This window comes from Mycobacterium persicum (assembly GCF_002086915.1).
GTDB lineage: Bacteria > Actinomycetota > Actinomycetes > Mycobacteriales > Mycobacteriaceae > Mycobacterium > Mycobacterium persicum.
Genome location: NZ_MWQA01000001.1, coordinates 200811 through 256301, shown reverse-complemented (window position 1 = coordinate 256301; position 55491 = coordinate 200811). Strand labels below are relative to the sequence as shown.

At 65.6% G+C, this 55491-nt stretch carries 55 protein-coding genes and 4 pseudogenes (1 of these 59 cut by a window edge); 33 read left to right on the top strand and 26 right to left on the bottom strand.

The features are described 5' to 3' along the window. Positions 1-917, bottom strand: the 5' portion of a protein-coding gene (pcaDC, locus tag B4U45_RS01200) for a bifunctional 3-oxoadipate enol-lactonase/4-carboxymuconolactone decarboxylase PcaDC (protein ID WP_075546748.1). It extends 247 nt beyond the left edge of the window; only the first 917 of its 1164 coding nucleotides appear in the window; its start codon is at positions 915-917; the stop codon falls past the left edge of the window. Positions 918-1039: 122 nt separating this feature from the next. Between pcaDC and B4U45_RS01195 the strand changes: the two genes are divergently transcribed. After that, positions 1040-1948, top strand: coding sequence for a DMT family transporter (locus tag B4U45_RS01195; protein WP_158006332.1), 909 nt, complete (start codon positions 1040-1042; stop codon positions 1946-1948). A 139-nt stretch (positions 1949-2087) separates the two neighbouring features. On the opposite strand, the gene tpx is transcribed toward B4U45_RS01195, so the two are convergent. Continuing rightward, positions 2088-2585 carry a thiol peroxidase gene (gene tpx / locus B4U45_RS01190; protein WP_075546746.1) on the bottom strand — a complete coding sequence of 166 codons (498 nt, stop codon included), beginning with the start codon at positions 2583-2585 and terminating at the stop codon, positions 2088-2090. Positions 2586-2704: 119 nt separating this feature from the next. On the opposite strand from tpx, the gene B4U45_RS01185 reads away from it, so the two are divergent. The 5 genes and pseudogenes from B4U45_RS01185 (at position 2705) to B4U45_RS01165 (ending at position 7082) form a co-directional block, all read left to right on the top strand. Continuing rightward, complete coding sequence (locus B4U45_RS01185; protein WP_075546745.1) at positions 2705-3655, top strand: GlxA family transcriptional regulator; 951 nt, start codon at positions 2705-2707, stop codon at positions 3653-3655. Between the two features lie 19 nt (positions 3656-3674). Further along, positions 3675-4418: a DJ-1/PfpI family protein gene (locus tag B4U45_RS01180; protein WP_075546744.1), complete on the top strand. Its 744-nt coding sequence runs from the start codon at positions 3675-3677 to the stop codon at positions 4416-4418. An 805-nt stretch (positions 4419-5223) separates the two neighbouring features. Next, the gene (locus B4U45_RS01175; protein ID WP_131808283.1) at positions 5224-6195 is read left to right on the top strand and encodes a hypothetical protein; all 972 of its coding nucleotides are present in this window, start codon (positions 5224-5226) and stop codon (positions 6193-6195) included. 340 nt (positions 6196-6535) lie between these two features. Further along, a pseudogene (locus B4U45_RS01170) lies at positions 6536-6676 on the top strand (SDR family oxidoreductase); the annotation flags it as partial. Further along, positions 6657-7082 (top strand): hypothetical protein, encoded by a 426-nt coding sequence (locus tag B4U45_RS01165; protein ID WP_131808282.1) that lies wholly within the window; start codon positions 6657-6659, stop codon positions 7080-7082. The pseudogene B4U45_RS01170 and the gene B4U45_RS01165, both read left to right, overlap by 20 nt. Before the next feature lie 3 nt (positions 7083-7085). On the opposite strand, the gene B4U45_RS01160 is transcribed toward B4U45_RS01165, so the two are convergent. Next, complete coding sequence (locus B4U45_RS01160; protein WP_075546741.1) at positions 7086-7859, bottom strand: YqjF family protein; 774 nt, start codon at positions 7857-7859, stop codon at positions 7086-7088. A gap of 95 nt (positions 7860-7954) precedes the next feature. Beyond that, a complete protein-coding gene (locus B4U45_RS01155) occupies positions 7955-8323 on the bottom strand; it encodes a SpoIIAA family protein (RefSeq protein ID WP_075546740.1) in 369 nt (122 codons plus the stop codon). Positions 8324-8451: 128 nt separating this feature from the next. Here B4U45_RS01155 and B4U45_RS01150 point away from each other — a divergent pair, with 128 nt between their 5' ends. The 3 genes from B4U45_RS01150 (at position 8452) to B4U45_RS01140 (ending at position 10901) form a co-directional block, all read left to right on the top strand. Beyond that, positions 8452-8979 (top strand): hypothetical protein, encoded by a 528-nt coding sequence (locus B4U45_RS01150; RefSeq protein ID WP_240316410.1) that lies wholly within the window; start codon positions 8452-8454, stop codon positions 8977-8979. A gap of 83 nt (positions 8980-9062) precedes the next feature. After that, on the top strand, positions 9063-9794 hold the full coding sequence (locus B4U45_RS01145) for a peroxiredoxin (protein ID WP_075546739.1): 732 nt from the start codon (positions 9063-9065) through the stop codon (positions 9792-9794). A 255-nt stretch (positions 9795-10049) separates the two neighbouring features. Continuing rightward, a complete protein-coding gene (locus tag B4U45_RS01140) occupies positions 10050-10901 on the top strand; it encodes a bile acid:sodium symporter family protein (protein ID WP_241780230.1) in 852 nt (283 codons plus the stop codon). On the opposite strand, the gene B4U45_RS01135 is transcribed toward B4U45_RS01140, so the two are convergent. Then, the gene (locus tag B4U45_RS01135; protein WP_075546775.1) at positions 10898-11575 is read right to left on the bottom strand and encodes a GAP family protein; all 678 of its coding nucleotides are present in this window, start codon (positions 11573-11575) and stop codon (positions 10898-10900) included. The genes B4U45_RS01140 and B4U45_RS01135 overlap by 4 nt on opposite strands. A 43-nt stretch (positions 11576-11618) precedes the next feature. Further along, positions 11619-13946, bottom strand: a complete 2328-nt coding sequence (locus tag B4U45_RS01130) for an arylsulfatase (RefSeq protein ID WP_075546737.1) — start codon at positions 13944-13946, stop codon at positions 11619-11621. A 145-nt stretch (positions 13947-14091) separates the two neighbouring features. Here B4U45_RS01130 and B4U45_RS30205 point away from each other — a divergent pair. After that, positions 14092-14247: pseudogene (locus B4U45_RS30205) on the top strand (HNH endonuclease signature motif containing protein); the annotation flags it as partial. Between the two features lie 295 nt (positions 14248-14542). On the opposite strand, the gene B4U45_RS01125 reads toward B4U45_RS30205, so the two are convergent. Next, complete coding sequence (locus B4U45_RS01125) at positions 14543-16411, bottom strand: fatty acyl-AMP ligase (protein WP_083154048.1); 1869 nt, start codon at positions 16409-16411, stop codon at positions 14543-14545. Between the two features lie 154 nt (positions 16412-16565). Here B4U45_RS01125 and B4U45_RS01120 point away from each other — a divergent pair, with 154 nt between their 5' ends. From B4U45_RS01120 to B4U45_RS01100, 5 genes are all read left to right on the top strand, one after another. Next, on the top strand, positions 16566-16949 hold the full coding sequence (locus B4U45_RS01120; RefSeq protein ID WP_075546735.1) for a hypothetical protein: 384 nt from the start codon (positions 16566-16568) through the stop codon (positions 16947-16949). A 34-nt stretch (positions 16950-16983) separates the two neighbouring features. Further along, the gene (locus tag B4U45_RS01115) at positions 16984-18393 is read left to right on the top strand and encodes a TIGR00366 family protein (protein WP_075546734.1); all 1410 of its coding nucleotides are present in this window, start codon (positions 16984-16986) and stop codon (positions 18391-18393) included. Continuing rightward, entirely contained in the window at positions 18383-19297 is a 915-nt protein-coding gene (locus B4U45_RS01110) for an aminoglycoside phosphotransferase family protein (protein WP_075546733.1), read from the top strand. The genes B4U45_RS01115 and B4U45_RS01110 overlap by 11 nt, the downstream gene beginning before the upstream one ends. A gap of 97 nt (positions 19298-19394) precedes the next feature. Further along, a complete protein-coding gene (locus B4U45_RS01105; RefSeq protein WP_075546732.1) occupies positions 19395-19754 on the top strand; it encodes a hypothetical protein in 360 nt (119 codons plus the stop codon). Between the two features lie 3 nt (positions 19755-19757). Next, a complete protein-coding gene (locus tag B4U45_RS01100; RefSeq protein WP_075546731.1) occupies positions 19758-22061 on the top strand; it encodes a hypothetical protein in 2304 nt (767 codons plus the stop codon). A 7-nt stretch (positions 22062-22068) separates the two neighbouring features. On the opposite strand, the gene lipD is transcribed toward B4U45_RS01100, so the two are convergent. The 3 genes from lipD to B4U45_RS01085 all read right to left on the bottom strand — a co-directional run bounded on the left by lipD (position 22069) and on the right by B4U45_RS01085 (position 25474). Continuing rightward, positions 22069-23340, bottom strand: a complete 1272-nt coding sequence (lipD, locus tag B4U45_RS01095) for a lipase LipD (RefSeq protein ID WP_075546730.1) — start codon at positions 23338-23340, stop codon at positions 22069-22071. Positions 23341-23415: 75 nt separating this feature from the next. Next, entirely contained in the window at positions 23416-24585 is a 1170-nt protein-coding gene (locus B4U45_RS01090; RefSeq protein WP_082275362.1) for a serine hydrolase domain-containing protein, read from the bottom strand. Positions 24586-24721: 136 nt separating this feature from the next. After that, positions 24722-25474, bottom strand: a complete 753-nt coding sequence (locus B4U45_RS01085; RefSeq protein WP_240316651.1) for a lysophospholipid acyltransferase family protein — start codon at positions 25472-25474, stop codon at positions 24722-24724. Positions 25475-25689: 215 nt separating this feature from the next. On the opposite strand from B4U45_RS01085, the gene B4U45_RS01080 reads away from it, so the two are divergent. Continuing rightward, entirely contained in the window at positions 25690-26157 is a 468-nt protein-coding gene (locus B4U45_RS01080; protein WP_075546728.1) for an SRPBCC family protein, read from the top strand. A gap of 15 nt (positions 26158-26172) precedes the next feature. Here the strand turns inward: B4U45_RS01080 and B4U45_RS01075 are convergent, their stop codons facing one another. From B4U45_RS01075 to B4U45_RS01060, 4 genes are all read right to left on the bottom strand, one after another. Continuing rightward, entirely contained in the window at positions 26173-27354 is a 1182-nt protein-coding gene (locus B4U45_RS01075) for an LLM class flavin-dependent oxidoreductase (RefSeq protein ID WP_075546727.1), read from the bottom strand. Between the two features lie 107 nt (positions 27355-27461). Continuing rightward, positions 27462-27872, bottom strand: coding sequence for a hypothetical protein (locus B4U45_RS01070; protein WP_158083999.1), 411 nt, complete (start codon positions 27870-27872; stop codon positions 27462-27464). Positions 27873-28382: 510 nt separating this feature from the next. Next, positions 28383-30683, bottom strand: coding sequence for an isocitrate lyase ICL2 (gene aceA, locus B4U45_RS01065; protein ID WP_083154046.1), 2301 nt, complete (start codon positions 30681-30683; stop codon positions 28383-28385). Positions 30684-30841: 158 nt separating this feature from the next. Beyond that, a complete protein-coding gene (locus tag B4U45_RS01060; RefSeq protein ID WP_075546725.1) occupies positions 30842-31564 on the bottom strand; it encodes an MBL fold metallo-hydrolase in 723 nt (240 codons plus the stop codon). Positions 31565-31728: 164 nt separating this feature from the next. On the opposite strand from B4U45_RS01060, the gene B4U45_RS01055 reads away from it, so the two are divergent. The 4 genes and pseudogenes from B4U45_RS01055 to B4U45_RS28770 form a co-directional block, all read left to right on the top strand. After that, on the top strand, positions 31729-32733 hold the full coding sequence (locus tag B4U45_RS01055) for a synaptic vesicle VAT-1 family membrane protein (RefSeq protein ID WP_075546724.1): 1005 nt from the start codon (positions 31729-31731) through the stop codon (positions 32731-32733). Positions 32734-32805: 72 nt separating this feature from the next. Then, entirely contained in the window at positions 32806-33252 is a 447-nt protein-coding gene (locus B4U45_RS01050; protein ID WP_075546773.1) for an SRPBCC family protein, read from the top strand. Positions 33253-33343: 91 nt separating this feature from the next. Beyond that, positions 33344-33946 carry a YbhB/YbcL family Raf kinase inhibitor-like protein gene (locus B4U45_RS01045; RefSeq protein ID WP_075546723.1) on the top strand — a complete coding sequence of 201 codons (603 nt, stop codon included), beginning with the start codon at positions 33344-33346 and terminating at the stop codon, positions 33944-33946. 153 nt (positions 33947-34099) lie between these two features. Further along, a pseudogene (locus B4U45_RS28770) lies at positions 34100-34287 on the top strand (TetR family transcriptional regulator); the annotation flags it as partial. Between the two features lie 8 nt (positions 34288-34295). Here the strand turns inward: B4U45_RS28770 and B4U45_RS01040 are convergent. Then, positions 34296-35264, bottom strand: a complete 969-nt coding sequence (locus tag B4U45_RS01040) for a DUF732 domain-containing protein (protein WP_083154054.1) — start codon at positions 35262-35264, stop codon at positions 34296-34298. A 392-nt stretch (positions 35265-35656) separates the two neighbouring features. On the opposite strand from B4U45_RS01040, the gene B4U45_RS01035 reads away from it, so the two are divergent. After that, on the top strand, positions 35657-36616 hold the full coding sequence (locus B4U45_RS01035) for an NAD(P)H-dependent flavin oxidoreductase (protein ID WP_083154044.1): 960 nt from the start codon (positions 35657-35659) through the stop codon (positions 36614-36616). Positions 36617-36666: 50 nt separating this feature from the next. Here B4U45_RS01035 and B4U45_RS01030 read toward each other — a convergent pair whose 3' ends face one another. Together B4U45_RS01030 and B4U45_RS01025 are read right to left on the bottom strand one after the other, a co-directional pair. Beyond that, positions 36667-37005, bottom strand: coding sequence for a hypothetical protein (locus tag B4U45_RS01030; protein ID WP_241780226.1), 339 nt, complete (start codon positions 37003-37005; stop codon positions 36667-36669). A gap of 179 nt (positions 37006-37184) precedes the next feature. Continuing rightward, positions 37185-37397 carry a hypothetical protein gene (locus B4U45_RS01025; RefSeq protein WP_075546719.1) on the bottom strand — a complete coding sequence of 71 codons (213 nt, stop codon included), beginning with the start codon at positions 37395-37397 and terminating at the stop codon, positions 37185-37187. A 224-nt stretch (positions 37398-37621) separates the two neighbouring features. On the opposite strand from B4U45_RS01025, the gene B4U45_RS01020 reads away from it, so the two are divergent. The 3 genes from B4U45_RS01020 to B4U45_RS01010 are packed head-to-tail and all read left to right on the top strand — an operon-like array spanning position 37622 to position 39267. Then, the gene (locus B4U45_RS01020) at positions 37622-38113 is read left to right on the top strand and encodes a carboxymuconolactone decarboxylase family protein (protein ID WP_075546718.1); all 492 of its coding nucleotides are present in this window, start codon (positions 37622-37624) and stop codon (positions 38111-38113) included. 18 nt (positions 38114-38131) lie between these two features. Beyond that, on the top strand, positions 38132-38773 hold the full coding sequence (locus tag B4U45_RS01015) for a nitroreductase family protein (RefSeq protein ID WP_075546717.1): 642 nt from the start codon (positions 38132-38134) through the stop codon (positions 38771-38773). After that, positions 38773-39267 (top strand): SRPBCC family protein, encoded by a 495-nt coding sequence (locus tag B4U45_RS01010; protein ID WP_075546716.1) that lies wholly within the window; start codon positions 38773-38775, stop codon positions 39265-39267. Before B4U45_RS01015 ends, B4U45_RS01010 begins: the two co-directional genes overlap by 1 nt. A gap of 54 nt (positions 39268-39321) precedes the next feature. Here the strand turns inward: B4U45_RS01010 and B4U45_RS01005 are convergent, their stop codons facing one another. After that, positions 39322-39633 (bottom strand): hypothetical protein, encoded by a 312-nt coding sequence (locus tag B4U45_RS01005; protein WP_131808281.1) that lies wholly within the window; start codon positions 39631-39633, stop codon positions 39322-39324. 343 nt (positions 39634-39976) lie between these two features. On the opposite strand from B4U45_RS01005, the gene B4U45_RS01000 reads away from it, so the two are divergent. Continuing rightward, entirely contained in the window at positions 39977-40441 is a 465-nt protein-coding gene (locus B4U45_RS01000; protein WP_075546714.1) for an Rv1352/Rv1906c domain-containing protein, read from the top strand. A gap of 18 nt (positions 40442-40459) precedes the next feature. Continuing rightward, positions 40460-41422: an FAD-dependent oxidoreductase gene (locus B4U45_RS00995; protein ID WP_075546713.1), complete on the top strand. Its 963-nt coding sequence runs from the start codon at positions 40460-40462 to the stop codon at positions 41420-41422. Here the strand turns inward: B4U45_RS00995 and B4U45_RS00990 are convergent. Beyond that, a pseudogene (locus tag B4U45_RS00990) lies at positions 41419-41845 on the bottom strand (anti-sigma factor antagonist); the annotation flags it as partial. The gene B4U45_RS00995 and the pseudogene B4U45_RS00990 overlap by 4 nt on opposite strands. A gap of 274 nt (positions 41846-42119) precedes the next feature. Here B4U45_RS00990 and B4U45_RS00985 point away from each other — a divergent pair. After that, positions 42120-42911 (top strand): enoyl-CoA hydratase/isomerase family protein, encoded by a 792-nt coding sequence (locus tag B4U45_RS00985; protein ID WP_075546711.1) that lies wholly within the window; start codon positions 42120-42122, stop codon positions 42909-42911. A gap of 4 nt (positions 42912-42915) precedes the next feature. Here B4U45_RS00985 and B4U45_RS00980 read toward each other — a convergent pair whose 3' ends face one another. Together B4U45_RS00980 and B4U45_RS00975 are read right to left on the bottom strand one after the other, a co-directional pair. Then, positions 42916-43317 (bottom strand): phage holin family protein, encoded by a 402-nt coding sequence (locus tag B4U45_RS00980; RefSeq protein ID WP_075546710.1) that lies wholly within the window; start codon positions 43315-43317, stop codon positions 42916-42918. A gap of 15 nt (positions 43318-43332) precedes the next feature. After that, on the bottom strand, positions 43333-44400 hold the full coding sequence (locus tag B4U45_RS00975; RefSeq protein ID WP_075546709.1) for an amidohydrolase family protein: 1068 nt from the start codon (positions 44398-44400) through the stop codon (positions 43333-43335). 73 nt (positions 44401-44473) lie between these two features. Here B4U45_RS00975 and B4U45_RS00970 point away from each other — a divergent pair, with 73 nt between their 5' ends. Beyond that, positions 44474-45736, top strand: coding sequence for a sialate:H+ symport family MFS transporter (locus B4U45_RS00970; RefSeq protein WP_089025074.1), 1263 nt, complete (start codon positions 44474-44476; stop codon positions 45734-45736). On the opposite strand, the gene B4U45_RS00965 is transcribed toward B4U45_RS00970, so the two are convergent. Together B4U45_RS00965 and B4U45_RS00960 are read right to left on the bottom strand one after the other, a co-directional pair. Continuing rightward, positions 45733-47001, bottom strand: a complete 1269-nt coding sequence (locus tag B4U45_RS00965; RefSeq protein ID WP_449288812.1) for a competence/damage-inducible protein A — start codon at positions 46999-47001, stop codon at positions 45733-45735. The two genes, B4U45_RS00970 and B4U45_RS00965, sit on opposite strands and share 4 nt — an antisense overlap. 110 nt (positions 47002-47111) lie before the next feature. Then, positions 47112-47486 (bottom strand): hypothetical protein, encoded by a 375-nt coding sequence (locus B4U45_RS00960; protein WP_158006330.1) that lies wholly within the window; start codon positions 47484-47486, stop codon positions 47112-47114. Between the two features lie 369 nt (positions 47487-47855). On the opposite strand from B4U45_RS00960, the gene B4U45_RS00955 reads away from it, so the two are divergent. Then, positions 47856-48362 (top strand): macro domain-containing protein, encoded by a 507-nt coding sequence (locus B4U45_RS00955; protein WP_219859285.1) that lies wholly within the window; start codon positions 47856-47858, stop codon positions 48360-48362. On the opposite strand, the gene B4U45_RS00950 is transcribed toward B4U45_RS00955, so the two are convergent. Next, positions 48347-48649 (bottom strand): MTH1187 family thiamine-binding protein, encoded by a 303-nt coding sequence (locus tag B4U45_RS00950; RefSeq protein ID WP_219859284.1) that lies wholly within the window; start codon positions 48647-48649, stop codon positions 48347-48349. The two genes, B4U45_RS00955 and B4U45_RS00950, sit on opposite strands and share 16 nt — an antisense overlap. A 57-nt stretch (positions 48650-48706) precedes the next feature. Between B4U45_RS00950 and dtd the strand changes: the two genes are divergently transcribed. Together dtd and B4U45_RS00940 are read left to right on the top strand one after the other, a co-directional pair. After that, entirely contained in the window at positions 48707-49138 is a 432-nt protein-coding gene (gene dtd / locus B4U45_RS00945) for a D-aminoacyl-tRNA deacylase (RefSeq protein WP_075546771.1), read from the top strand. Between the two features lie 16 nt (positions 49139-49154). After that, positions 49155-50066 carry a class I SAM-dependent methyltransferase gene (locus tag B4U45_RS00940; RefSeq protein ID WP_075546704.1) on the top strand — a complete coding sequence of 304 codons (912 nt, stop codon included), beginning with the start codon at positions 49155-49157 and terminating at the stop codon, positions 50064-50066. On the opposite strand, the gene B4U45_RS00935 is transcribed toward B4U45_RS00940, so the two are convergent. Further along, complete coding sequence (locus B4U45_RS00935) at positions 50056-51081, bottom strand: alcohol dehydrogenase catalytic domain-containing protein (protein ID WP_083156318.1); 1026 nt, start codon at positions 51079-51081, stop codon at positions 50056-50058. The two genes, B4U45_RS00940 and B4U45_RS00935, sit on opposite strands and share 11 nt — an antisense overlap. A 10-nt stretch (positions 51082-51091) precedes the next feature. Continuing rightward, positions 51092-53020, bottom strand: coding sequence for a flavin-containing monooxygenase (locus tag B4U45_RS00930; protein WP_075546702.1), 1929 nt, complete (start codon positions 53018-53020; stop codon positions 51092-51094). Positions 53021-53863: 843 nt separating this feature from the next. Here B4U45_RS00930 and B4U45_RS00925 point away from each other — a divergent pair. Together B4U45_RS00925 and B4U45_RS00920 are read left to right on the top strand one after the other, a co-directional pair. Continuing rightward, on the top strand, positions 53864-54562 hold the full coding sequence (locus tag B4U45_RS00925; protein ID WP_131808280.1) for a hypothetical protein: 699 nt from the start codon (positions 53864-53866) through the stop codon (positions 54560-54562). Between the two features lie 131 nt (positions 54563-54693). Beyond that, a partial coding sequence (locus tag B4U45_RS00920) for a B12-binding domain-containing radical SAM protein (RefSeq protein ID WP_219859283.1) occupies positions 54694-55491 on the top strand: 798 nt, incomplete at its 3' end.

Sequence of the window (55491 nt, the reverse complement as noted above, 5' to 3'; positions counted from 1 at the left end):
CAAACGCTGCCCCACGCATAGCGGGTGATCATGTCCTCGAAGTCGGCGGTGAAGGCTGTCTTCTCGGCCATGATGCGGTCAACATGTGCGTTGCCGAGGACCTCGCGCCGCACGGCAATGCCTGCCTGATAGGCGTTGTCCCGGGTATCGATACGGCTGAGTATGAGGTCAGCGACTTGCTCAGGTGCTTCGACGGGGGCCAGGTGACCAACTTCATCGAGGACCACCACCCGGCCGTCGTTGACCCCGGACACTAGCGGGCGCAAGCATTCCGGTGGCGTTACACAGTCCTCGCCACCCGCGACCGCCAGGACAGGTGTGCTGATGTGCGATAGCCGGCCGGTGACATCGAAGTCTGCCAGCGCCTCGCATGCCAGAGCATAAGATTCGGCGTCGGTCACGCCGAGCACGTCGAGCAGCCTTGCGACAACCGCCGGCCGACGCTCGACGAACCTGGCGGAGCACCAGCGCTTAGGTGCGCACTCTGAGAGCGCGCTGATACCTTCTTCCCGAACCCGCGCCGCGCGGGTTTTCCAATCTTCGGGGGTGCCGATCGTCGCGCCGGTGCAAAGCAATGTCGCGGAAGTCAACCGGTGAGCCGCATCGAGGAGTAATTGAAGTCCGACCGCCCCGCCGATGGAAACCCCCGCGTAGTGAAAAGTACCCGCATCGGCGATCTCGTCGGCCAACGTCAATACCCCGTTCGCCAGCTCGGCGATGGTGAACGGTGATGTGGCTGCGGGGCTGTTTCCGTGGCCGGGCAGGTCCCAACCCACCACGCGCACGTAGTCAGCGAGCCGTTGGGCCGCGGCCGCCCATAGGGTGTTCGCCGACGTGCCGAGGGATGGTCCGAGCAGTAGCACGCCTGCGTCGTGGGGACCGCCGAAATCTGTTGCGATCAGGCGTGGGACCGGCACGTCGCCTCCTTGAGCGTTCAACCGTCGAAACTCGCTGTCGACCGAGTCGATTTTCCCAAAAGTTATGGCGTCAGGCATTGATTCGCTTGTTTTTGAGGTATCCGCGCAGGGATGCTAGGCGTGTGACGCGGGGTTTGCTTGCTCGACGTGGTGGCAGATTGTTTGTCTGGCAGCTCAACCTTGGTTTGTTGGCCATCATCTGGGGTTGCAGTTTCTTGTTCATCAAAGTTGCCTTGGCGGATTTGTCGCCGGCCGAGATCACGCTCGCTCGCTGCCTGCTGGGGGCTCTTGCGGTCGCTCCTGGTGTCGTGGTGATGCGTCTGGCGCTACCACACACTCAGCGATTGTGGATGCACCTTTTCGTCGCCGCGCTTTTCCTCAATACCGCGCCGTTCTCGCTGTACGGGTACGCCGAGCGGCACGTGTCGTCAGCAGTGGCTGGAGTGGCAAACGGCACGTCAGCGCTATTCACCGTGCTGTTTGCGTTTACCGTGCTGCATGACGAGCGCGCAACGGCACACACCGTATTGGGGATCCTCATTGGCCTGACCGGTGTGGCGGTGGTCCTGCGGGTGTGGGACGGTGTCCATGCCGACACTGGCGGTGTGTTGGTGGCAGTCGCCGCAGCGGCCTGTCAGGGCTTCGGGTGGGTTTATGTACGCCATTTCCTCCGTCACACCGGCTATTCGCCGCTGGTGCTCACCGCTTGTCAGCTCAGCCTTGCCAGTGCGCAATTGATACTGATTTGCCTCGCGACGGCGCCACGGATTCCGACAATGAGAACCACCACCCTCGGTGCCGTTCTGGCGCTTGGCGTTCTCGGCACGGGGCTTGCATATGTCTTGCAGCACAGCATTATTCGTGATGCCGGAGCCACTGCCGCTTCCACCGTGACGTATCTGATCCCCGTAGTCGCCGTTACCGTTGGCGCCATATTTCTGCACGAGCCTATTGGATGGAGCCTGCTCGGGGGTGCGGCGCTGGTACTACTTGGTGCGGCGCTGACGCAGCGTCGTCGGCCAACCGGCTGATCGAGCGCCAGACGTTCACGGCTGGGCGCTCGCGCAGCCGACGATTTTCGTTGACAGCCGCCGACAAATGCAGAGGATCGACATACTCGCCGCAACCGATCCGGCCAGCCGGGTGGTCAGCGGCTAGGGCGTCGGGCGGTCAGCCGCTGACTGCCGCGAGCGCGGCGTCGTAATCGGGCTCCTGCCCGATTTCCGGCACCAGCTGGGTGTAGGCCACCTTGCCGTCGCCACCGATCACCACGATGGCTCGGGCAAAGAGGCCGGCCATGGGGCCGTCGGCGATGGTGACGCCGTAGTCCTCGCCGAAGCGGTCCCGAAACGCCGAGGCCGTGGTGACGTTCTCGATCCCCTCGGCACCGCAGAATCGCTTCAGCGCGAATGGCAGGTCTTTCGACACGCACACCACCGTCGAGCCGGTTGCGGCGACCCGCTCGTTGAAGGTCCGCACGCTGGCCGCACACACCGGCGTATCGATCGACGGAAAGATATTCAGCACGACGGCCTTGCCGCGGAACTGGTCGCTGCCCACGGCGCCGAGGTCGGCGCCGGTCAACGTGAACGCGGGGGCCGAAGTTCCGACAGCGGGCAGTTCGCCGACAGTGTTGATCGCATTTCCGTGCAGGGTTATCTGTGCCATGAGCACAGTCTGCCAAGATCGGGATCGCGGCCTGTGACCAGGTCTGCCGCGGACCCATGTCCTAATTTGTGGGGTGTAGGGCGTAGACGCCATGCCGTTGTCTGGCCAACACTGAGTCCATGGCCCGCAAAGTGCTGATCGTCGGCTACTCCGGGGTTCAGGCGCTCGACGTGGTGGGACCGTTCGAGGTCTTCGCTGGCGCATCGCTGCTGACCCACGGCGGCTACGACGTCACGCCGGTCTCCCCCGGCGGGCAGCCGGTGACCACCGCAACCGGCCTTGCTCTGATGACCGAGCCGCTGCCGGATCCGAGCGCACCCGTGCACACTGTGGTGCTGCCCGGCGGTGCGGGGGTTGATGCCGCACGCGGCAACCTCGAGTTGGTGGAGTGGATCGCGGCGGTTGCGCGAACTGCCGACCGTCTCGTCACCGTCTGCACGGGCGCGTTCTTGGCGGCGCAGGCGGGATTACTCGACGGTCGACGGGCCACCACGCACTGGGCCTTCGCCGACCGGTTGGCCCGCGAGTTCCCCGCCGTCGAGGTGGATCGCGACCCGATCTTCATCCGCAGCTCCGAGACAGTATGGACCGCCGCGGGGGTGACGGCGGGGATCGACCTCGCGCTGTCGCTGGTGGAGGATGATCACGGCACCGAGATCGCGCAGACCGTCGCCCGCTGGCTAGTGCTGTATCTGCGCCGCCCTGGCGGCCAGACGCAGTTCGCGGCTCCGGTCTGGCTGCCGCGGGCCAAACGGTCCTCGATCCGGCAGGTGCAGGAGGCCGTCGAAGCAGAACCGGGTGGCGCCCACCGCGTCGACGACCTGGCGCGCCGCGCGGCGATGAGCCCACGCCATTTCACCCGGGTGTTCACCGATGAGGTCGGTGAAGCGCCGGGCCAATACGTCGAACGCGTCCGCACCGAAGCCGCGCGCCGGCAGCTGGAAGAGACCGACGACACCGTGGTGGCCATCGCCGCCCGCTGCGGGTTCGGCACCGCAGAGACTTTGCGGCGCAACTTCATTCGCCGGGTCGGCATCTCGCCGGACCAGTACCGCAAAACCTTCGCCTGACACATCAAGGAGAACACCGATGACCCAGATCGCGATCGTCACCTATCCGGGATTCACGGCGCTGGACATGGTGGGCCCCTACGAGGTGCTGCGAAACCTTCCGCACACCGAGGTGAGGTTCGTCTGGCACGAATCCGGACCGATCACCGCGGACTCCGGAGTGCTGGTGCTCGGGGCCACCCACACGTTGGCCGAAACACCCACGCCCGACGTCATTCTGGTGCCGGGCGGGCCGTCGACGCCGGTGCATGCGCGCGACGAGAAGCTGTTGGACTGGTTGCGCCGGGCTCACCGGACTGCCGGCTGGACCACGTCGGTGTGTTCCGGCTCGGTGATCCTGGCAGCCGCCGGGCTGCTCAAGGATCGACGCGCGACGTCGCACTGGCTGACCATTCCCGCGCTGAAGGCATTCGGCGCCATCCCCGTCGCCGACGAGCGGATCGTGCGTCAGGACAACGTCATTACCAGCGCGGGTGTGTCCGCGGGACTCGACCTGGCGCTCTGGCTGGCCGGGGAAATCGGCGGCGAAGGTCGCGCCAAGGCGATCCAGTTGGCGATCGAGTACGACCCACAGCCGCCGTTCGACTCCGGCCACATGTCGAAGGCGTCGGCCACCACCAAGGCCGCGGCGACGGCTCTGCTGTCCAAAGACAGCGCCACACCGGCCAACTTGACGGCCGCGACGATGCTCGCCTGGCGGCAGGCGCTGGCGGCGGTCCGGTCGCGCCGACGCAAGCGGCAGCCGGCGGTTGTATCGGGATAGTCGTGTGCCTCCGGGATCGCCATGGCGACGTGATCATCGAGAGATGACGTCGGCGCCAGGTAGTTTGATGTTGGTTTGCTTGAACGCCACCTGAAGATCCTGCACACTCACAGCCCAGCGGGATGCCCAATGTCGCCGTTCTTGCATGGGTTGACCCTTTGCTGGGTTGCCAAGCTTGGCTGCTTGCGAATCTTTGGCTAATGCACACCTGGTGGATACAGCCAGACGTCGGTTTGGGGGAAGCGTCGTGTCCCCCGATCGGGGGACAGCGGTTCGGTATGTCGGCGGATAGTTGCTCCGCGCTGACCTGTTTATGCTCGTCTAGATTTTTATTGATGAGATCTTGTTCGTGCGGACGGTCAGCCTTTGGTATATGGTGGCGCCGGGCTGGCACCGAATAGTATCGACAATGCAAAGGATTCGATGCGAGTAATGCCTGGATGGGGCCGCCCGACGCCAGCCGCGATGACGGCAGCGATTGCACGTCTGGAGCCGAGTTATCAGCGTTCCGATTTCAATACTCGTGTTATCATCCTTGCATTTAAACTGGGCCGGAATGAACATAGTATTGCTGACGTTAGACGCCGGCGCGAAGACGATTCGTGCTAATGTTTAGCGGCTGTGCGGAGCAAATTTACAGCTCGCGCGCAAGATCTCGTAGCGGAGATAATTAACCGCTGACGCCGGGGCGGAAATGACTAGTATTGTTGGTTCGATTCGCGCTGGCCGCCCATGTTGGAGCGCTCAACTTTGCGATCAGAATGCAAAACCTGCACGATCAGACTTCTGGAAGAGGTCATTGAAAATGATTGAACAACCCCATAAATCGATGCCGAAAGGCGACGTCTCTTACGCGGACGCCGCCGCGGGGCGCATGAAGGCCAGGCGGAGCAAGCTGCAGCGGCGCACGCAGGCCGCCACTGCCGCACTTGGAGCTCTGGCCCTGGCCAGCGGGGTCACCGCCGCCCTGGATGCGATCATCGCCGCGGACAGCGGCAGTTCTCATATCGGCGTGGGCCGGCTCGCCATCACTTTGGCCGCCCGTGATGGCTTCAAACTTGATAGCTGCACAAGCGCCACCAGCGATCTGACTGATAGCTCCACGACTAATTCGACGCAGAGTGACGCCACCGCCACGAACACCCAGGACGTCGATGTTGCCGATACGCCCGCCGCAACCGCTCAGATAGGCAATGGTGGTACTGAGCTGCCGACTGTGCTCGAATACCGGCCGACAATAAATCTCCCGGCGGACCACTACGATTACGATGATTCGTCCGATGACGAAGGCGGGTCAGTGAATCCGACTGAGATCTCGAATGTTCCGGCCGACAACTTTCACCCGCTACCCGACCCGGAAAGACCCGAGAACAGCGATTGGATACATAATAGCGGCGAGCAAAACATGGAAGCACGATTCAACGAATTGCCGGTCTATCGACCGCTTAACAACCTTGCGTTGGACCCGAATTCGTATGTCTACATTCCGGAAAGGGCCGGTTATGTACACATAGAAGACCTCACTCAGCTTATGCGTGATGCTCAGAATGAGGCAATAGTTAATCATTCGGCGGATAATGACGATCTGAATCGCGACATGATTATAAATGGCTTCAAGGTGGATCCGGTATTCGCCGACTATTTGCGCACCATGCAACAGGAAGACCCAATTGAATTGTTAACGCAGTTCTCAAACCAAACATTGCCAATCCCGGAAAATCACGAGTTCATATATTGGCCTGAGGGCGGAGACGAAGGCCCTCAGCCGGGTCCCTGATGCTGGCCAACCGTCTATTCAGGTCTGCTTCTCCGGGACGCCCGGTGTGCCCCTGATCGCGCAGCCGGTCGATACAGGCGCGCAGGCATAACTCCTACGATTCGAACAGCGTTACCGCGGTGAAGTTTCGGGGGCCAGGATGTGGTCGGTGGCAAGCCGGCCGCCCGCCCCTACCGGACACACTAGAGCCCGCGTCGATTGGCGGTCAGGGCTGGAGGGATGACGAATTGACTTACCCGGCAAGCGGGCTCTGATCACCGGGGGCTGCGCCGGCATCGGCAAGAAGGTGGCTCTGGCGTACGTTCGAGGCCGGCGCCAAGTAGCCATTGCCGCAAGGCGTTTGTGGAAGCCCAAAATACCGCTCGGCCGCCTGCGCCGTACGGATGAACTCACCGGCCTCTACCTGGACTTGGCCAGCGAGGCATCGAGTTACATGACGGGCTCCGATATTGTGATCGACGGTGGATATACCTGCCCCTGAGGCGAGCTTCGGTTGCGCGGTATGCGGCAACGTTGCGGGACGAGTGCGGCTCGCCGGACCAGCCGAACCGCTCGGTGACAAATCCCGGCCGGCCCTCGAGGCGTTGGCCGGGCTGGATGCCCTGGTTCGCCCGCATGGCCAAGCGCGGGTCGTGGTGCAGACCTTCTTCGGCGTGGCCACTCAGCCCCTTTCGGCCGACCGCGCCGACGCCGTGGCCGAAGCGATCGCCGGCGCGAACGCGTCCGCGCTGTATCGCGTCGGCTACGCTTACGCACCCTTCCATTGCCCGGACTGCGCGGCGTCCTACTGCGGAGAGCATTGGAACTGGCGCGAATTCGACGACGACCCGTTCAGCGGCATCGAAGGCGACTGTCCCCGTGGGCATTTCCACGTGCTGGCCTATTGAACCTCACCCGACGAGGCAGCGACGTCCGAAACGCGTTCGCATATCAGGTGAATACAGGGCGCGCAACCGCGGGCCGGCGGGTCGCACCCCGCTCGCGTCGCGCAGTTCGTCATCCAGTTCGACGATCTCGGCGGCGTGCAATGGCCACGTTTCATGCTCATTCGGTACCCACCACGTCCGGCCGCCGTGGCGAGTGTGGGCGCCCCAACGGGCGGTCAGCCAGATCTCCAACGGCGTGGGGTCGACCACCTCGCCAATTTCGATGGTGAGCCGGCTGCGCAGCCCGCGCCGCGGCCAACGGCGCACACTGTCATACGTAATCCGTTTGCCGCAGCGTGTCATTCGCATCCTGGCCCAGGTATAAGGGACGCCCAGGCCGATCCGGGTGACGGGCACGACCGCCAGCCGTGCCGTTTCCAGTGACCGGAAAAGGACGCCGTGGCGACCGGCGTCATCGATCGAGTAGAGCCGGATGTTGGTCTCCTGAAAGCTGCCGAAATACGGCAGCGGGAGTGCGGTGCCGAGCTTGGTGCCGGTCATGGCAAAAGGGACCAGCGCCACGTAGGTCATCCCATCGGCGAAGACGTCGGGTCGGGTCCCGGGTGGATACAGCTGCGCGACACTGTCGGGTAACACCGGCCAATGGACGAACGTCAAATCGGTCCAGAGCTGGTCGAAGGTAACCCGACCGGTCAGCGGCGGGGCGGTGACCGGGTACCCCGCCAGGGCCGAATTCTCATCTGGCGCTTGCGACGACGGTGCGGGTGTGGCGGACATTCGACCATCGTGGCACGCGGGCCGAACGGTGGGACGGATTCGCGAAAGCTCATCAGCGGGGCCGGCGTCGTCAGTTCAGATCGGGAGCCGATGGTTTAGGAGCCGTCGATAATCCATTTTCGTGCTTCGTCGGTCTGTGCGGCGGGAAAGTGACGAATCGTTGCCGCCACGAAGTGTGATGTCAGATGCTCGGCGACATCTCCTAGATGAGAGTCGGTGACCACGGCGACCTTTTTCACGTGCTTGTGGTGATCCCGGATGAATCGGAAGTGGGTAACCATCGCCCCGAAGCTGTCCCAGCCGGGAAACCCGGGAGCATCGATGATCAGCCCGGCCAGGTCGCCCGCCGCCTCGATATGGGGGTCAACCGTCTTCGCGAGTTGGTCGAAGTCATCGCTGTCGAGCGCGGATTTGGGCCGCACCAGCAGGATCGAGTGGTCGGTGTCCAAGTCGTATTCGATCATGTGCTACTCCTAGGTGACGTTCTGTGACGAAGCTGAACGGTCCCGAGTTCGTGCTGGCGACGTCGTCCATGATCGCCGTCGCCGCAAGTCGTGGATAAGAGGCCAAAGTCCCCTTTATGTTGGCCGGTATGGCTATTTCACGGTTTCGGAGCGCGGGCTCGTTAATCGCCGCGGTGGCGGTGTTGATCGGCGTCGCGGTGGCCCCGGCCGGACGCGGCACGACCGATCCGGGGTGCGCCAACGGTCAGCCCGACGCCGTCCCTGCCGGCAAGGGTCAGCAGGTGATCGCCGACTACTTCTCGGCAATCAACAACCACGACTACATCACCGCGTGGGGATACCTCGGCGGTCCGCTGCGTGCCAATTACGGTGCCACGGAACCGGATCGGGACAGCACCGGGCTGGCGACGTTCTCGTCGATCATGAGTGAGCACGTGAAATGCGTACGAGTCACCAACATCGCCCACGCCACGAGCAGCGACCCGGACATCTCGGCGTCGCTCGGAATCCAGTGGTACCGGGTGACATTCGACGCCGAATACCTCGCACCGTTCGAGGCGGGCGCGGGCACGCTGCCGCCGTTCTACAAGACCCATGCCGACCCCCATGAAGGAGCGCCACCGCCGCTCATCGTCAACCAGGGCACCAGCCCCTGAGTCTTCGGGCGGGCAGGGGCGGACGATCGGAATATACCCCTATGGGTATTTGTTGAGCTGTTTGACCCACCGAAAGGACCACGATGACCGTCACCGACACTCCCGCCGCCGCTGCAGCCTTGCCCCGGATCGGGGAACCGGCGCCGGCTTTTACCGCCGTCACCACGCAGGGCCGGATCAACTTCCCCGCCGACTATGCCGGCAAGTGGGTGATCTTCTTCTCCCATCCAGCGGATTTCACGCCGGTGTGCACGAGCGAATTCATGACGTTCGCGTCGATGCAGCAGGAGTTCGCGGCCTATAACACCGAGCTGGTCGGCTTGTCCGTGGACTCGCTGTACAGCCACATCGCCTGGTTACGAACCGTCAAGGACAAGATCAGTTTCCGCGGTATGCATGACGTGGAAGTCGGTTTCCCGCTCGTCGAGGATGTCTCGATGCAGGTCGCGCAGAAGTACGGGATGATCATGCCGGGCGAGGACACCATGAAGGCGGTGCGCGCGGTCTTCATCATCGACCCAACGGCCATAGTCCGCGCGATCATCTATTACCCGCTGAGCCTCGGACGCAACTTCGACGAGCTGTTGCGAGCGGTCAAGGCACTGCAGACGGCCGATCGCTTCGATGTCGCGACGCCGGCCGATTGGCGCCCCGGCGACCGGGTGATGGTGCCACCAGCGGGTTCGTGCGGCACCGCCAAGGAGCGAATGGATGGTCACGTCGCGGGCGTCGAGTGCGACGACTGGTTCTTCTGCACCAAGGAACTCAGCGCCGACGACGTCGAGTCGGCGATTCGAGTCGATGGCCGTGCCTGACACGCCGAGTGCCGGCGCGTCCGAACGGCACGTTCCCTCCAGGCCATGGCGGCGGACTTGCCGGGAAGTCCCGGACGACGATCCGTCCGACCTGGGCTGTCGAGACCCGGATCAGCCGGCAGCTGCACCCTCGAATGTACTGGGACCGAAGACGTTTCGTATCGGACCGGCCGCGGCCTGACGGCGCTGCGACACCGGTTTCGGGATTGCGGCGCTGGCGGCACCGGGGGTCATGGCAGGCTGTGCGTCGTGACAATGGCAGAAGCGGCGAAGCTCGCCTTTCAGATAAGCCTGTTCGTCGTGATCCTGGGTTACGGGTTGACCGCGCAGTTCGCCGATGTGGGTTACCTGACGCAACGTCCGGGACTGCTGGCGCGGTCGCTACTCTCCGTTCTCGTCGTTGCACCCGGGGTGGCGGTGCTGCTGGTCCAGATGATGGATCTGCGGCCGGAGGTTGCCATTGCGCTGGTGACGTTGGCGATCTCACCGTTACCGCCATTGTTGCCCCGGCGCGGGGAAAAGGCCGGTGGACAGGTCCAGTTCGGGCTGGGCCTGGTCATCGTGCTGGCGGTGCTCGCCGTTCCGGTGCTCGCCGTGGCTGCGACCTTGCTGGGCAACGTATTCGGGCATCAGTACGTGGTCAGCCCGTGGGCGATCGGCAAGCTGATGCTGGTGTCGGTGTTGGCGCCGCTCGTCGCCGGAATGACGATCGGGGCGGTCTGGCCGGCGGCGGCCAAGCGTATCGCGGGTCCCATCGAGAGCGCCCAGCGCTGGGTGCTGCCGGTGGCAATGATCGTGCTGTTGATTGCCACGGCGCCGCGGATGTGGAAGCTCCTGAGCGGATCCACCCTGGTCGCCATGGCGGTGTTTGTCGTGGCCACGTTGCTCGTCGGGCATCTGCTCGGTGGGCCCGATCGGCAGTTTTCGGCGGTGGTGGCGTTCGCGAGCAGTTGCCGCCACCCGGCAACGGCGCTGACCATCGCGTCGGCGAATTTTCCCGACACCGACGAACACGGGGCGGTTGCGCTCTACGGCCTGATCACCGCCGGCGTCGGCATCCTCTACATCCGTTGGGTGCGGCGGCACGAAGCTGCCTCGCCCGGTTAGAGAATTCCCAAGCCGTGCAAGGCTTTCCACCCGAACCAGAGTCCGAAAACCGTTCCCACCACGACCATGATGGGCCGGTTGTTGGCCTGCAGCCAGCGCAGGATCCGGTCCAGCAGGGTGCGCGACTGGGCAGGGAATAACGCAGCCATCGCGATGATCAGCAGATTGGCGCTCATGGCCAGCAGCACGAATGCGATGTAGGAGGCGATATTGGCGGTCCGCGGCAAACCCGCGCCGCCGATCACGCTGATGGCCGCCAGGGTGAACACCCACGCCTTGACCGAGACCGTGATCACACCCGCCCCGATGAAGAAGGCCTTGATCGGTGTCGCCGACATGAGCATCCTCATCCACTTCGGTGGCGGCGCCTCGGGATCGTCGTCGCTCAACAGCTCGCGCGCGGCGGTGACCAGAAACAGCAGGGCCACCACCAACAGCACCGTCGACACAATCCAGTGGTGCGGGTGACTCGTGTCAGCGCTGCGCCCGCGGGCTCCCCAATGCAAGATGGTGCCGAAAATGAGGCCCTGCAAAAGGCGGGTGCCGATATGCCCGGCGACCCAGGCGCCGGCCGTCCGCAGATGCGAGGGCGTGCCCAGCAACATGATCGTGATCGCGATCTCGATCGGTTCCACGACGCCGCCGAGAATCAGCGGGATGAGGCTGCTCCACATGGCGGTCACCGGCTGAGGATAGCGAGTCGTCGCGCCATCCCGGCTACTGCGAGCCCAGCGCGGCGCGCATCTCGGCTTCGGCGATCGCGGCGGCGAGATCGGCCGGATGCGGGTCGACGGTGGCGTCGATGCGATCGATCCGGCCGGTGAACCGGAAGTCGTGCCCGTACGGTGCGACCGGCGACCCGGTATCGACGCCGACATCCAGCGTTTCGCCGCTCATCGAGAACCGGAACGGGACGGTGCGATCCAGCCGGCCGTTCACCACAGCGTCGTCGTCGACCAGCAGCGTCACCGACGCGCCCTTGCCCAGTCCCTCGCCGTCGTAATCGAACGAAAGCCCAAGATTCACAGGGCCTTCGGACAGTGGCCCGGGTGCGGTGACTGTGGTGAGTTCGTGACCCAGATAGTTGTAGGCAAAGCTGGGAACGCCGTCATGCAGATAAAGGCTCCAGCCGGCCATCGCCCCGCCGACAGAAATGATCACCCCCTGAGCACCCCCGGGAGGGATGTGCAACTGTGCCCGCAGCGTGAAGGATGTGCTGGTGTAGCTCAGCGTCACCGGTTCGGGAATGCGTACCTGGCCCGGGTAATAGGTGACCGAGGTGCGATCACCGAGCAGGCTCGGCCGGTTGACGGGCAGCGCCCGCGCCAGCGTGGCATCGCTGAGCGGGTAGACATCGTACTTGCGTGCTTCGGCGTCGAAAACGGCCTGCAGCTCGGCGAGCTTGTCCGGGTACTGCTCGGCCAGGTCGACGCCTTGGCTGAAGTCGTCGGCCAGATGGTAGAGCTCCCAGCGCTCGGCCTCGCCGAACGGAATGTTGCGTTGGGCGCGGATCCAGGGCAGTCGCCCATGGAAGCAGGACGCTATCCAACCTTCGTGGTAGACGGCGCGATTGCCGAAGATCTCGAAATACTGTGTAGTTCGGCGGCTTTCGGCGTCGGCGTCGTCGAACGAGTACCGCATGCTGACGCCTTCGATCGGCTTCTGCTCGATGCCGTTGACGCGCTCCGGCATCTCGATGCCGGTGACCTCCAGGATGGTCGGGACGATGTCGATGACGTGGTGAAACTGGCTGCGCTGCTCCCCCGTTGCCCGAATGCCGCATGGCCAGGAGACAGCGAGCCCGTTGCGGGTGCCGCCGAAATGGGATGCCACCTGCTTCATCCACTGGAACGGCGCGTCGAGTGCCCAGGCCCAGCCGACGTTGTAGTGGTTCTCGCAGCGTGCCGTGCCGAAATCGGCCAGGTGCTCAAGCAGCCATTCGGGGTCTTCGGGTAGCCCGTTTTGAAACGCCGGCGAGCTCCAGGCACCGTGCAGGGTCCCTTCCGCCGAGGCGCCGTTGTCGCCGCACACATAGATGAACAGTGTGTCGTCCCATTGGCCCAACTCGTCGATGGCGTCGACGACCCGTCCGATCTGGGCGTCGGTGTGGGCCAGGAAACCGGCGTAGACCTCCATCAGGCGCCGGGCCACCGGCTTGTATCGATCGTCGTAGTCCGCCCAGGCGGGGATCTGCTCGGGCCGAGGGGTCAACTGCGTGCCGGGCGGGATGATACCCATCTCGATCTGGCGGGCGAACGTCTGCTCCCGCAACGCATCCCAGCCGCCGTCGAATTGGCCGGCGAACCGGTCCGACCACTCCGGCCACACCTGGTGCGGACTGTGTGTCGCCCCGGGCGCCAAGTACACGAAAAACGGCTTGTCGGGCGCCGATGTCTGTTGTGTGCGGATCCATTCAATCGTCTTGTCGGCAAGGTCCTCGGTGAGGTGATAGTCGTCGCGCCCCAGATACGGCTCGACGGGTGTGGTCTGGTCGTAAAGCGCCGGCTCGTACTGCGACGTGTCGCCGCCCAGGAAACCGTAGAAGCGCTCGAAACCGAGGCCGGTGGGCCAGCGATCGAACGGGCCGGCGGGGCCGGTCTCCCAGGTGGGGGTGAAGTGCGCCTTGCCGAAAAGCGCGGTGCTGTAGCCGTTCATTTGCAGGACCTGTGCGACGGTCGCGGTGCTCTGCGGCAGCACGCTGTCGTAACCGGGGAATCCGTAAGCGATCTCGCAGATGGTGCCCATGTGGGCGCTGTGGTGGTTGCGTCCGGTCAGCAGCGCGGCGCGGGTCGGGGAGCACAGCGCGGTGGTGTGGAACTGGTTGTAACGCAAGCCGGTTCGTGCAATACGTTCGAGCGTGGGCGTCGGGACCGGGCCGCCGAACGTGGATGCGGCGCCAAACCCGACGTCGTCGAGCAGCACGACCACGACATTCGGAGCGCCGGCGGGTGGATAGGTGATCGTCGGCTTGACGGGTGTGGATTCGGCGGCCGACGGGTTGATGACTCCGCTGAACTGCTCAGTGCCGCGTGGTAGATCAACCACTATGCCTCCGTTGGTCGTCGGGTGGAGCTCTTCTTATAGCCGAGCCGTCCGGTGGGTTCGGATTCACATCGTTCACCGGGCCACTACACCGTAGTGGCTGGAGGCTTTGCGGCTCTAAGGGTTCACGTTCGAATTCGTGGGAGCCGACAACGGCTGGGCCACCCGCAAAAATACCCACGGCGACACCGCATGGCTCCCTCCAACCCATCAAGATCGCGGCCAACCCCGCACCAACACCATGCCCCACCCCGAAAAGCTCCTCCGCGACGGCGACGACGACGAAGTCGCCGAATCCCCATAGCCGACACCACATCCCACACATACGCTGTTCGCCGGTGGATGATGTTGCACTGCAACGTCATACGTGTGCTCAGCCCACAGCGCGAGGCAACTAGCGGCTCCTCGTGAGTATGTGACGTCGTCGCCCTAGTCGCGTGCACACGACGTGCAGGTCCGCAGCGTAGTCGCCGCCTGCTTTGGCATGCACCAGCGACAACGGCGGGTATCGCACGGCCTGGTCGAACCTCATGGCTTAGAAGTGTTGCGCAACAAATAATTTCGTGAGCCGAGGCGCCAGGTCCGACGCTAGAGGGAAACTAGTGCGCTCCCAATACGCCGCTGAGGTATTGGGCACGACAGGCCCGGCGAGCCAGCTTGCCGCTGGTCGTGCGCGGAATGGCCCCGGCGGGGAGGAAACGCACGTCGGCAGCCGAGAGCCCATGGCGTTCGTCAACCGCGGCCCGGATCGCCGCGATCGCCGGTTGCGGATCGGCGTGGCTGGTGCCCGCGGCACGTTCGGCAATGATCACCAGCCGGGGACGGGTGTCGTCTGGATCGTCAGCATCCGGCAGCTCGTTGGCGGGGGCTGCGAAAGCCGTGACATATCCGCGCCGGACGATGGGCGATGCCGCCGCGACGGTCGCCTCGATGTCCTGCGGATAATGGCTGTGGCCGTCGATGGTGATGAGATCGGCGATCCGCCCCGTGACGTACAGTTCGCCGTCGAGGTAGACGCCCAGGTCTGAAGTCCGCAGCCAATTCCCTTCGAGCGCAGCGCCGTTGGCGCGGCTGTGCTCGTGCAGCGCCGATCGCAGCCTGGCGCCGAAGGTGTGGCGCGTTTCGTCCGGGCGCCCCCAGTAGCCGCGGCCGATGTTGTCTCCCTGCAGCCAGATTTCGCCGACTTCGCCATCCGGCAGTTCGGCACCGGTGTCGGGGTTGACGATCACGGCCCACAGGCTGCGAGCGACATGACCGCACGACACCTGCACGACGGCGTTGGGGTGATCCGCCGCGACCGGGACCGCACGCCCGCAACCCAGTTGCTCCCGGTCGAGGTAGACCACCGTCGTTTCGGCGGTGTGGTCGATGGTCGCGACGAGCAGCGTCGCCTCGGCGATGCCGTAGGAGGGTTTGAACGCCGTCCGCGGAAGTCCGTAGGGCGCGAACGCTTTGTTGAATGTCGTAATCGCCTCGATGCTGACCGGTTCGGATCCGATGATCAGCACGACGTTGCGCAGGTCGATATCCTCGCCCGCCGCGGGCAGGCCGCGCTGGGCGGTCCACTCGTAAGCGAAGTTCGGCGCCGCGGTGACGACGCGCCCGGTCCGCGACCCCGCTGCCAGCGCATGGATCCACCGCTGCGGTCGACGGACGAACGCGGTCGGCGACATCAGGGTGGAGTGCCCGCCGTATACCGCCGGGAAGCCGATCATGGACAGGCCCATGTCGTGGTAGAGCGGCAACCAGCTGACGCCGTGAGTGTTGCGGTTGAGCAGGTCGATCGACAGGATCATCTGCACCAGGTTGGTGCCGACGGCTCGGTGAGTGATCTCGATGCCGACCGGCGGGCGGGTCGAGCCCGAGGTGTACTGCAGGTGGGACACGGCGTTCATGTCCAGCTCGACCGGACTGAACTGCTCCCCTGCCGAATCCGGTATCTGATCGATGACGATGACGTCCGGCTTTCGCAAATGCGGACGGCTGGCCAGAAAGCTCTCCACGGCGGCTTTCGCTGCCGCCGTCGTCAGGACGACCGTGGGCTCCGAGTCGCGAAGTGCGGTGTCGAGACGTTCGGCGTGGCCGGGCAATTCCGGGGCAAACAGCGGCACCGCGATACTTCCGGCCTTGATCGCCGCGTAGAAACCGGCAACATAATCGATGCCCTGCGGCGCCAGCACAGCGACCCGGTCGTCGTTGCCGGCGAACTGTTGGATCTGGGCACCGATGGCCGCCAGTCGCACCCCCAACTGCGCCCAGGTCACCTCCAGGGCCTGCCCCTCAGCGGAGCGGGTGTAGTCCAGATAGCGATACGCGATGGAGTCACCGACATTGGTGATATTGCGTTGGATGAGCGAGATCAGAGTGGTGCCGGGCGGCAAGGCGATACTGCCGTCGGCTGCCAGGCAGTCGCCGATCTCCAGCAGGCCTTCTGGTGCCCGGGAGCCCTGCGGGGAACCGTCGTTCATACGCGGCAGTCTATGCACCGGCGCACGGCCGACACGGCAGGCAGCGTGTGGCCTCGGCCACCGACCGGGTGGCTCGATGGAACTCGCCGGCGGCAACCGGTCAACTAGAGTCCGTGCGGAACCCGCCCGCCGATCGCATACGCCAGGAGTAGCCATGGACCCCGTCGACCAGCGCGCCCGGGCCGTCACCCGCGACGAGGCGCTGAGCCGTGTGCTGGCATATCGCGAACGTGGCCGGTCCCGGCCGACGGTGGTGCGCGCATCCCTGGCCGTGCTCGCCGGCGCGTTGCTCATCGCATCCATCCCGCTGATCGTGCTGCTTCCCGAGCTGGGTATCCCGGCCCTGCTGGTCGCATTTCGGCTGCTCGCGGTCGAAGCCGATTGGGCCGCGCGCGCCTATGCGTGGACCGACTGGCGCTTCACGCAGGCGCGTGCGTGGCTGCACCGTCAGTCCGGATTTGTGCAGGCAGCCGTCATCGGCGCATTGCTGCTGGTGGCCGTCGCTTTGGTGTGGCTGGTGGTCGACGAGTTGGTCTAGGCGGACCGAGGCAAGTCTAGGCGAGGGTGACCCGATGACGACGGAACGGGACCAACAGGCCGGGCGGCGCGGTTTGATGCAGCCCCTCACCGCGCTGTGCGTCCGGTATGTCGAACGTCTGATGCCGGACCCGTATTTGTTCGCGGTCATCCTGACCCTCCTGGTGGTCGCGCTGGTGGCGCTGCTGGTCGACGGCGCAACACCGGGCGGCGTGCTCAAGGCGTGGCATGGCGGCGTGTGGGGATCGCAGAACATCTTCACCTTTGCGTTTCAGATGGTGCTGATCCTGGTGATGGGCTATACGCTCGCCGAGGCGCCCATTCTCAAGCGGGCCATCATCGCGATGGCGAGCAAGCCGACAAACCAGGTCGGGGCGGCTCTGCTGTGTTTCGGTGTCGGCGCCGTCCTTTCGTTGTTGAACTGGGGCCTCGGTCTGGTCGCGGGCGCGCTGGTCGCCCGTCAGGTTGCCAAACGGCTTGCGGGCGCCCATTTCGGTTATCTCATCGCCGCGGCGTTTATGGGTTTCATCGTCTGGACGCAGGGACTCTCGTCGTCGATTGCGCTGGCGAACACCGATGCCGGCAGTCCCATCAACGTGATACACAAGCTGACCGGCATGGTGGTGCCGCTGAAGCTGACGATTTTCCAGCCCTACAGCTGGGTGGCCGTGATCGTGGTGCTGGTGCTGCTCGCGCTCGCGATCCGGCGGATGGAACCGACCAGGCCCCTCGAGCCCGACCCGGCCGTTTTCGAGGACGAGGACCCCGAAGTGCCTCCGCCCGCGGGCAGCCGGACATTCGCCGAGTGGCTGGAAAATCTGTGGATTCTCAACCTTGCCGTCTTCGCCGCCGGGATCACCTACTTCTGGCTGAGCGGGTTTGGGCTCAACATTTCGTCGATGGTCATGCTGTTCACCGTCACCGGTGCGTTGCTGCACCGCACCCCGATCCGGTTCATCCGGGCGTTTTCCGGCGCGGCGAGAGTGTCTGGCCCGCTGCTGCTGCAGTACCCGCAGTATGGCGGGATCGTCGGTCTGCTGGGTTATGCCCCCACTGGATCGGGCAAACCGCTGCAGACGGTGCTGGCGGCGGCCCTGGTGACCGGCGCCAGCCAATACACCCTGCCGTTCTTGACCTTCGTCGGTTCGATCATCATCTCGCTGTTCGTCCCGTCCGGCGGCGGGCACTGGGCGGTGCAGGGGCCGGTCGCGGTCGACTCGGCACTAGCGATCGGTCAGCACACACCGGCCTACCTCGGGCTGATCTCGATGTCCGTTGCCGTTGGCGAAGCGGTCGCGAACATGATCCAGCCGTTTTGGCTGCTGCCGCTGCTGGCCATCGCGAAGCTCAATGTCCGCCAAGTGATGGGGTTTACCATCGTGGCCCTCCTGATCGGCTCGGCGGTGTTCGGCGCCGCGCTGCTGATTGCGCCCTATGTGCTCTGACAACACACCCGGCTTCCCGCCCGACGAGATCACCGCCCGGCTGGCGCGCCGACTCGTGGACAGTCAGTTCCCGCACTGGTCGTCACTTGCCATCACCCCCGTGGCCCACCACGGTGTCGACAACCGCACCTTCCGGCTCGGCGACGAGCTGTCGATCCGGTTGCCCACCGCAGACTGGTATGCGGATCAGGTTGCCAAAGAACAGCATTGGCTGCCGCGGCTGGCGCCGCGGCTGCCGCTGCCTATACCTCAGCCCGTCGCGATGGGCAGACCCGCATTTCACTATCCCCATCCCTGGTCGGTATACCGTTGGCTCGACGGCGCCACCGCGGCCGAGGCGGTCACCGACTGGGGCCCAATCGGGTATGCGCTGGGCCACTTCCTGCGCGCACTGCACCGCATCGATCCCGGCGACGGTCCAGAACCCGGGCCGCACAACTTCTTTCGCGGAGCGCCCGTATCGGTGTACGCCGAGGAAACCAGCACCGCCATCGACGAGCTCGGCAGTGAAATCGACGTCGCCGGCGCGCAAGCGGTGTGGGCCGCCGCCGCTGGCAGCACCCTCGCCGGCGAACCGTGCTGGTTTCACGGCGATGTGGCCGCCGACAACCTGCTGACGCAGCGCGGACGCCTCACCGCGGTCATCGACTTCGGGCTCTGCGGTGTGGGAGACCCCGCGTGTGACACCGTCCTGGCCTGGACCCACCTCGACGCGGCCAGCAAAACGATATTTCGCCGCGCGCTGGGCGTCGACGCCGCAACCTGGTCCCGCGGCCGCGGGTGGGCTTTGTGGAAGGCCCTGGTTGGTCTGCGCGGCCACCTTGAAGCCGACGACCCGCACGCTGCCGCGGTTGCCCGGGCCACCATCGACGGTGTCATTGCCGACCACGATGCTGACCGATAACGGATGCCGCCGGTACGGCGAGCTGCCCGACGTTGTGTGCCAACAGTTTTGACTGTTACCCCTTGCCAAACGCCGCAGGCTGGCATAGGCCTGAACAATGACATCGAACGAATCGCAGCAACCGAACCGCTCCGACAGCAGTGCGTTCGGCCCGGTGATCGACCGGCTCGGCCCGCGGCTGCGCGCCGAGTTCGAGCAGTTGCACCGGTCGGAGCGCACCATCCTTGCGGCGCTGGCCAAACCGGAGGTCGCCCGGCAGTTCGCCACGGACCCGCTGGCCACGTTGGGGGCGCTGAACATCGACGTCCCGCCGATCATCAAACAGCGGCTCAAGGCGGCGTCGCTGACCGGAGACGCCCCGGACCTGCACCGGCCCCGAGCATTCCGGTTGCCGAACGGACAGGTGATCACCGCCCACGTCAACATCCGATTCACCGGCTCGCCGAGGGTGGGTTAAGAGATGTCGGGGCAACAGACGCACGGCTACGACCTCGTCGTCGAATTCGCTGAACAGGCCTATCAGCAGCTACTGAGCGTCGTCTTCGACACCGGCGGCTTTCTGCTGGGCACCATTTTGGGGGGCCTCGGCATCCAACTCGACCCGGCCACGCCATTTTCGGTGACGGTCTCCTTCGACCGGCCGGGTGGTCTCCCGCCCGGCGCGACCGACGTCGTCGACATCCAGGTGCTGCTCGGCGATGCCGGCACACTCGGGGCGCTACGCATCGTCGCCAGCGTCGACGTGGACACCAGCACCAACGGAATCGACCTGGTGCGAATCGATCTCGAACAGAAGCTGTGGCTCACCGAGATCGCGGTGGCGGGGTTCCCGATCCCCGGCCTCGACGGACTGTTCGCCGCGTTCCTGCGAAACAACGTCAAGTTGATCCCGCTGGTGCCCTTCCCTGTCGACCACGCCACCAGCACCACCACCGCAATGAAGAACGCCGACGTGCACATCGTCGACGACACCTCCGCGGCCGACAAAGACGCGTCGGCGTTTTTGGTCACGTTCGGCGGCGGCAGCCCCGGCGACAAGTCGGCGTTCACCCAGAGCTTCATCACCGGGGGCGGCAACGGGGGCATCGTCGCGTCGATGGGCTGGATCTGCCGGGTCATCAGCCCGATGATCGACAGCGCGCTGAACCTGGGCGGCGCATTCACCAACTGCACGCTGACTCGCACCGTGCGCATCGACGAGGACAACGAGGTGGATCTGACCGCGTTGTCGGTCACCGCGGGAGACGACGGCGCGTTGCACGTTCAGGTCAAGATCACCAAGTCCGGCTTCTGTTATTCGGCCACCGGCACCGTCGGGGCGAAGATCACCATCGCCGTCGCCGCCGGGCAGCTCGTGGTGGCCGTGCAGGCCGACAATCCGAACGTCGACGTCGACATCCCCTGGTACTGCTGGGTGGCGGGCGCGGTGATCGGCGCACTGCTCGGGGCGCTACTGCCCTCTGTCATCTACGTGATCGTCGGCGCGGTGCTGGTGCCGCTCATCATGTACATCGCCGAAGAGGTGATCGAGGGCACCATCAACAGCGTCGCCGCCCACATCACCGACGCGCTGAATCAGCTGCTGGTCCCGGTGAACATCCCCGCGGTGGGTTTCAACATCGTCTTCAGCGACGCCCGCATCGACGACGTGCAGATCGGCTGCCGGATCCGGCCCATCGACACCGCCCCCGTTCGTGCCGCCGGCACCGTCGTGGTCCCCAACGGTTCGTCGTTTGATCTCGACAGCGGCCGGGTCGGCGCGCGCGACATGCCCAGCGGTGACCTCACCGTGCTCGGCGGACCGTTCGATCGGACGGTGCGTGCGGTGTGTGGCGCCCGCTGGGCCCGAACGGGCCTGGGCGACTTTGACGGCCTGTACCGCGCGGCCGTCTACGGCTACGCCTATGACGCGCCCAACCCGATTCCCCTTGCCGACCTGGCGACTATCGACCCCTTCGGGCTGCTGTTCGGCAATCCGTTCAAGGAATCGCTGCGCATCTACGGCGTGCGCACCAACGAAGGCAGGTGGGCGGCCGTTCAGGCGGTGGACGTGACCCCCGATCACATCCGGTTCCGCTACATCACCTGGGAGAAAGCGCTGGTTTCGGTGCAGATTGTCGGCGGATTCACTTGTCCTCCAAGTGTTTTCGGAACATTTGGCGAGGTGGCCAAGCCGGGCGCGGCGGTATTCGCGCCCTCGCCGGCATTGCGTGTCAGCGGGGTGGGGACGCAACGTGATCCCTGCAACCAGCTGCGTGCGGCGCTCGACGCCGTGGTTGTGGCTCCCCCGCCGGCCAGAGGGGCCGACAGCGTCAAGGACGCCATTCGCGCGCTGCCGCTCATCGATCGGCGCATCGGGACATTCGTCGGAACCGTGGTGCGGCCGATGCGTCCGCAGGGCCGATTCGACGCCATCGCAACCGGTTTCGGCCCGGGGCTGGAGGCGAAGTGGCAACTCGACGGCACCGCGCTCGGGGCGGCCAGCGGTCAAGTAGACCTGGGCGGCGGCGCGATCGCGCACTTCCGGATCACCGGAACCACCCTGTTGCTGACCGTGCAGGCCGGCAAGCCCGTCGAGATGCTGCTATCGGTGACCGTCGTCGACGAAGAGGCGCACGTGGCCTCGGCCGAACGGTGTGTGCACTACGAGCCGCGATGCGTGGGCCGCGGCCGCCTGACACCGACATGGAGCGACTACCGCGCGGCCTGGGCGACGAACTTTGGTGTCGTCGAGGTGCCGGCGCAGCAGCCGGTCATCGGCTGACGAGCCGCTAGGACGCGGGCTCTTGCTCGTCGGCCTCTCGGTAGGGCGCACCCAGATGGGGCACCTCGAGCGGCCCGGCGCGACGCGCGGCCGAGATGGCGCTGCTCAGCAGCGGCGCCAGCCCGGCGAAGGATCCGACATCGAACAACAGCAGTGTCAGCAGGCGGTTGTGCACGTAGCCGAACGAGCTGCCAGTGTCCGGGTCGGCCCAGCCAAGCGTTCCGCCCAGACCGATGTGGCCGTATCCCGGCAGTAACCCCGGCACCGGCGACGACTGGTAGCCGTGGTGATAGGTGAACGGAATCCCCAGGTTCAGATCCGGTGTCAGATTGGGCTTTCCGCGCAGTTCGCTGACCAACTCGGAGGACAGCAGTCGCGTCCCGTCGATCACGCCGTCGTTGGCGATCGCCCCGTACACCTTGGCCAGCCCACGCGCGGTGACCACGCCGTTGACAGCGGGAAGCTCGCCGTCGAGAAACGGCATATCGCCCTGCAGCATCGACATGATCCCCGGGAAGTAGATCGATCCGAGCAGCCCGGAGAACGACAGCCCGGCGACCTTCGGCGCGACGAAGTCGAGCACCGGCGTGGGGATATTCGCCTGGGGTAACAGCGTCTGCGCCGCCGTGGTGGGCGAATCGGCCGGCGGGCGGCCCAGATGCAGACCGTCGATGTTGAGCGGGAGCGCGAGCTCTTCACGGAACAGCTCCCGCATTCCCTTGCCGGTCACCGCCCGGGCCAGACCGGAAAGCAGCCATCCGTAGGTCACCGCGTGATACGCCATCTTCTTGTGGGTGTGGTCCAGTGGCGCCGCGGCAAGCTTGTCCTCCATCAGGAGGTGGTCCAGCACTTCCTTCTTGCCCACCCCCTTGAGGTGTGACAACCCGGCCCGGTGCCGCAGTACGTCGCTGACCGTGACTTCGGACTTGCCGTTGGCTCCGAATTCCGGCCAATATTCAGCGACCGGCACGTCGTAGGACAGCAGCCCGCGGTCGACCAGCCGGTGGATGACCGTCGCGGCCAATCCCTTGGTCGCCGAAAACACCATGGCCCCGGTGTCGGCCGTCCACGGCACTTTGCCACGCCGATCCGACCAACCGGTCCAGACGTCCACGACCTGCACACCGTCGATGTAGACCGCCAGCGCTCCGCCGCCGAACATCCGGCCGGGAAACAGCGCGTTGAACGCCCGGATGAGTCCGGCGAATCGCGAATCGCACGCGCCTTTCACGCCGGACGGCAGGCCATTGTCGGTGGTCAAGACGGACGGTTTCGCCATAACTGAATGATTATGCCTACCGCGAGCGCGGCGCATGGGAATGATGCATCGGGTTGAAATAGAGATCGACCGAAGCTACATCCACAGACGCGCCAGTGCGTCGGCCATGGTTTCGGGGTCCTGCTTTTCGGTGTTGCAACTGACGGCCACCGAGGTCCGCCGGTCGCTGCTGACGCGGAAATCGGTGACGAACCCCGCCCAGCTGCCGCTGTGTTCGAGCGTGCCGTCGGCCCGCGAGAAGATGCCTGCGCCGTAGCGGTCGCCGCCGCCGGGCTCGGTTTCCACCGCCCCGGCCAGCTGCTCGTCGAGCAGTTTGGGGCCACCCACGGTGCCGGTTCGGTAGTTGTCCGCCCATCGCACGAGCTGGCTGGGCGTGGTCTGGATGGCCCCGTCGCCGATCTGTTCCCATGGCGAGTCCAGCACCCGGAACTGGGAACCGTTGTCGCCCTTGTCATACGACACGGCCTTATCGGCAATCTTGCCGACCGGATCGACCACCATGGCCAGCCCGAGCGGTTGGAAGACCTCGGTGCTCAGGAATTCCGGCAGCGGATGGCCCGACACCCGCCGGACGATCTCCCCCAGCAGAAGGTAGTTGGAGTTGGAGTACTCGAAGTGGGCGCCCGGGCGAAACCCCAGCTCCGGCGCCGCCGCCAACGCTTGCAGCGCTTGCGCCTGGGTAGTCCGGTCGGTTGATTGATATCCCTGTTCTTCGAGCAGCCCGATGTAGTCGGGTATGCCGCTGGTCTGGTGCATCAGTTCGGCCACCGTCACGGTGGCGGCCCAGTCCGGTAGGTCGGGAACGTACTGGGCCAGCGGGTCGCCCAGGGCCAGTCGTCCCGCATCGACCAGCAACAGGATCGCGGTAGCGGTGAACTGCTTGGACACCGAGCCGATGTCGAAAACGGTGTCGGCGGTGATCTTGGTGCCGGTCGCCAGGTCCGCGATACCCCGAACCCCCGTCCAGACCACTTTCCCCTCTACGCCCACCGCAGCAGAGCAACCCGGCTCCTCGGCGTTGACGGCGCCGTCCAACAGGGCCTGGCTGCGGACCTTGACGCCGGAGTTGGCGGCGCTGGTCGCGGTGGTGGTCGAGGAACTGACGACGGTGTGCGGGCCGGCACACCCACCGAGCAGCAACGCGACCGCCAACAGTGGCCCCAATCCGAGTCGCTTGCCGGCACGACGTACCCGCTTGTTGGCGGGCTCGACCGGAATCGCGCGGTGCGACGGAGACGGCGACATCTCAGCGGGACCGCTCGTCAAGCCGGGCCACTCACGTTCCCTTCGTCATCGCCGTCACGGACTCGCCGCGTCCGACGGGCCTGCGAACGGATTGATCCGCTGAAACCCATCGAAATCGGTTTGGCTGCTTGGTATTTCAAGCGTCTGAACGGAAGAGCCGGCCCACCAGGGATCGGTTCGGGTCGGCTTCGCGCTCGGCGAGCATCAGTTCGATGCCCTCCTCGATCGCGGCGGCCGCACGCTCGCGGACCTTGCGGGCGGCGTTGTCGTCGGCCTCGTGTCCGGCGAACTCGGTGGTGTCGATCGGCTCGCCGAACCAGTAGTACTGCCGCTCGGGTCGCGGTACCGGGGTCAGCCCCACGCCCCGAACCAGCGGTGGGCCGTCGGGGGTGCCGAGCAGCTTGGCGGCCAGGAACTGGCTCGGCGCCAGCAGGGGGGAATCGGTGTCGAGCACGATATCGATGCCGTGCTCGGCCCCCACCGAAGCGAACGGCACGATCGGATACCCGTGCTGAATTGCCAACCGCGCGAACCCGAGTCGGTTCTTCCAGACCAACTTGTATTGCTCGTTGCGGCGCTTGTTGACCTCACGGGCGCCGCCGGGAAACACCATGACCAGTTCGCCGCGACGCATCAGCTCCGAGGCAATCTCGCGGGTGCCTTCGACGACTCCCATCCGCGTCAGCATGTCGCGCCACCCGGGAATCTTGAAGTGGGCGTGGTCTCCGAGGGATCGGACCAACCTGCCGCGCTCCCAGAGCTCGGCGGCCAGCAACGGCGCGTCGACCAAGCCGAGCGTGTTGTGGTTACCCACCAGCAACGCTCGTTCGGTCGGCACATTCTCGATGCCATAGACCTTGGGCTTGATCAGTATTCGCAGCGGCTTCATCAGTCGTAGCGCCGCATCGACGTCAGCTTGGGACAGCGCGGCTGGAACTGAGACAGTTTCGGCGTTCGGCACACCGTGAGTATGCCCCGGCGCCGCCGCCGCGGCATTGTTTTCGCTGCCCTGCGACTGCCCGAGGCCGGTCCGCTGCTGGTCCGCAGGCGGTGTCGCGGTAGGGTACCCGTCAGCCAGGTCAGTTGTCGGGGCGGGAGTCGGATATGGCGGGACGGAAGTTCTCCTTCGATGTCACCAAGTCCAGTAGCGCGCCGGCCGCGACGCTGTTCCGGCTCGTGACCGACGGTGGTCGATGGTCGTCGTGGGCCAAACCCATCGTCCTGCAATCGAGTTGGGCGCGCCAAGGTGATCCGGCGCCCGGCGGCGTCGGAGCGGTCCGCAAGGTCGGCATGTGGCCGGTGCTGGCGCAGGAGGAGACCGTCGAGTACGAGCAGGATCGCCGTCACGCCTACCGGCTGATCGCGCCCCCGACACCGGCCAAGGACTACCATGCGGAGGTCGTGTTTACGCCGAATGCGTCGGGCGGCACCGATATCCGCTGGAGCGGCTCGTTTACCGAGGGAATCCGCGGAAGCGGACCGGCGATGCGGGCGGCGCTGGGCGGCGCGGTCAAGTTCTTCGCGGGTCGGCTGGTCAAGGCGGCCGAACGCGAGTCCGGTACCGCGCCGTAGCATTGTGGGCTTGGCTCAACGACTTTCGGGTGGTGCGGTCGAACCGACCTCGTCTTGATACTTCTTGGTCATGTGCTCGATCGCCTGTAGCTGGGTGCGTGCGAGGTCGTCGCGCACCTCGCCGGCCTGCGCGGCGGCGTCGAGGGTCGGTTGCGCCTGGCCCTGGAAATGCGGCATCACTTCGGCGGCGAACAGTTCGGCGGAGCGTCGGGTCGCCGCCGGGTTGGCCCACTCATGACCCATCTGCAGCATGCAGCCGAATCCGCCGGACTGCTCCCACAGCCGCTGCACCTGCGCCCGCGCCCGCTCGGGCGTGCCGATCACGCCGGCGCCGTTCTCGTTGATCATGTCGATCATTTCGTCGAGCCGATCACCCGCCATGGTCATCTGCGGGAAGGCGGCGACCTTCTGGAAATACCGAAACCAGGGCTCGATACCGAATTTCACGTCGGCACGGGCCTGCTCGTCGGTCTCGGCGAGGTGGAAGGGACCTACCAGCGTCCAGTCCTTGCGGTCCACCCGGGTGCCGAACGCCGCGGCGCGTTCCTCGACGATGCCCCAGTGATAGGACAGCGCGTTGAACCCCTCGATGGTCAGCGTCGCACCGATGGACAACAGCCCAATGCCGTGCTTGCCGGCCAGCCGCGCGCCGGTCGGCGACGCGACCGCGGCGACCGCCAGCGGAATGCCGCCTTCGGAATACGGCGCAAGCTGCAACTTGGCGTCGAAGAGTTGGTGCGTGGCGGTTTTGGCGGTCACGGTCTCCCCCACCAGCAGCCGGACGACGATGTCGAGGTTGGTTTCCAGAAGCTCCCGGGTGTCGGTGGGCGTCAACCCGATCATGGACGAATCCGTGGGCAGCGAACCCGGACCCATACCACCGATCACCCGGCCATGCGTGAGGTGATCCAGCAGCATCAACCGGTCGGCGACCCACAGTGGGTTGTGGTAGGCCAGTGAGATGACCCCGGTGCCGAGCCGGATCCGTTTGGTTCGTTCCGCGGCGGCCGCGATGAAGATTTCGGGCGAGCTGATGATCTCGCTGCCCGCCGAGTGATGCTCGCCGATCCATGCTTCATCGAAGCCGAGGGCGTCGAGATGTTCGACGAACTCCAGGTCGCGTTGCAAGGCCAGTGTTGGGTTGGTGCCCGCGCGGTGGAACGGGGCGATGAAATATCCGAACCTGAGCTTGGCCATGTCGATGCTCCCTTGCGATCCGCCTGAGGCGAACCTTAACCGTTGCCGACCGGTCTTAGCCGTGTACTCAGCTTAGGCAGCGACGGGATTCAACGACGGCGCGCTTATCACGGATAGCCGCCGCAGATGTTGCCGATGCAGCCGCCTCCGCCACCCGGTCCGCCGCCGCCTCCGCCGACACCGGGAATGGTGCCGCCCCCACCACCGGGTCCACCGCCGCCGGTGGGCCCGCCCGGGATGCTGCCGCCACCGCCGCCCGGTCCGCCGCTGCCGGTGGGCCCGCCCGGGACACCCCCGCCACCGCCGCCGGGTCCGCCCGTACCACCCGGTGCTGGTGACGTTTCGGACGGCGGCGCGCTGGCCGGGGCTGTTGTTGTTGTTGTTGTCGTTGTTGTTGTCGTTGTCGACGGCGTCGTGCTGCTGCTTGGCCCTTTGTTGCCGCCGCCACAGGCAACGGCCATGACCAGCATGGCTCCCCCGCCCAAAACCGCGAACGCTGTCCTGGCTTCAGTTCTCATCAGAACCCCTCTCGTCGCCCGGTGTTAGGTCCCATACCCCGTCATTGGCAATGGGAAACTCGTCACGAATGCGCTTCGGCGCCACGGATGGCGGGTCAATATATCGGAAATCACGTGCCTGTCGGTCCGTGGCCGGTTTTCACCACTTGAAACTGATGCGCGGACGATCTAGGCGTCGAGCCGGCGCCGTCGAACCGCGGAGTCCAGCCGCAAATAGCAAACGACAACGCTGCCAATGTTTATCGGCGCCGGGCGGGCAACGGCACTGACGGCGGGGGATCTGCCGCGAAATCACGTCGTGCACTGATCGGAGAGAACCGAATCGTGCAGCGGGCGCGCGCCCGCAATTCGCGATTATTCGCGCCTTTCACTGAGATTGACGTCAGCGCAACGTCCATTCGAACTCTGCGCGCCGGCGTGAATCCCGCCGTTTGCCTGAGTGATTGACGTCCGACATCGGCACCGTGTCGGGCCGCCAATCGATGTCGGGGAGCCGTTCGGACGTGCGTCCTACCCTTCCTTGGTGATCAACTTCCGCAGCGCCACGCGGTCGGGCACCAGCAGTTCTTCGATACGCGGCTTGTTCACCTCGGCGACGATGATCTCGCCGACGTCTTGATTGACCTCGCTGAAGATGCCGTGTGACTTCATCTTTGAGGTCTGATACTGGTTGTCCTCGGTCGGCGTGACGTAGTAGACGGCGTCGGCCTTGAACCGGTGGACCAGCCAGAGGTGGATCAACGTCATCAGCCGCTTCTGCCGCATCTTCTGGGCGAAGGTGTTTTGATCGCGCACCGTGAGGATGCTGCGGCCGTGCCGGTCCTTGATGGGGTCGAAGACGACGTTGGCCAGCGGCTCGTCGTCGTTGCCGTAGATCCCGAGTTCGAGCACATCCGAGCCGGCGCGGCGGGGCCGCAATTGCACCCGCAGCTTCTCACCGAGCCGGTAGTGGTCGCTCCACAGTGCCAGCCATTCCTCCAGCAGCTTCTTGGGCACCTCGGTCTGCACCAGGTGCTGGTGCTGGGTGGAGCCCTTGCCCATCGCCTTGGTGGTCGCGGTGCGCCCGGACGAGGCGGCCAGTGCCGCGTCGCTGCGCGGCCCGCCGACCAGGGTCTGCGGCGTCCGGTAGGGCGACTCGACCAGGCGCATCTTGCGCTGCAGGCGGGCCAGCGCAAGCATGCCGTCCTGCTGCAGCGAGGTGGCGAACTCCTCGGCCGCGACGCCGTCGATCTGGTGTCCGCCGTAGGTGATGAAGTTGAAGACGAAGCCCATCTTGCCGAGCTCCACCGGGAACTGCTTCATCTCCTCGTCGGTCATCCCGGTGGTGTCCCAGTTGAACGACGGCGAAAGGTTGTAGGCCAGCATCTGGTCGGGGAACTCGGCGTGGATCGCCTCGGCGAATTGGCGGGCATCGGCCAGATCGGCGGTCTTGGTTTCCATCCAGAGGATGTCGGCAAACGGCGCGGCCGCCAGCGATTTGGCGATCGCATACGGAATGCCACCGCGGACCTGGTAGTACCCCTCCGGGGTCTTGGCCAGCTCGCAGTCCCACCCCGGGTCGGCGCCCAACTCCTTGGCCTTTGTCCGTGCGGCGTAGAGCGAGGCGCGACTGGCGAACGCCCGCCATTCCTCGGGACTCATGCCCACGGATTCGCCTTCACTCTCACCGAAGGCGAGGACATCGGCCACGGCTTCGCCGTACGTCATCAGCCCGGCGTCGTCCTCCCAGGCGGCCACGAACCGCGACTCCACCTGGTCGAAGAGGTCGTCGATCGACGTCATGCCGTTTTCGCGCCAGGTGTTGACGGCATCGGTGATGACGCCCATGATGCCTTGACGCTCGAGCCAGGCGGTGGCCGTCGCGTACTCGCCCTCGGCGAGCGCGTAGAGAAGGTGGCCGTTCAATTCTTTGACGCCCAGCTCGTAGAAGCGTCGCAGCATCGCCAGGAAGCACGCTTTGTACGAGGGAATGTTGAGGTTGGTGGCGCCGAGCAGGAACGGCTGGTCACGCTCGTCGGCTCGGCTGTCGATCAGGTTGGCCGCCTCGGCATCGGTGCGCGCGACGATGATGCCGGGCACCCCCATGACGTCGAGTTGGAAGCGGGCGGCGTTGAGGCGCTTGATCTGTTCGTCCGACGGCACCAATACCTTGCCGCCCTGGTGACCGCACTTCTTGGTGCCGGGGCGCTGGTCCTCGATGTGGTAGCCCGGCACGCCGACCTCGACGAAACGGCGGACCAGGTTGCGCACGTGCGGATCACCGCCATGACCGGTGTCGGCGTCGGCGATGATGAACGGCCGAAAGTCGTACACCGGGGCCGCGGCGCGCTGCTGTTCGGTCATGTTCAGCCGCAGATACTCCTGGTTGCGGTCGGCGGTCAGCAGTGCGCGCACCAGAACGGCGGCGTCGTCGGGCACCTGGCTCAGCGGATAGCTGGCCAGGTCTGGGCCGGGATCTTCGGTGGTGGAACCCTTGGCTGACGTTGCCCATCCGCCGAGGTAGATCGCCTCGATCCCCATACGCTTCATGCTCACCGCCTGCCCCGGCGAGTAGGGGCCGAAGGTGGTGATGCTCTTGTGTTCGGCGAAAAGCTCGCGCAGGCGCTGGTAGAAAGCTGCCGCCGCGGTGCGGGCCACGGTGTAGTCGACCGGGATTGTGCCGCGCTGTTCTACGACTTGCCGGGCAGTGTAGAGCCGGATGATGCCGGTGAAGCGGGCGCTGTCGAAGTATCGCTGCGTCTCGGCTGTCTCTTTGTCGAAGTCTTGCTCGAATGGTGTACGGACCGCAGTGTCCGTTTCGGCGATAGCCATGGGCTTGCGCTCCTTTGTGCGCCCGATTCCGCTGACGCAGAGAGTGTATCCCTGGATTGGGCAGTTAATTCACCGGCTGACCGGGTGGTTATCCACCCGGTCCGAGACGCGGCGGCGAGTCCGCGCGGCCGGTGCCCGGCACGTCCGGGATCGCGAGGTCAGTGTGGCTCGCGGCGAGCCGGCTCGTTCAACCAATCCCGCTGACGCCGGACGAACTCGGCGTCGACGACGCTGCCGTGGCCGGGGACGTAGCTGGCCTCGGGTCCGCCGAGTGCCAGTAGCCGATCAAGCGTCGCAGGCCAGGCCGCGACATCGGAATCGGCGTCGATAAAGGGATCAGCGGACTCCTCGACGAGGTCGCCGGTGAAGACCACGACCGGTTCGGCGCTGGCGGCTGCGCTCGGGACCACCACCACCAGATCCGCGGCGGTGTGTCCGGCGCCCGGGTGGGTGACCGTGACGCAGCGGCCGCCGAGATCGATGACCGCGTCGTAGATACCCCGCCCAGGTGGCCGCAAGGCGGCGATCGCGCGGTCGATCTGCGCCGCGTCGGCGCCGTATTGCAGTGCATGGGCGCGCAGCCGATCGGTCGCCGACGACAGATAGTCGATCACCTCGGGAGCGGCGTATATCTGGGCGCCGGCGAAGCCCGCTGATCCCAGGACGTGGTCAAAGTGCTTGTGAGTCAAGACAATATGCGTCACCCGGCAATGCGCGATCTGGTCGACGTCGGCCCGGACCGCGGCCGCTTCCGCCAGCGTGGTGCCGGTGTCGATCAGCAGCGCCGTGCCGCGGCCCACCACCAGGCCGACCGTGACGTCGCAAAACGGCAGCCGGCAGCGATACACGCTTGCGGCCAGCTGCTCCCAGCGGTAGTGCACAGCTAGCACGATAGGCCGCGAAGCTCGGCGCTGTCCCAGACATTCCGGCTTGGTAGCCGGCGACAAACGGATTGCCGGCGTGTTCAATCACAGGGGACTCCCCGCGTGCAGGGTTGCGGCAAGGCCCGGTGCTGCGATTCGACGAGCCGATTCGGAGGAACACAATGCGTGCGGTCGTTATCACCAAACATGGTGACCCGTCGGTGCTGCAGGTGCAGCAGCGGCCGGACCCGCCGCCACCCGGTGCGGGCCAACTGCGGATTGCCGTTCGCGCCGCCGGTGTGAACTTCGCCGACCACCTCGCCCGGGTCGGCCTGTACCCGGATGCACCGAAGCTTCCGGCGGTGGTGGGCTACGAGGTCGCCGGGACGGTCGAGGCCGTCGGCGAAGGCATCGACCAAAGCCGGGTCGGCGAACGAGTCCTGGCCGGAACACGATTCGGCGGATACGCCGAAATAGTCAACGTGGCCGCAACCGATTCGGTGGTGCTTCCCGAGGCGTTGACCTTCGAGCAGGGCGCCGCGGTTCCGGTGAACTACGCGACCGCGTGGGCGGCACTGCTTGGCTATGGGTCGTTGCGCGCCGGTGAGCGGGTGTTGGTTCATGCGGCCGCGGGCGGGGTGGGCATTGCGGCGATTCAATTCGCCAAGGCTGCCGGCGCCGAAGTGCACGGCACCGCCTCGCCGGGAAAGCACCAGAAGCTGGCCGAGTTGGGCGTGGATCGTGCCATCGACTATCGCCGCGACGGCTGGTGGAAGGGCTTGGGCCGCTACGACCTCGTGCTCGACGCGCTCGGCGGCACCTCACTGCGGCGGTCCTACGATCTGCTGCGCCCCGGGGGAAGACTGGTCGGATACGGGATTTCGAACATGCAGCAAGGCGAGAAGCGCTCACTACGCCGGGTGGCTCCGCACGCCTTGTCGATGCTGCGCGGCTTCAATCTGATGAAGCAACTCGAGGACTCGAAAACCGTAATCGGTCTGAACATGCTGCGGTTGTGGGACGACCGAGGCACCCTCGAACCCTGGATCACGCCGCTGCGCGAGGCTCTTGACGAGGGAACGGCCCGGCCGATCGTTCATGCGGCCGTGCCGTTCGCGGAAGCGCCGGCAGCGCACCGGATTCTGGCGGCACGGGAGAACATCGGCAAGGTTGTCCTGGTCCCCTGAGTCCTGGAACGTCGGATGGCAGCTCCGTTGATCGTTGTTTCAGCCGGCGCGGAGCTGGCTATGTTTCCTGCCATGGCCGTCACCGAGTCCCGCGAGCTCGTCATCGAGGCGACACCCAAGGAAATCCTGGACGTGTTGTTCGATCTCGAATCGTTGCCGCAGTGGTCCTCGATTCATCGAAAGGTCGAAATCCTGGAGCGCGACGATCAAGGCCGTCCGACCAAATCACGGCAAGAGGTCAAGATCGTCGGCGTCGGCGACGAGCAAGTGCTGGACTACTCGGTTCACGAGGACGGGGTGAGCTGGACCTTGGTCAGCGCCAAACAGCAACGCGGGCAGCAGGGCCGTTACACGCTGATCCCGGACGGCGATTCCACCCGGGTTCGGTTCGATCTCACCGTGGACCTGCTGGTGCCCTTGCCGGGATTCCTCGTCCGACGAGGCGCCAAAGGCGTGATGGACACTGCGACCCGAGGCCTTCGTGACCGGGTGTTAGCTGTCAAGCGGCGCGCCGGCTAAGGCGCGGCGGAGGCGCACGGACGATCGCGGGTCGGCGGCATGGCGGGTGGAACCGCTTTGTTCCGCAGGCGCTGCGCGCGACACTGTCCCTATGAAACTTGTAGCGGCGCACCTACTTAAGTCGATCGCCCCGGCTTTCACCGGGCTGGCTCTGGTGCTGGCATTGGTTGGCCACGGCGGCGACGGCAACCCCCGAACGCCTTCGTCGGCGCCGGCCCTGCTGACGGCCGGCATGACGAAGGCGGCGCCCGCCGGCGGGCCATTGACGATCAGCAGTCCCGCATTCGCCGACGGAGCGCCCATCCCAGTGCAATACACCTGCAAAGGGGCCAACATCGCGCCGCCGCTGAGCTGGTCCGCGCCGTTGGGGGCAGCGTTGGTTGTCGATGATCCGGACGCGGTCGGGGGAAACTACGTCCACTGGATCGTGATCGGAATCCCTCCCGGCGCGGGCAGCTCCGCGGATGGCCAGACTCCTGCCGGAGGCACCAGCCTGCCGAACTCGGGTGGCCAGGCCGCATACAGCGGGCCATGCCCGCCGCCGGGCACCGGGACGCACCACTACCGCTTCACCCTGTACCAGCTTCCGGCCACGCTGCAACTTCCCCCGGGATTGGTCGGGTTGCGTGCGGCTGAGGCGATAACCCGAGCCACCACGGCGCAGGCCCAACTCACCGGAACGTTCGGAGGCTGACCGACCCCGTCGGCTACCGGTCGTCCAGTGCCTGATAGGCGGCGCTGTAACCGCGAATGAAGGTGCGGGGCGCCGAACATCGATTGCATGTGGTGCGGCGCGAAGGTGATCTGGCGGATCACGATGTCTTTGAAGTTCGGGCGCTCAGCGGTCATGAGCTACGCTCGGCGATCCACGCGCGAAGCGCTGCGTCGGGTCGCGCTGAAGACCTTTGCCCGCAAGGGATTCGCGAATGTGACGGTACCGAGCTGGCCCGGGAGGCCGGGGTGACCGAGCGTACAAGATCATCTGATGGTCGCGAAGCGATCAGTGGCAGGCTGTGGCGGCAGCCGACGACATGGTCGCGGTCTTACGGCGCCAGCCTGATAACGCCCGGCGGCGAGGGGCGTGCCGGCGACGGCTGCACCGGACCTGCTCCGCCATTGCCGCCATTGCCGCCACCGCCGCTGCCACCGCCGCTGCTGCCACCGCCGGCCCCGGGCTGAGGCCCATCAGCGGGAGGCTCCACGTCTTGCGGTGCTGGCGGCGGTTCTTGTGGTGGTGGCGGTTCTTGTGGTGGTGGCGGTTCTTGTGGTGGAGCCGGCGATTGCCTTGATGGCGGCGGTGTGGCGATCGGCGCGGGCGGCGTCACGATGTGCGCGGTCGGCGGCGGTGGAGCCGGAGTCTGCGGCGGGCTCGGTAGCTGGGGATCCCCCTCGGGAACCGCCGCGATCCGCGAGGCCGGCACGGTGCCAAGTGCGGTACCGGCCGACCAGTTTCCATAGTGGTGGCCCGCCATGACAGCACCGCTATTCGTCAACGGGCGCCACGTCGCCGGCATGATGGTCACGTCCAACGCCGGCGGCGCCAGTACCTCGCATCCCACATCGACGGCGTCTCGGGTGTACGTGGTGATCCAGCGGGTCGGTTCATTCGATTGCGGCGCCGGAGTAGCCGTGATGGAAGCTATCTTGCCCCGGTCGTACGGACAGTAGATCTCCACTGCCGCACTGACGAATCGGGCCATGGTGGACGTGACGCGCCTGGCCGGGTATTGGCGCAAGGTCGGGTCCATGTTGTACGCGTCATTGCGCAGCCCGGCGACGATTTCGTCCACCGGCATGCCGCCATCGAGTTTGCGACAAACTTTGTGGGCTGCGGCGATCACGCGGGGCACATTTGAGAGGACAGGGATTTCTTTCTTCTCGAGCAGTGCCAGAAACTGATCGTCCTGATTCGGGTCGGCCGCTGCTGCGCCGCCCCCGAGAATTGCTGTGCCGGTTACCGCCACGACGGCGCTAACCAGGGCGCCGACGTGACTAGTGATGCCGCTGAACATGGCAGGGGCTTCCATTCCGCTAGAGGCGTCACTTGGCGGGCTTTGGATCGCGATTTACGCCGCACGAGTGGCTGTCTGATCAGGTTTCCCGGGATACCTCCCTATCTTTTTGTCCGCATTTCGCAGCATGCCACACATATACCCCACCTGGGTAGGGGCGAAAGACCTTTAGCCGGGCCGGACCACGGGGTGGCTTGCAGAAGCCAGCGGGCGCACTTCTCCGCCGTTAGCCTGTAACGAGTGGCTTCGGCAGGGACAGCAGGATGCCTACCCCGAGACCAGCCGGACGGTGCGGCCGCTGATGGTCACGGTCACTCAAAACGGCGAAGAGAACTGCTCTTTCGTCCTCAGCCGGGCACGTTACCCACCGGAGAGCTCGAAGGAGCGTGGCAATGTCACTGACCACCCGCCTGACCGAATTCTTCGGGATCGAGCATCCGATCCTGCTCGCGCCGATGGCCCTGGTTTCCGGGGGCAGACTCGCGGCGGCGGTGACCGCAGCCGGGGGTCTGGGTCTCGTCGGCGGCGGCTACGGCGAAGCCGACTGGCTGCAAGCCCAGATCGGCGAAACCGACGGCGCACGAGTCGGATACGGGTTCATCACCTGGAGCCTGGCCCGCAACCCCGGGTTGCTCGACAACGCTCTGGGGCAGCAACCCCCGACCATCATGCTGTCGTTCGGTGATCTGACGCCGTTCGCTGAGCGCGTTCGCGGCGCCGGAGTTCCGCTGACCGCTCAGGTGCAAACCCTGCACCAGGCGCGCCTTGCCCTGGCAGCCGGCGCACAGATCATCGTGGCCCAGGGCGGCGAGGCAGGCGGGCACGGGACGGGTGCCCGGTCGACGTTCACGCTGGTGCCTGACGTCGTCGACCTGGTAGCGCAACGTTCGCCGGAAACGCTGGTGGTGGCCGCCGGCGGCGTCGCCGACGGCCGTGGACTGGCTGCCGCGCTGGCGCTCGGGGCCGACGGCGTGCTCGTCGGCACCCGGTTCTGGGCGGCGACCGAGGCGCTGGTGTCACCGCGAGCCCAGCAGCGAGGCATCGGCGCCGGTGGTGACGACACCGTGCGCACCAGGGTCTATGACATTGTGCGGCAGCGTGATTGGCCTGACGAATACGACGCCCGGATGGTCGGCAACGCCTTGACGGCGAGGTGGCACGGCCGCGAGGCCGAATTGTCGGCCCGGTTGCCGGACGTGCTCAACGAATTTGAAAGGGCAACTGCAGCAGAGGATTTCGACGTCATCACGGTACTCGTCGGTGAGGCGATAGGACTCATTCACGACGTTCGCCCCGTCGCCGAGATCGTGCAGCACATGGTCGGCACCGCCGCACGAATCCTGAATCAGTAAAGCGGCGACCACGCCGATGTTCGCAGCAGGCGGCTCTGCCACTGGTCACATTATTTCAGCGCCTCGTACATGTAGCTGCCCGGCCCCCGGTGCTGTGGCGGAGTGTCGTTGGTCAGCAGGTGTACGAGCGCCGCATAGTTGTTCGAGTCGTCAATCTTTTGCCACAGCATCGCTTCTCGGCGCCGGTAGCTGCCGTGTGCGACCTGGAAGCATGCCTGGATGTCGAGTATCCGCATGCCGGCGGGGGCCTTCGACAGCGGCCGGTAGTAGATCTCGTCCCAGGAGCGGATGCAGTCGTCCAGCGGCGCGTAGGGCCAGCCGGTGTCCTTCATGAACAGGCTCAACGGATGGGTCGCACCGTCGGTGGGGACCGCGGCCAGGTCCACCATCTGCAGCGGTGATCAATCGACCGGGAGCAAGATCTTGCCCGTCGCGTCGTACCGGAGATTGTCGAGCTCGCGCATTGGCGCGGCCGCGGCGCCATAGGCGATGGCGACCAGTGAGGTGAGATCGGTGCTGGCGAAGTCGCGCCGCCCCGAGCACGGTCGCGATCGACAACAGACTTCCGCTATCGGAGCTTGTCCTGATAGGGCCACATGGTGTCTTCCAGGTAGAGGGTCAGCTCGTGCTCGCGCCCATCGGACGGCACCTCCGCCAACGACATGTCATGCAGCGGCGACCACGGCAGCGGCACCAGCAGTTTGGCTTCGACGTTCGTACGCAGGGCCAGGCGTTCCCATGCCGCACCGTCTTCGACGGCGGTGATGGTGACGGTGTGCACCCTTGAAGCGACATCGATCCTGCGCTCACCGCGCCACTTGGTCGGGCGTGGCGTCTCGCTCGATGCGGTGGCGGCAGGCTCGATGCCGCAAAGACCCGCGGTTCGGCCCCGCCCGCCACCTGGCCGCACACCCGGCCCAGAACTGCGAAGCACATCTGGACAGTCGTACCGAGAATCTGGTTTGCTCCGATCGGTAGTCCTATTCACCCGGCAGGAGTGCGCGCATGGCCCGACTTGACGTGCCGGACGGTGCCGGCGGCGAAGCCGCGATGATCTGGACGCTACGCCCCGAGCTCGGTGGCATGGTCGAGCGGATGATCCGCGGCGCATACCAGCAGAGCATCGTGCCGGCCGACGAGCGCGAGCTGGCCAGGATGCGTATCGCGCAGATCAACGACTGTGTCGCATGCTCGGGCTTTCGTGCGCCGTCACTGCTGGACGCCGGCCCGAGAACCCCGGCATCCGAGCTCTACGACCACGTCGCGGACTACGCCGCCTACCCCGGCTACACGCCACGCCAACGCCTTGCCATCGAGTTCGCCGAGCGCTTCGCCACCGACCACGCGTCGCTGGACGACGCATTCTTCGGGCGGTTGCGGGAGCTGTTCTCCGATGCGGAAATCCTCGATCTCACATTATGCATAGCGGTGTTCTTGGGCCTGGGGCGTTCGCTGACGGTGCTCGGGGTCGACCAGTCCTGCGCGATAGACATCTAGGAGACACATGGACTTCACGTGGACCTAGCCTCGGTCGACGAGCTGCTCACCACCACGCGATCGGTGCGCCGACGCCTCGATCTGGACCGGCCGGTGGGCCGCGAGGTGATTCTGCAGTGCCTGCGGCTGGCCACCCAGGCGCCCACCGCCAGCAATGCTCAGGATTGGCGCTGGCTGGTGATCACCGACGCCGACAAGCGTGCGGCGATTGCCGACATCTACCGCAGCGTCGGCGCCGAGTATCTCGCCCGGGCCGCTGCCACCGCATCCGATCCGCAGAACCAGCGGGTGTATCGCAGCGCGCTCGGCCTGACCGAGACGCTGGCCCGCGTTCCGGTGCATGTCATTCCCTGCCTGTGTCAGCGCATCGACGAAAGTAACCGGCTGGTCGCTGCGTCGGCCTGGGCGTCGATCATCCCGGCCGGCTGGAGCTTCCTACTTGCGCTGCGGTCCCGCGGATTGGGATCGGTGTGGACGACGATGCATCTGGCAAAGGAGAAAGAGGTGGCCGGGGTGCTCGGAATCCCGGACACGGTCACCCAGGCGGCGCTGTTCCCGGTGGCCTACACCATCGGCACCGACTTCCGTCCGGCCGCGAGGCCGCCGGTGGAGACGATCACGTATTGGGATACCTGGGAACAGCCTGTCGGAGAAAGCTGATGCAGTCCTACACCGTGCGATTTCACGTCGACGCGCCCCCGAACAAGGTGTGGCGGATACTGCATCCGCCCCCGCCGCCGAACTCTCCGCGGCCGAGGGTGCTCAGGTGGCCGACGGGCAGCATGGAGATTTTGCACGAGGGAGACGAGGCCGGCGAAGGTCTGGTCCGCACCTGCATTTTCGAGGTGCCCAAGTACCTGCTGTCCGGTGGCAAGGGGCGGTCGTTCGAGACCGTCACGGAGGCAAAGGTCAACAAGCTGTCGCGGTATGTGGCAGTCGGCGCGCCGCTGTGGTCGCGCGCCGAGGGCTATCACCAACTCGACGAACAGCCCGACGGCAGCACCATACTGACGTTCCACGAGACCTATCACGCCTATAACCCGGTGTTGCGCTTCCTCCTCGAGCGCGCGGTGCACGCCAAGATTTCCCGCGACAACCTCAAGACATATGAGCACGCGCTCGGATACGCCGGCACGGTGCGGCGACTGGCCTGAACGGCTGCCCACCGGCGCTTATTGCATACCGCTTGGGCTCACCGGACATCTGGCTCACACGAACGCGGTAATCAACGCCAAGACGGCGATGCTCCACGCGAGCGCGGCAATCAGCACGCACAATGACCCAACCGCGGCCAGCCGGTCACTGCGGTTCGCGTTTTCGTCCAGGGTGACGGCGAAACTACTGGGCATTCGCCGGAATACGTCCGGCCATGCCACCCGCGAGGCGGCCCGCTTGACACCGCTCGGGTCTTCTTGGGTACGGCGGCGTGGTGGCACCGTGGTGCCGTTGGTGACGAGCACAAAGCCCACCACAAACGACGCAACACCCACCACGATGAGCAGCACGGCAAGCCACAGCATCATGTCCTCCTTCACTGCCGGTCTGTCAGTTGTGCTGTTGACTCCAGTTGCGTTGCGACCCAACGTGGTAGTGGGTACCCTGGCCCCCGCTTGGGGAAACGACGGTCGTTGTCCGCGCCGGCCGGCGCCGCGCACGTTCTGGAAGTCGTTGGCGCACAATGCACTTGCCGAGCCAGCCTGGGCCGGCCGGCACTGGTCAGGAGTCGGCATGCCCGCGAAGTCGATGAGCCTGTTCAGCCGCGCCGCTGCAAACTCTGCCGTCGCGTCCTCGGTACGCAGGTCGGCGATTCGTACCGTGCCGGCGGTTCGAAATTAGCTGCCCGCCCCGGTAGGCTGCTGAGCTATGAGTTCGAAGGCGCCGGCCGCCGTATTTCTCGCTGCCGGGCTGATCCTCACGGGTTGGGTCGGGTCCGCAGGTGTCGCGGCTGCTGACCCGCAGCCGGCACCGCCGTCCGCCCCCAAGACGACCATCGATCACGACGGCACCTATACGGTGGGCACCGACATCGCGCCGGGCACCTACAGCTCTGCCGGGCCCGTCGGGAACGGCACCTGTTATTGGAAGCGGTTGGCCAATCCCGACGGCGCGCTGCTCGACAATGCCCTGAGCAAGAAGCCGCAGGTAGTGCAGATTCAGCCGACCGACAAGGCATTCAGGACATCCGGGTGCCAGCCCTGGCAGATCACCGGCGAGGGCCCTGCGCCGGCGGAACTTCCGGGGCCTGCGGCAGGGGCCCAGCTGCAAACCGATCTGGCGATCCTCAACGGGCTGCTCGGCCCGACCGGCGAACGGGTGCCGCAGTCCTGACGGCCGGGTGACGCTGCTGTGGCTGACCGTGTACAACAGGTCGTCGTCATCGGTGCCGGCGTCAGCGGATTGACCTCAGCGCTGTGCCTGGCCGAAGCGGGATGGCCGGTGCACATCTGGACCGCCGCGATGCCGCAGGACACGACCTCGGCGGTGGCTGGGGCGGTGTGGGGCCCGGTGTTCACCGAGCCTGTCGCCAAGACGTTGGCTTGGGCGGCGGAATCGCTGCGCGTGTTCGGCGAACTCGGCACAGACCCGTCCACCGGAGTTCGCATGGCGCCGGCCCTGACTGTCGGTGACGTACCCGTGGGCGCGGCGCTGCCGCCGCAGGTCGCGTTGATCCCCGACCTGCGGCCGGCCGATCCGGCCGAAATACCCGAAGGCTTTCCGGCCGGGTTTCGCTCCACGCTGCCCATGATCGACATGCCCCACTACCTCGAATACCTGACCAAGCGGTTGGCCGCGGCCGGCTGCGAGATCGAGATCCGTCCGGTGCGGTCGCTGGCCGAGGCCACCGACGCCGCACCGATCGTGGTGAACTGCGCCGGTCTCGGCGCCGCAGAGCTGACCGGCGACGACACCTTGCGGCCGCTGTTCGGCCAGCACGTTGTCATGGTCAATCCCGGTCTGCAGCAGATATTTCTGGAACGCAACGACTCCCCGGAATGGGTCTGCTACTTCCCCCACCCGCAGCGCGTGGTCTGCGGCGGCATCAGTATCGCCGACCGCTGGGACACGACCGCGGACCCCACGGTGACCGACCGGATCCTGCAGCGCTGCCGGCGAATCGAGCCGCGGCTTGGCCAGGCCGCGGTGATCGAGACGATCACCGGGCTGCGTCCGGACCGTCCGTCGGTGCGGGTGGAGTCCGAGCCGCTCGGCCGGGCGCGGTGTATCCACAACTACGGTCACAGCGCCAACGGAGTAACGCTTTCATGGGGATGTGCGCGGGACGTGGCGCGCCTCCTCGGCGCGCAATGAGCTTCAGGCCGGCGGCGCCAGCGCGTTCTCGACCGAGGTGTACATCGGCAGCAGGCGACGCAGACCGCACGCGGCGATGGTGCGGGCCACGATCGGCTGGTTGCTGACCAGCCGCAGGTTCACACCACGACGGCGGCACCGCACCGATTCCTGCGCCAGCACGGCATACGCGCACGACCCCATGAACTCGAGGTCTCTGACGTCGATGACGAACGGCCCCGGCGCGATGGCGATGGCGGCGCTGCGGGTCACCAACCGTTGCCAGACTGTCTCGTTACTGGCATCGATGTCACCACCGACGTGGACCACAACAGCCGAGCCACTAGATTCGGTGACCGCCCGTAGACCGCTTTGCGCGTCACCCAATTGCAAACTCAGCCGCGTGCTCGCGGGACCGGATGCTCCGAGCGCGACAGTGTCCATCTTGTGCAACGTCCCGTCCGTCGTGTGGTGCTAAGTGCTGCCGTCCTGGCTATGGGAAGGCGCGCGGGTGATCGTCCTGGCTAGGAGTGCCCTGTTTTCACAGTGGTAGTAAGCATATGTGTAACAGATCCTGAAAAAGAAGGATGTCTAAAACCAAATTTTGCGTAATTCATGACGGCAGCCATGTTCTTGGCTGTGCGACCACCGGGCGCGGCGGCATCACTACTATCTGATCAAAGCTTGCTACTGCTAAGAGAAACCGGCCGATAACGCGGTGAGCATCGATTACACGCAGCATGACCACCTCGACCACATTGTCACCATCACAATCAACCGGCCCGAGGCGCGTAACTCTCTCGACATGGCGCATTTCCGTGACCTCGCCCACGCCTGGGCCGCCTTTCGCGATGACGCCAATGCCTGGGTCGCCGTCGTCACCGGCGTCGGGCACGACTTCTGCACCGGAGCCGACCTCAAGAAGTTCATCCCCGAGCTGACCGGTGATCTCCCCCGGCCCGAAGGGTGGAACAAGGACGACGCCATCCATGCGGTGTTGCATCGGTTTCCGGTCCACAAGCCGATCGTTGCCGCGGTGAACGGCACGTGTGTCGCGGGCGGATTCGAGATGCTGGGGCTCACCGACATCCGGGTGGCCGTACCCGAGGCACGTTTCGCGGTGATGGAGCCCAAACGCGGACTCTTCGCGGGCGGCGGTAGCACGGTGCGACTGCCACGCCAGATTCCCTATGCGCTGGCGATGGAGCTGCTGCTGACCGCCGACCTGGTGGACGCGCAGCGCGCGCTGGCCATGGGGCTGATCAACCGCGTGGTCGCGGCCGCCCGGCTGATGGATACCGCCTATGACTACGCCGCGCGGATCGCCGCCAACGCTCCCCTAGCGGTATCGGCAACCAAGCAATGCGCCGTCGAAGGGCTGGCACTCGACCTGGAGTCGGCATACGACAACGAGACCCGGCACAGCGACCGCATTTTCCAGACGCAGGACGCCAAGGAAGGACCGCGCGCGTTCGCCGAGAAACGACCGCCGCGATGGCAGGCGCGCTGACCGCTCAGCTATTGCGGCTGCGCGCAGCGCGGCGAGTCAGCAGCGACAATATCCAGCTCACGATCGACAACAGGATCGCCGCCCAGATGGCGCTCCACCAGAAATGGTCTATCTGCAGGCCCCAATGGGTCGTGTCTTTGGTGATCTGGGCGGTGATCCACAGCATGAACGCGTTGATGACGATGTGAAAAAGGCCGAGGGTGAGGATGTACAGCGGGATCGACAGGAATTGCACGATCGGCTTGATGAATGCATTAACCAATCCGAAGATGACCGCGACGACGAAGATGATGCCCACCCGCTGCAACGTCGTATCACCTCCGACAAAGCGCACCCCCGGAACGCACAGGGTCACCACCCACAACGCAAAACCCGTCAACGCCGCACGCACCAGAAAAGGACCCATGCGCCGATCCTGCCATCAATTCAGCGCGTAGAAGCGCTGGGCGTTGCGGCCGCCGATCTTTTCCCGCGACTCTTCGCTGATGTCGGACCGGGTGCGCAGATGCTTTGTGCTCTCCGGCCATTCGCCGTCCCAGTGCGGGTAGTCGCTGGCGAACATGATGAAGTCGTCGCCGAGTACGTCGATCACACCCGGCAGGATCGGCTCCTCCGGCTCGCAGGTCACCCAGATGTTGCCGGCCCGCCAGTAGTCCTGGGGGTCGTGGCGCCAGCCGCCCTCGATCCAGTCGCCGCGCTTCTCGTAGTGCTCGTGCAGGCGATCGATGAAGAACGGAACCCAGCCGGCGCCCGCCTCGAGGAAGGCCACCCGCAATCGAGGATGGCGTTCGAAGACGCCGCCGGAAACCAGCGCGGTCATCGCGGTCATCTGATCGAACGGAAAGCTGATGCAGTGCACCTGGATGTAGTTGGTGAAGCGGTCCACGCCAATCTTGGGCAGGTGAATACCCGGGGCGCCGTGAATCCCGAGCGGCATCTCCAGCTCGATGGCGGCGGCGTAGAACGGGTCGAGGTCAGGATGGTCGAGGTTGCGCGTCTTGAGGGCCGGCGGAACCAGGGTGGCGACCAGCCCGAGGTCTTTGGCCTCGGCCATGATGTCGACGGCCACCTGCCCGTGTTCGATCGGGGTCACGGCGACCCCGCGTAGCCGTCCGTTGGACGGCGCGCAGAAATCGGCGATCCACTGGTTGTACAGACGCGCGAAACCGGCTGCGAAGTCAGGGTTTTCCAGGCTGGGCACGCACAACCCGAGGCTGGGATAGAGCACCATCGTGTCGAGGTGATCGCGGTCGGCGTCACCCAGCACACCCTCGGCGGTCGCCGTGTGGATATCGCCTGCCGTGGTGATCCCGTGCTGGGGTGGGCAACCGGCACCGGGCCCCGTGTCCTCCGGGTAGTTACGACCTTCGATCCGCAGCCCTGGTCGTCCGTCGCTGCTGGGTTGCACGTATTCCGGCCAGCGCTTGAGTGCTTCGATGGCCAATGACGCGTTTTCGGCGACGTGTCCGTCGGCATCGATGATTCGCATGTTCCCGAAGTTACTCGCGCGCTCGGCCAACCCCAACGTTCGCGGGATGGCCCCCGTGCTGCACGATGCTGACGTGACGACACCGGGGCTGACCGTCGACCAGCGAAACTCGTTCATTGCGGCGTTCTTGGGCTGGACGATGGACGCCTTCGACTACTTCATCGTGGTGCTGGTCTACGCCGACATCGCAAAAACCTTCCACCACACCAAGACTGAAGTCGCATTCGTCACGACGGCCACTCTGGCGATGCGCCCGGTGGGTGCGCTGCTGTTCGGGCTGTGGGCCGATCGCGTCGGCCGGCGCATTCCGCTCATGGTCGACGTGATGTTGTATTCGGTGGTCGGATTCCTGTGCGCCTTCGCGCCGAACTTCACCGTACTGGTGATCCTGCGCCTGCTGTATGGCATCGGGATGGGCGGCGAGTGGGGGCTGGGTGCCGCGCTGGCGATGGAGAAGGTGCCCGTCGGCCGGCGCGGGTTCTTCTCCGGGCTGCTGCAAGAGGGCTACGCATTCGGCTATCTGCTGGCCACCCTGGCCTGCCTGCTGGTTGTGAACTGGCTGGGCCTGTCGTGGCGCTGGCTGTTCGGTCTTTCCATCATCCCGGCTCTGATCAGCCTGATCATCCGCTACCGGGTGAAGGAATCCGAGGTGTGGGAAGCCGCGCAGGACCGGATGCGGCTCACCAAGACCCGAATTCGTGACGTGCTGGGCAGCGCCGCGATCATCCGCCGGTTCTTTTACCTGATGCTGCTGATGACCGCGTTCAACTGGATGAGCCACGGCACCCAGGACGTCTACCCCACCTTCTTGACCGCGACCACCGACCAGGGGGCCGGGCTGTCCACCGCGACCGCCCGCTGGATCGCGGTTGTCTACAACATCGGCGCCATCATCGGCGGCCTGGTTTTCGGTACGCTGTCGCAGCGCTTCAGCCGCCGCTACACCATCGTTTTCTGCGCGGTCTTGGGGTTGCCGATCGTGCCGCTGTTCGCTTACTCGCACACCGCGGCGATGTTGTGCCTGGGTTCGTTCCTGATGCAGATCTGTGTGCAGGGTGCCTGGGGGGTGATCCCCGCTCATCTCACCGAGATGTCGCCGGACGCCATTCGTGGTCTGTATCCCGGTGTGACCTACCAGCTCGGCAACCTGTTGGCGGCGCTGAACCTGCCCATTCAGGAACACCTGGCCGCATCGCACGGGTATCCCTTTGCGCTGGCGGCGACGATCGTGCCGGTGCTGACCGCGGTCGCGGTCCTCGCCATGATCGGCAAGGACGCCACCGGAGTCCGCTTCGGTACTGCCGAAAGTTCCCTATTGCCAGCGCAAGTCACCTAATCCGCGCCCCGCAAGGTGCGTCGCAGCAGATGCATGGCCACCGTGGTGGAGCGCTCGCGGATGTCGGACCGGTTGCCGGGGAGCCGCAGCGTGCGGGTGAGTGTGCGGCCATCGTCAAGCAGCACCGTGAAGCACACCGTCCCCACCGGCTTGTCCGCCGTCCCCCCTGCCGGACCGGCGACCCCGGTGATCGCGACGGCGGTGTCGGCGCCGAAGCGTTGCACCGCACCCGCCGCCATCGCCTCGGCCACCGGTTCCGACACCGCGCCGTGCGTCTGGATCAGGGCCGGGTCGACGCCCAGTAACTCGGTTTTCGCGTCGTTGGAATAGGCGACCACGCCGCCGGCCACGTAGTCCGACGAACCGGGACGATCGGTCAGCCGTGCCGAAAGCAGTCCGGCGGTGCAGGATTCGGCGGTTGCTATCCGCCGGCCAGCCAGCAGCCGGGCGATTACATCGTCGACCTGGGAACCGTCTTCGGAGTAGAGCTGTTCGCTGTGCTCCTTTCGGAGCAGCTGGGTCAGCTGCGCGTACACGTCCGCGTCGGGTGGCTCGTATCGGGTAACCATTTCGATCTCGCCGCGCCGCAAGCAGGTGGTGATCTCGAGCCGGTCGTAGCCGGGGATGGATGCCTGTGCGGCACGTAGGGTCTCGGCAAGACCGGACTCGGGCAGGCCGAACATCCGCAGGGTCTCCTGTCGGTAGACGGTTCGGCCGGCGATCGCCTCTTGTGCGGCGGGCGTCTGAATTGCCTTGTGCCACATGGGTTGAAGCTCACGCGGGGGCCCCGGCAGCACGATCACCGCCGGCCTTCCGGGCACGACGACACCCGGCGCGGTCCCCACCGGATCGAGCACCTGCGCGCCGGCCGGGACCATGGCCTGCTTGCGGTTGGCTGCCCGGACCGCTTCGAAGTCGCCCGGGTTGAAGTGGGCCATCAGCTTCTTGAGGATGTTGGCGATGGTGTTTTCGACCGCGGTGTCCAGTACCAGCGCGCGGCCACAGAACCGGGCCACCACTTCGACCGTCATGTCGTCGGCCGTCGGCCCCAGCCCCCCGCTGGTGACGATCAGGTCCACGCCTTGGTCGGCCAGGAAGCGCAGTTGTGCCTCGATGTCGGCGGGGCGGTCGCCGCAGATGGTGATGTGAGCCAGCTCTACCCCCAGCTCCAGCAGCCGATCGGCGATCCAAGGCCCGTTTCGGTCTTGGACCCGCCCGGTCAGGACTTCGGTACCGGTGACAACGATGCCCGCGCGTGCGCTCACCGGCACGAGCCTACGTACCGGCTATCGCGGTGTCGTTAGGCCTCGCCAGGCGAGGCAAAAATTGGCTCGGGAAGGCGATCGCCTGGTGTGAGAACCCGCAATGCAGGTCCTCAGCGAATACGACGCGGATGGCCGACGATCAGCCGAAAGGAACAGTGGCCGGTGCCCTGGGGCTCGGCCGCAGGCGTCCGGCGGATACTAATTGCCCGGTCGTCCTGGTTCGCCGGGTTGGCCCGGTTGCCCGGGCTGGCCCGGCTGACCGGGCTGGCCCGGTCGACCGCCGGTTCCGGGGGCGCCACCGGGGCCACCCGCCCCGCCCTGACCGGGCTGACCGCCGGGGCCTGGGGCTCCGCCCATGCCGCCGTCCCCCCCTCGACCGCCTTGGCCACCCGGGCCACCGTGGCCACCCGGCCCGCCGGCGCCGCCCTGGCCACCTTGTCCGCCTCGACCTCCGGCGCCACCTCTGCCCCCGGCCCCGCCGGCACCGCCTTGGCCACCTGCCCCGCCCTGACCACCCGGCTGGCCGGGTTCGCCGGGCTGGCCGGGCAAACCCTCCGTGGGAGTGTCGGCGTTCATGCCCGTCGGGCCGGTGGTGGGGTAGGACCAAGGGCCATGTGCCTGCCTTTCTGCAAGGCGCCAGGTTTCTGCGCTCGAGTCAAACTACCCGACCCAGCTGACGGTTGGCCGAGATTCGCGCGGTAACTGCGCCCGGTCGCAGACGCGTTGCCCGGTTGATCGTCGGCCATCGAGGCGGCTGGCGGCTGCTACCGTCGAGCTGCCTCAGCCATTTCTGTCGGATCTGCTCGCCGTGCAGGGCGGGTGATTGCCGGTGTTCGGCGCGCGAGAATGTGTGCATGATCGACTTAGAGGTACTTCAGGCCGACGTGACCGAGCTCGAACTCGACGCGATCACCAACGCCGCCAACACTCAACTTCGCCACGCCGGCGGCGTCGCCGCGGCGATAGCGCGCGCCGGCGGACCGGAAGTGCAGCGCGAATCGAACGAGAAGGCACCCATCGGACTTGGGGAAGCGGTCGAAACCACCGCGGGCGCGATGCCGGCGCGCTACGTCATCCACGCGGCGACGATGGAGCTGGGCGGAGCGACCTCAGCCGAGATCATTAGCCGCGCCACCGCTTCGACCCTGCGCAAGGCCGACGAGCTGGGCTGCCGCTCGCTGGCCTTGGTGGCATTCGGCACCGGCGTCGGCGGATTCCCGGTCGAGGAGGCGGCGCGACTGATGGTCGACGCGGTTTGTCGGCACCAAGCGAATTCGCTGCGGCGGGTGGGGTTTGCCGTCCACGGCGGCGCGGCCGAGCGGGCGTTCACCGCGGCGGTGCAGGCTCAAGGCGACAGATAACGCTCGCCGGAAGCAACCTTCTGCGTCATCGCGTTTACCGCCCCCTGACGCCAACCCGCTTTGATCACCGTGCTCCCCCGTGGCGCGCGAGCGGCCACCGCCTCCACCGCGCGCTGCACTACCGCCATCACTTCTTCCCAGGTATCGCCCTCGATCACGGTGAACATCGAATCCGTCTCATTGGGCAGGCCGGAATCGCGGACCACCCGAACCGCTTCGGCCACAATCTCGCCGACCCCCTCCCCCACGCCCAGCGGAGTGACGGAAAACGCGACCAGCACCGACATACGACGAGACTACCCAGCGTGTTCGCGGTCAAAGCCGTCCTGGCAGCATCGAACTCCATGCGGATTCTGGTCCAACGGGTCTCGTCGGCGGCGGTGGTAGTCGACGGCAAGGTCGTCGGCGCCATCCGGCCGGAGCGACAAGGCCTGCTGGCATTCGTCGGCGTCACCCACACCGACGATCCCGACAAGGCGCGGCGGCTCGCCGAAAAGCTGTGGAACTTACGGATTCTCACTGACGAGAAGTCCGCGTGCGACGTCCACGCACCGATCTTGGTGGTCAGCCAGTTCACCCTCTATGCGGATACGGTCAAAGGCCGGCGGCCCTCGTGGAACGCCGCCGCACCGGCCGCTGTGGCCGAGCCGTTGGTAGCGGTGTTCGCCGAAGCGTTGCGAGGCCTGGGTGCACACGTGCAAACCGGGGTCTTCGGTGCGCACATGCACGTGGATTTGGTCAACGACGGCCCCGTGACGGTAATGCTGGAGCTGTGACACGAGAGGACGGCCCGTGACAACACCTGAATTCGGATCGCTTCGCTCCGACGACGACCAGTGGGACATCGTCAGTAGCGTGGGCTACACCGCGTTGCTGGTGGCGGGATGGCGCGCGTTACATGCCGTCGGCCCGCGCCCGCTGGTCCACGACGACTATGCCGAACACTTCGTCGCCGCGTCCGGGGACCCGTATTTGACCGAGCTGCTTGCCAACCCGGTAACCTCCGACGAGCAGACGGCCTTCCCCCGCCTCTACGGCGTGCAGACCCGCTTTTTCGACGACTTCTTCCGGTCGGCCGCCGACGCCGGGATCCGGCAGGCGGTGATCGTCGCCGCCGGCCTGGACTCGCGCGCCTATCGACTCGATTGGCCTTTCGGAACAACGGTTTTCGAGATCGACCTGCCGAAAGTTCTGGAATTCAAAGCACGCGTTCTGGCCCAGCGGAACGCCGAGCCCAAAGCCCGCCGCAGCGAGGTGCCCGCCGACCTGCGTACCGACTGGCCGGAGCGGCTGAAAGCGGCCGGCTTGGATCCGCGACAACGCGCCGCCTGGTCGGTGGAAGGCCTGTTGATGTATCTGACCGGCGATGCCCAAGACGCGCTGTTCGCAAGGATCGACGAACTGTCGGCACCCGGCAGTCGAGTTGCCGTGGGCGCCTTGGGCACCCGCATCGACCACCAGCAACTGGCCGCTCTGGAAGCGGCCCACCCAGGGGTCAATCTGTCTGGCAACGTGGATTTCTCGGCTCTCAGCTATGACGACAAGACCAACCCGGCGCAATGGCTGGCCGGGCGCGGGTGGGTGGTTGAACCCGTCCGCAACACCCTCGAGTTGCAGGCCGGCTACGGAATGACGCCTCCGGAGGTGGACGTGCAGATCGACGGTTTGATGCACTCCCAATACATCACGGCTACTAAGGGGTGAGCAGGACCTTCACGTCGTCGCCCGACCGGGAACCCGCTATCGCGTAGCCCTTGGCCGCCTCGTCCAACGGCAGCGCCGTGGTGAAGATGCCGTCGACGTCAAGGCGGCCCGACCGAAGCAGCGGGATCAACTCCCCCCAGGTGCGCTGCACCGGCGCTATTGTCAGCCGCAGCGTGATGCTGCGCAGCAGACAAGCCAGGGCCGGAAGCGGAAACGGCTGCAGATCATGTACCCCGACGACCGAGACGGTGCCGCCGGGCCGCACCGCGGTCAGCGAGTCGGTGATGGACGCGTCGGTGCCGACGGCGTCGATCACCGCATCCGCGCCACGGCCACCCGTGGCGGCAAGAACGGCCTCCGCCGCCGGCGAGCCGACGGGTGTGGCGCCCCATCCCGCGGCGCGGCGCAGCCGGCCCTCGACTCGGTCCACAGCGAAAACCGTTGCCGCACCGTGAAGGAACGCGGAGCGCACCGCACACAGCCCGACCGCGCCCAGACCGATGACCGCTACCGTTGCGCCGAACGATATGTCGGCCCGGCGGGCGGCCGCCCAACCGGTGGCGAGATTGTCGGTCAGCAGCAGCGCCTGCTCGGTGGTGATCGCATCGGGAACCTTGAGCACCTGGAAGTCGGCGGCGGGCACTGCCAGCAGATCGGCCTGCGCGCCGCCCAGCGCGCCGGAACCGAAAATCTGTGGGCCCAAACGACACATCGCCGGGTCGCCGGTCGCGCACCCCTCGCAGCCGCCGCAGCCGGCGACCGAGGACACCAGGACCTGGTCACCAACCGTGACGGAACGCACCTGCGGTCCGGCTTCGACGACGGTGCCGACCGCTTCGTGACCGAGGGCGACCGGTTCGGCCAGTGGATAGTCGCCGTCGTAGAAATGCAGATCCGAACCGCAGATACCGGCGGCGCTCACGGCGACGATGACGCCGTCGGGTCCGGTAAGCGCCGGGTCCGGACGGGTGTCGACGCCGATGCTTCCCGGCCCGTCGATGACTACCGTGCGCATGTCGGGGTGCTCACTTTCTTTGTCGCAGAACGAATTGAGACCAGTCCGGTTCTCGCACCGCCGCCCAGTACTGACTGAGCCGCCACGGGCTGACGGTGTGGATTTCCCCGTCGGCATTCTTGAAGTAAGAGTGTTTGACGGCCGGATGTGACCACACCATCTGCTGTATTGCGGCCTGGGTACGCTGATGCCATTCAGTGGCGGCTCGAGCCGTCGGCTCCATCGAATGCACATCGTTGGCAATCAGGTGTTCCAGGCAGAGATTGATGTAGCGCATCTGGAGTTCGGACTGGAAGATCAGGCTACCGCCATGGGCCAGATGAGTGCCGGGCCCGTAGATGAGGAACAGGTTGGGAAACTCCGGAACCGTGATGCCAAGATAGGCACAGGGCCGGGTGCCCCAGCTGTCGCGCAGGTCAATCCCGTTGCGGCCGAGGATCTTCAGCGGCCACAACACGTCGGTGTGACGAAACCCGGTGGCGTAGATGATGACGTCGACGGGGTATGGCTGACCGTCTTCGGTGACGATGCCGCCGGGTGTGATTCGCCGGATCGGCGTGCGCACCAATTCGACGTTGTCCCGTCGCAAGGTCTGCAGCCAGCTGCCGTTGTCTTGCAATGTCCGCTTACCAGTGGCGGGATAGTCGGGCATCACCTTCGCCAGCAGCTCGTCGTCGTCACCGACCTGGCCGGTGATCCACTGGCTGAACATCATCCGGGCCGCGGCGTTCATCTCGCTGACGGCATAGTCCTGGTCGGGGTAAGTCGGGTCGGTACGCGCCGCGTCGAGTCCCTTGTCGGCGCCCGGCCACAGCAGCAGGAATCGATACCATCTGCCATAGAACGGCAGGTGCCGCATCGCCCAGCGCACGCCGTCGCCCACTTCGGCGTGATACATCGGGTTGGGGAACATCCATTGGGCGGTGCGCTGGAAGACAATGAGCTGCTCGACGCCGCCGGCGATCGCCGGCGCGATCTGAAAGCCACTGGCCCCCGCCCCGACCAGCGCGGCCCTTTTGCCGGTCAAGTCGACGGAGTGGTCCCAGGCCGCGGAGTGAAACGACGGTCCGGCGAACGTGTCGGCACCATCGAATGCCGGGATATACGGTCGGTTCAGCTGACCGACAGCGGTGATGACGGCCCGCGCGTTGACGGTGGTCTGGCCGTCGGGCGACCGCAACGACACCGTCCACATGCCGTCGTCGTCGTGCCACTCGGCGGCCAGTACCTCGGTGTTCCACCGCACCTGCTCGGACACGCCGTACTTGTCCATCACCTGGGTGAAATAGTCTCGCAGCTCCCACTGTTCGGCGAAGAAATGTGTCCAGTCGTTGTTGGGTTCAAAGCTGTAGCAATAGAAATGGTTCGCCACGTCAACCCGGGCTCCGGGATAGCTGTTCTCCCACCATGTTCCGCCCGGGCCGGCGTTTTTCTCCATGATGGTGAAGGGAATGTTGGCCTGCTTCAACCGGATTCCGGCCAGAATTCCGGATTCGCCGCAGCCGATCACCACGACCGGCAGCTGGGCAGCGCGCTCGGACGGGATGGGGGCGGGTCGGCGGGGGTCGACTCCATCGAGGTCCATCTCTTCCAGCACCAGGGGTAGGTAGTCGTCGGGAACGTGTTCGCAGGCCGCCCAATCCATCATTTCCCGGATCAGGTCGATGCTCAGCGGCTCGGGTTCGGGGCAGCCGAGGTCGCGGTACTGCGAGATTACCGATAGGGCTTCGGCGCGGGCGCGGGCCTTGTCCTCCTCGGACATGAATCCCTGGACTTCGTTGAGGAAGAGCCCCATCGGCTTGAAGTCACGAAGAAAACGGGGATCGCCGGTGATGTGCACCAGCGACAGCAACAGTGTCGGGATGCTGACGTCGTCGAGCGCGGACGCGATCTCCGGGGTGGAGGTGGTGAAGGGCAGGCCGGCGTACCCGCTGCGCATCGAAGCCGATCCTTTCGCACGATTCCCAATTACGATACTGAGCGTTTCGTAATTGTCTGGCATTACGCTACCCGCGGCCGGGTGCCCGATCAAGGGAATCTCGCGGCGCTATGGTGCGCGGCGCAAACAGCGCAGCGTGGATAAGACGCATCGGGGACGTCGGTTCGGGCCCTCGATTTCGGGAACGGGCTACGGTGTCACTCAACGCCGGAGTGACGAGTCCACATTTCAGTTGTCCGCGCGATTGTGCCACCCGCGGGATGTCGGCGAAGACCAAAATCCGTTGTTGTTTTGTTGGTATTCAGGCAGATACTCCCGACCCTCGGACTCAATACTGACCACCACGCAGAATTCCGATACGGTGAAAAACGCCAAGCGATCGATAACCGGATCGACAACACCCGAACGCGGGTATGCAGCTGCGAATTGATGCAACAAATCGACCGCGCGACATTAGACGGTTCGGCCCAACAAATTGCGAGCACCCCGGGGCTCCCGATACGCTATGCCGCAATGGACGCTGAGTACACCGTGCGCGCGGAAGCCGCGAACATGCGGAGTTCCGCGGATTCGTCGTGTGCGGTTGCGTCCGAAGATGCGGGCCGACCGGACGACCCGGACCGGACGACGCGAGGCTGCTGATGCTGCCACCGAGTTTGCTGATTTCGGGGACGTCGATCGGGCACCTAGGTGTCGCTTGTCAGATCAACGAGATGAGGTCGGCGCGGGGTTTGCGCGAGGTCGGCGATGGTTGAGCCGTTCGCGGCTGATCCGGCCCCGTTGGTCGACGCGGTCGAGCGGGCGGCCGAGTTCCTGGGTTATGCCGAAAGTCTGCTTGCCGAAATGGACCGGCTGTTCGGCACGTCGGATGAGACGTGGACGACGGAAGGTGTGGCGCGCCGCCCGACAACCGCCGGCCCGGGCAGCGAGGACCATCTCCGGCATAGCGACAGCCCGAGCGACGACGAGAAGACACCCGAATTCCGCAATTCAACCGATGGCCTCGTAGTCGCTGGCACCTACTATCTGCCGGGCAGTTTGCCGTCATACGACGAGCTGGTGGAATTGACAAAGACGGATCCCGATACGGCCTACTATTGGTCGGGTCTTGATGCGCGGGGAGTGAGCGTCGGGCCGGACGGTTCGAGAATCGCCGAACAGCTGGCGGGTGAGGCGAACGGCACCACACTGAAAATGCTGCTCGAACGAAATGGGATGCAGCCAATTCCGGGATGGAATAAGTGTGACCCGGAACTGGTCCGGTTTTGGCACGACGCGGCCAGGGCATACGCCGACAACTGCAGTGGGACGGTAACCGCAGTCGTGGGATGTGATGTGCGCCCCGACAACATCTGGCAGACCGTCGAGGTACCCCGACTGACGGATAACCCGAACGTAGCAAGGATCGTTCAGATGGATCCGGACTCTCGGCTGACAACCGTGATATTCGAACGGTACATCGAGGAGTGTTCATGGCGGGGCCAGGCGGACGTTGTCGAACCGGGCCGGGCGATCCAGTTCGTCGAACCACCATCCGCATGACTATGACGGGGAACCTCGGCGCATCTCCCGCAGGCTCGCATGGCTGAGGCGGCGCCGCCAAGAAGCGCGCGTGGCGGCCGGGGGTGAGCGGGTGCTCGGTGCTGGTTGATGGTTGTGGGGTGGGTGGTGGCGTGACGGTTTTGTTGGTCAATCCTCCGGGGGTGCGTGCCAACGGGCGGTCTTATGTCGACGCGCAAAAACTGTGGGGTCCGTGGGTGTATTCGTCGATGCCGATGGAGCATTTGGGGTTGATGTCGATCAAGGCTTACGCCAGGGCGCGTGGGCTTGAGGTCGTGACGGTCAATGGTTTGGTGGCCGGGCATGAGGGTGTGGAGCAGACGTGGCAGGCGATGCAGGCTGCGGTGGCGGTCGCGGGTGTGCCGCGGTTGGTGGGGTTTTCGTGTATCGATACCTTTGCCGAGGTGTTGTGGTTGGCGCGGCGGGCGCGTCAGTGCTGGGAGGGTGTGCAGATCGCGTTGGGCAATGTGATCGCCACACTGAACTACGAGCGCATTTTGGCTGAGTATGACTGTTTTGATTTCGTGGTGGTCGGCGATGGCGAGGTGGCGTTTACCGAGTTGGCTTTGGCGGTGGTCAATGGTGCGGGGCTAGCGGATGTTGCGGGGCTGGCGCGCCGCGACGGGCGCGGTGGGGTGGTGTGTTCGCCGTCGAGGTTGGTTGATCTCGACGAATTGCCGTGGCCGGCGCGCGAGGAGTTGCCGACGGTGCTCGGCGATGGTTTTGCCGCGTCGGTGTTCGCCAGTCGGGGTTGTCCGTATCGGTGCACGTTTTGTGGGACCGGGGCGGTGTCGGCGATGTTGGGGCGCAGCAGTTATCGGGTCAAGTCGGTGGATGCGGTGGTCGACGAGATCGGTTATCTGGTGTCGGATTTCGGTATCGAGTTTGTGTCGATTACCGATGATTTGTTT

Coding starts and splice junctions, on each gene's coding strand:
- tpx (WP_075546746.1), bottom strand. CDS start 2,585: ATGGCACAGATAACCCTGCACGGAAATGCGATCAACACTGTCGGCGAA.
- B4U45_RS01185 (WP_075546745.1), top strand. CDS start 2,705: ATGGCCCGCAAAGTGCTGATCGTCGGCTACTCCGGGGTTCAGGCGCTC.
- B4U45_RS01180 (WP_075546744.1), top strand. CDS start 3,675: ATGACCCAGATCGCGATCGTCACCTATCCGGGATTCACGGCGCTGGAC.
- B4U45_RS01175 (WP_131808283.1), top strand. CDS start 5,224: ATGATTGAACAACCCCATAAATCGATGCCGAAAGGCGACGTCTCTTAC.
- B4U45_RS01160 (WP_075546741.1), bottom strand. CDS start 7,859: ATGTCCGCCACACCCGCACCGTCGTCGCAAGCGCCAGATGAGAATTCG.
- B4U45_RS01155 (WP_075546740.1), bottom strand. CDS start 8,323: ATGATCGAATACGACTTGGACACCGACCACTCGATCCTGCTGGTGCGG.
- B4U45_RS01150 (WP_240316410.1), top strand. CDS start 8,452: ATGGCTATTTCACGGTTTCGGAGCGCGGGCTCGTTAATCGCCGCGGTG.
- B4U45_RS01145 (WP_075546739.1), top strand. CDS start 9,063: ATGACCGTCACCGACACTCCCGCCGCCGCTGCAGCCTTGCCCCGGATC.
- B4U45_RS01140 (WP_241780230.1), top strand. CDS start 10,050: ATGGCAGAAGCGGCGAAGCTCGCCTTTCAGATAAGCCTGTTCGTCGTG.
- B4U45_RS01135 (WP_075546775.1), bottom strand. CDS start 11,575: ATGTGGAGCAGCCTCATCCCGCTGATTCTCGGCGGCGTCGTGGAACCG.
- B4U45_RS01125 (WP_083154048.1), bottom strand. CDS start 16,411: ATGAACGACGGTTCCCCGCAGGGCTCCCGGGCACCAGAAGGCCTGCTG.
- B4U45_RS01120 (WP_075546735.1), top strand. CDS start 16,566: ATGGACCCCGTCGACCAGCGCGCCCGGGCCGTCACCCGCGACGAGGCG.
- B4U45_RS01115 (WP_075546734.1), top strand. CDS start 16,984: ATGACGACGGAACGGGACCAACAGGCCGGGCGGCGCGGTTTGATGCAG.
- B4U45_RS01110 (WP_075546733.1), top strand. CDS start 18,383: ATGTGCTCTGACAACACACCCGGCTTCCCGCCCGACGAGATCACCGCC.
- B4U45_RS01105 (WP_075546732.1), top strand. CDS start 19,395: ATGACATCGAACGAATCGCAGCAACCGAACCGCTCCGACAGCAGTGCG.
- B4U45_RS01100 (WP_075546731.1), top strand. CDS start 19,758: ATGTCGGGGCAACAGACGCACGGCTACGACCTCGTCGTCGAATTCGCT.
- lipD (WP_075546730.1), bottom strand. CDS start 23,340: ATGGCGAAACCGTCCGTCTTGACCACCGACAATGGCCTGCCGTCCGGC.
- B4U45_RS01090 (WP_082275362.1), bottom strand. CDS start 24,585: ATGTCGCCGTCTCCGTCGCACCGCGCGATTCCGGTCGAGCCCGCCAAC.
- B4U45_RS01085 (WP_240316651.1), bottom strand. CDS start 25,474: ATGAAGCCGCTGCGAATACTGATCAAGCCCAAGGTCTATGGCATCGAG.
- B4U45_RS01080 (WP_075546728.1), top strand. CDS start 25,690: ATGGCGGGACGGAAGTTCTCCTTCGATGTCACCAAGTCCAGTAGCGCG.
- B4U45_RS01075 (WP_075546727.1), bottom strand. CDS start 27,354: ATGGCCAAGCTCAGGTTCGGATATTTCATCGCCCCGTTCCACCGCGCG.
- B4U45_RS01070 (WP_158083999.1), bottom strand. CDS start 27,872: ATGAGAACTGAAGCCAGGACAGCGTTCGCGGTTTTGGGCGGGGGAGCC.
- aceA (WP_083154046.1), bottom strand. CDS start 30,683: ATGGCTATCGCCGAAACGGACACTGCGGTCCGTACACCATTCGAGCAA.
- B4U45_RS01055 (WP_075546724.1), top strand. CDS start 31,729: ATGCGTGCGGTCGTTATCACCAAACATGGTGACCCGTCGGTGCTGCAG.
- B4U45_RS01050 (WP_075546773.1), top strand. CDS start 32,806: ATGGCCGTCACCGAGTCCCGCGAGCTCGTCATCGAGGCGACACCCAAG.
- B4U45_RS01045 (WP_075546723.1), top strand. CDS start 33,344: ATGAAACTTGTAGCGGCGCACCTACTTAAGTCGATCGCCCCGGCTTTC.
- B4U45_RS01040 (WP_083154054.1), bottom strand. CDS start 35,264: ATGTTCAGCGGCATCACTAGTCACGTCGGCGCCCTGGTTAGCGCCGTC.
- B4U45_RS01035 (WP_083154044.1), top strand. CDS start 35,657: ATGTCACTGACCACCCGCCTGACCGAATTCTTCGGGATCGAGCATCCG.
- B4U45_RS01030 (WP_241780226.1), bottom strand. CDS start 37,005: ATGGTGGACCTGGCCGCGGTCCCCACCGACGGTGCGACCCATCCGTTG.
- B4U45_RS01020 (WP_075546718.1), top strand. CDS start 37,622: ATGGCCCGACTTGACGTGCCGGACGGTGCCGGCGGCGAAGCCGCGATG.
- B4U45_RS01010 (WP_075546716.1), top strand. CDS start 38,773: ATGCAGTCCTACACCGTGCGATTTCACGTCGACGCGCCCCCGAACAAG.
- B4U45_RS01005 (WP_131808281.1), bottom strand. CDS start 39,633: ATGCTGTGGCTTGCCGTGCTGCTCATCGTGGTGGGTGTTGCGTCGTTT.
- B4U45_RS01000 (WP_075546714.1), top strand. CDS start 39,977: ATGAGTTCGAAGGCGCCGGCCGCCGTATTTCTCGCTGCCGGGCTGATC.
- B4U45_RS00980 (WP_075546710.1), bottom strand. CDS start 43,317: ATGGGTCCTTTTCTGGTGCGTGCGGCGTTGACGGGTTTTGCGTTGTGG.
- B4U45_RS00975 (WP_075546709.1), bottom strand. CDS start 44,400: ATGCGAATCATCGATGCCGACGGACACGTCGCCGAAAACGCGTCATTG.
- B4U45_RS00955 (WP_219859285.1), top strand. CDS start 47,856: ATGATCGACTTAGAGGTACTTCAGGCCGACGTGACCGAGCTCGAACTC.
- B4U45_RS00950 (WP_219859284.1), bottom strand. CDS start 48,649: ATGTCGGTGCTGGTCGCGTTTTCCGTCACTCCGCTGGGCGTGGGGGAG.
- dtd (WP_075546771.1), top strand. CDS start 48,707: ATGCGGATTCTGGTCCAACGGGTCTCGTCGGCGGCGGTGGTAGTCGAC.
- B4U45_RS00935 (WP_083156318.1), bottom strand. CDS start 51,081: ATGCGCACGGTAGTCATCGACGGGCCGGGAAGCATCGGCGTCGACACC.
- B4U45_RS00930 (WP_075546702.1), bottom strand. CDS start 53,020: ATGCGCAGCGGGTACGCCGGCCTGCCCTTCACCACCTCCACCCCGGAG.
- B4U45_RS00925 (WP_131808280.1), top strand. CDS start 53,864: ATGGACCGGCTGTTCGGCACGTCGGATGAGACGTGGACGACGGAAGGT.